The sequence below is a fragment of the Variovorax paradoxus genome (assembly GCF_902712855.1).
Classification (GTDB): Bacteria; Pseudomonadota; Gammaproteobacteria; order Burkholderiales; family Burkholderiaceae_C; genus Variovorax; species Variovorax paradoxus_Q.
Genome location: NZ_LR743507.1, coordinates 3,442,773 through 3,496,877, shown reverse-complemented (window position 1 = coordinate 3,496,877; position 54,105 = coordinate 3,442,773). Strand labels below are relative to the sequence as shown.

57 protein-coding genes and 2 pseudogenes (2 of these 59 running past the window's edge) are annotated in these 54,105 nt (G+C 69.2%); 40 read left to right on the top strand and 19 right to left on the bottom strand.

Going from position 1 to position 54,105, the window contains the following annotated elements:
- The 5 genes from AACL56_RS15965 to AACL56_RS15945 all read left to right on the top strand — a co-directional run.
- Positions 1–400: the 3' portion of an aromatic-ring-hydroxylating dioxygenase subunit beta gene (locus tag AACL56_RS15965; protein WP_339090786.1), read on the top strand. The gene continues 83 nt to the left of window position 1, outside the view; the window shows 400 of its 483 coding nt (coding positions 84–483); the start codon falls outside the window, past its left edge; it ends in the stop codon at positions 398–400.
- Between the two features lie 116 nt (positions 401–516).
- Positions 517–894 carry a chorismate mutase gene (locus AACL56_RS15960; RefSeq protein ID WP_339090785.1) on the top strand — a complete coding sequence of 126 codons (378 nt, stop codon included), beginning with the start codon at positions 517–519 and terminating at the stop codon, positions 892–894.
- Complete coding sequence (locus AACL56_RS15955; RefSeq protein ID WP_339090784.1) at positions 891–1,856, top strand: Bug family tripartite tricarboxylate transporter substrate binding protein; 966 nt, start codon at positions 891–893, stop codon at positions 1,854–1,856. Before AACL56_RS15960 ends, AACL56_RS15955 begins: the two co-directional genes overlap by 4 nt.
- 24 nt (positions 1,857–1,880) lie before the next feature.
- A complete protein-coding gene (locus AACL56_RS15950; RefSeq protein WP_339090782.1) occupies positions 1,881–2,201 on the top strand; it encodes a non-heme iron oxygenase ferredoxin subunit in 321 nt (106 codons plus the stop codon).
- A gap of 94 nt (positions 2,202–2,295) precedes the next feature.
- A complete protein-coding gene (locus AACL56_RS15945) occupies positions 2,296–2,790 on the top strand; it encodes a RidA family protein (protein ID WP_339090781.1) in 495 nt (164 codons plus the stop codon).
- A 116-nt stretch (positions 2,791–2,906) separates the two neighbouring features.
- On the opposite strand, the gene AACL56_RS15940 is transcribed toward AACL56_RS15945, so the two are convergent.
- Positions 2,907–3,998, bottom strand: coding sequence for a DUF72 domain-containing protein (locus AACL56_RS15940; protein WP_339090780.1), 1,092 nt, complete (start codon positions 3,996–3,998; stop codon positions 2,907–2,909).
- A 62-nt stretch (positions 3,999–4,060) separates the two neighbouring features.
- Between AACL56_RS15940 and AACL56_RS15935 the strand changes: the two genes are divergently transcribed.
- From AACL56_RS15935 to AACL56_RS15900, 8 genes are all read left to right on the top strand, one after another.
- Positions 4,061–5,560: a sensor histidine kinase gene (locus tag AACL56_RS15935; protein ID WP_339090779.1), complete on the top strand. Its 1,500-nt coding sequence runs from the start codon at positions 4,061–4,063 to the stop codon at positions 5,558–5,560.
- The gene (locus AACL56_RS15930) at positions 5,560–6,198 is read left to right on the top strand and encodes a response regulator transcription factor (RefSeq protein ID WP_339090778.1); all 639 of its coding nucleotides are present in this window, start codon (positions 5,560–5,562) and stop codon (positions 6,196–6,198) included. Before AACL56_RS15935 ends, AACL56_RS15930 begins: the two co-directional genes overlap by 1 nt.
- 117 nt (positions 6,199–6,315) lie before the next feature.
- Positions 6,316–6,816 carry a GlcG/HbpS family heme-binding protein gene (locus AACL56_RS15925; protein ID WP_339090777.1) on the top strand — a complete coding sequence of 167 codons (501 nt, stop codon included), beginning with the start codon at positions 6,316–6,318 and terminating at the stop codon, positions 6,814–6,816.
- Positions 6,816–7,514, top strand: a complete 699-nt coding sequence (locus AACL56_RS15920; RefSeq protein ID WP_339090776.1) for an ankyrin repeat domain-containing protein — start codon at positions 6,816–6,818, stop codon at positions 7,512–7,514. The genes AACL56_RS15925 and AACL56_RS15920 overlap by 1 nt, the downstream gene beginning before the upstream one ends.
- A gap of 42 nt (positions 7,515–7,556) precedes the next feature.
- A complete protein-coding gene (locus AACL56_RS15915) occupies positions 7,557–8,201 on the top strand; it encodes an FMN-binding negative transcriptional regulator (RefSeq protein ID WP_339090775.1) in 645 nt (214 codons plus the stop codon).
- Position 8,202: 1 nt separating this feature from the next.
- Positions 8,203–8,442, top strand: coding sequence for a hypothetical protein (locus AACL56_RS15910; protein ID WP_339090774.1), 240 nt, complete (start codon positions 8,203–8,205; stop codon positions 8,440–8,442).
- Positions 8,432–9,568 carry a tRNA adenosine(34) deaminase TadA gene (tadA, locus tag AACL56_RS15905; protein ID WP_339090772.1) on the top strand — a complete coding sequence of 379 codons (1,137 nt, stop codon included), beginning with the start codon at positions 8,432–8,434 and terminating at the stop codon, positions 9,566–9,568. The genes AACL56_RS15910 and tadA overlap by 11 nt, the downstream gene beginning before the upstream one ends.
- Positions 9,565–10,545 carry an LD-carboxypeptidase gene (locus tag AACL56_RS15900; protein ID WP_339090771.1) on the top strand — a complete coding sequence of 327 codons (981 nt, stop codon included), beginning with the start codon at positions 9,565–9,567 and terminating at the stop codon, positions 10,543–10,545. Before tadA ends, AACL56_RS15900 begins: the two co-directional genes overlap by 4 nt.
- Before the next feature lie 78 nt (positions 10,546–10,623).
- Here AACL56_RS15900 and AACL56_RS15895 read toward each other — a convergent pair whose 3' ends face one another.
- Positions 10,624–10,959, bottom strand: a complete 336-nt coding sequence (locus AACL56_RS15895) for a hypothetical protein (RefSeq protein ID WP_339090770.1) — start codon at positions 10,957–10,959, stop codon at positions 10,624–10,626.
- 350 nt (positions 10,960–11,309) lie between these two features.
- Here AACL56_RS15895 and AACL56_RS15890 point away from each other — a divergent pair, with 350 nt between their 5' ends.
- From AACL56_RS15890 to AACL56_RS15870, 5 genes are all read left to right on the top strand, one after another.
- Positions 11,310–12,257, top strand: coding sequence for an adenylate/guanylate cyclase domain-containing protein (locus AACL56_RS15890; protein WP_339090769.1), 948 nt, complete (start codon positions 11,310–11,312; stop codon positions 12,255–12,257).
- 35 nt (positions 12,258–12,292) lie between these two features.
- A complete protein-coding gene (locus AACL56_RS15885) occupies positions 12,293–12,670 on the top strand; it encodes a hypothetical protein (RefSeq protein WP_339090768.1) in 378 nt (125 codons plus the stop codon).
- 383 nt (positions 12,671–13,053) lie between these two features.
- Positions 13,054–14,664, top strand: coding sequence for a DUF1800 domain-containing protein (locus AACL56_RS15880; protein ID WP_339090767.1), 1,611 nt, complete (start codon positions 13,054–13,056; stop codon positions 14,662–14,664).
- 28 nt (positions 14,665–14,692) lie between these two features.
- Positions 14,693–16,153, top strand: a complete 1,461-nt coding sequence (locus tag AACL56_RS15875) for a DUF1501 domain-containing protein (protein ID WP_339090766.1) — start codon at positions 14,693–14,695, stop codon at positions 16,151–16,153.
- Positions 16,150–16,545, top strand: coding sequence for a hypothetical protein (locus tag AACL56_RS15870; protein WP_339090765.1), 396 nt, complete (start codon positions 16,150–16,152; stop codon positions 16,543–16,545). The genes AACL56_RS15875 and AACL56_RS15870 overlap by 4 nt, the downstream gene beginning before the upstream one ends.
- 19 nt (positions 16,546–16,564) lie before the next feature.
- On the opposite strand, the gene AACL56_RS15865 is transcribed toward AACL56_RS15870, so the two are convergent.
- The 12 genes from AACL56_RS15865 to AACL56_RS15810 form a co-directional block, all read right to left on the bottom strand.
- Positions 16,565–18,067, bottom strand: a complete 1,503-nt coding sequence (locus AACL56_RS15865) for a mannitol dehydrogenase family protein (RefSeq protein ID WP_339090764.1) — start codon at positions 18,065–18,067, stop codon at positions 16,565–16,567.
- Positions 18,068–18,078: 11 nt separating this feature from the next.
- Positions 18,079–19,290 (bottom strand): D-mannonate dehydratase ManD, encoded by a 1,212-nt coding sequence (gene manD / locus AACL56_RS15860; protein WP_339090763.1) that lies wholly within the window; start codon positions 19,288–19,290, stop codon positions 18,079–18,081.
- Positions 19,291–19,338: 48 nt separating this feature from the next.
- Positions 19,339–20,106: an amino acid ABC transporter ATP-binding protein gene (locus AACL56_RS15855; RefSeq protein ID WP_339090762.1), complete on the bottom strand. Its 768-nt coding sequence runs from the start codon at positions 20,104–20,106 to the stop codon at positions 19,339–19,341.
- Entirely contained in the window at positions 20,106–20,765 is a 660-nt protein-coding gene (locus AACL56_RS15850) for an amino acid ABC transporter permease (RefSeq protein WP_339090761.1), read from the bottom strand. The genes AACL56_RS15855 and AACL56_RS15850 overlap by 1 nt, the downstream gene beginning before the upstream one ends.
- Positions 20,765–21,430, bottom strand: a complete 666-nt coding sequence (locus AACL56_RS15845; RefSeq protein ID WP_339090760.1) for an amino acid ABC transporter permease — start codon at positions 21,428–21,430, stop codon at positions 20,765–20,767. Before AACL56_RS15845 ends, AACL56_RS15850 begins: the two co-directional genes overlap by 1 nt.
- Positions 21,431–21,479: 49 nt before the next feature.
- Positions 21,480–22,310, bottom strand: coding sequence for a substrate-binding periplasmic protein (locus AACL56_RS15840; protein WP_425337020.1), 831 nt, complete (start codon positions 22,308–22,310; stop codon positions 21,480–21,482).
- 124 nt (positions 22,311–22,434) lie between these two features.
- Positions 22,435–23,169, bottom strand: a complete 735-nt coding sequence (locus AACL56_RS15835; protein ID WP_339090759.1) for a FadR/GntR family transcriptional regulator — start codon at positions 23,167–23,169, stop codon at positions 22,435–22,437.
- Between the two features lie 187 nt (positions 23,170–23,356).
- Positions 23,357–23,719, bottom strand: coding sequence for a response regulator (locus tag AACL56_RS15830; RefSeq protein ID WP_339090758.1), 363 nt, complete (start codon positions 23,717–23,719; stop codon positions 23,357–23,359).
- A 75-nt stretch (positions 23,720–23,794) separates the two neighbouring features.
- Positions 23,795–25,027, bottom strand: a complete 1,233-nt coding sequence (locus AACL56_RS15825; RefSeq protein WP_339090757.1) for a hybrid sensor histidine kinase/response regulator — start codon at positions 25,025–25,027, stop codon at positions 23,795–23,797.
- Complete coding sequence (locus AACL56_RS15820; RefSeq protein WP_339090756.1) at positions 25,017–25,622, bottom strand: chemotaxis protein CheB; 606 nt, start codon at positions 25,620–25,622, stop codon at positions 25,017–25,019. Before AACL56_RS15820 ends, AACL56_RS15825 begins: the two co-directional genes overlap by 11 nt.
- Positions 25,619–26,488: a CheR family methyltransferase gene (locus AACL56_RS15815; protein WP_339090755.1), complete on the bottom strand. Its 870-nt coding sequence runs from the start codon at positions 26,486–26,488 to the stop codon at positions 25,619–25,621. Before AACL56_RS15815 ends, AACL56_RS15820 begins: the two co-directional genes overlap by 4 nt.
- A complete protein-coding gene (locus AACL56_RS15810) occupies positions 26,485–29,970 on the bottom strand; it encodes a response regulator (protein WP_339090754.1) in 3,486 nt (1,161 codons plus the stop codon). Before AACL56_RS15810 ends, AACL56_RS15815 begins: the two co-directional genes overlap by 4 nt.
- 168 nt (positions 29,971–30,138) lie before the next feature.
- On the opposite strand from AACL56_RS15810, the gene AACL56_RS15805 reads away from it, so the two are divergent.
- From AACL56_RS15805 to AACL56_RS15775, 7 genes are all read left to right on the top strand, one after another.
- Entirely contained in the window at positions 30,139–32,478 is a 2,340-nt protein-coding gene (locus AACL56_RS15805) for an ATP-dependent DNA helicase (protein ID WP_339090753.1), read from the top strand.
- Positions 32,465–33,082 (top strand): alpha-ketoglutarate-dependent dioxygenase AlkB, encoded by a 618-nt coding sequence (locus tag AACL56_RS15800; RefSeq protein WP_339090752.1) that lies wholly within the window; start codon positions 32,465–32,467, stop codon positions 33,080–33,082. The genes AACL56_RS15805 and AACL56_RS15800 overlap by 14 nt, the downstream gene beginning before the upstream one ends.
- Complete coding sequence (locus AACL56_RS15795) at positions 33,079–33,669, top strand: DUF4304 domain-containing protein (protein WP_339090751.1); 591 nt, start codon at positions 33,079–33,081, stop codon at positions 33,667–33,669. Before AACL56_RS15800 ends, AACL56_RS15795 begins: the two co-directional genes overlap by 4 nt.
- 409 nt (positions 33,670–34,078) lie before the next feature.
- Positions 34,079–35,113 (top strand): acyl-CoA dehydrogenase, encoded by a 1,035-nt coding sequence (locus tag AACL56_RS15790; protein WP_339090750.1) that lies wholly within the window; start codon positions 34,079–34,081, stop codon positions 35,111–35,113.
- Complete coding sequence (locus tag AACL56_RS15785; RefSeq protein ID WP_339090749.1) at positions 35,101–35,859, top strand: PIG-L deacetylase family protein; 759 nt, start codon at positions 35,101–35,103, stop codon at positions 35,857–35,859. The genes AACL56_RS15790 and AACL56_RS15785 overlap by 13 nt, the downstream gene beginning before the upstream one ends.
- The gene (locus tag AACL56_RS15780; protein ID WP_339090748.1) at positions 35,856–36,461 is read left to right on the top strand and encodes a class I SAM-dependent DNA methyltransferase; all 606 of its coding nucleotides are present in this window, start codon (positions 35,856–35,858) and stop codon (positions 36,459–36,461) included. The genes AACL56_RS15785 and AACL56_RS15780 overlap by 4 nt, the downstream gene beginning before the upstream one ends.
- On the top strand, positions 36,458–36,598 hold the full coding sequence (locus tag AACL56_RS15775; RefSeq protein ID WP_339090747.1) for a hypothetical protein: 141 nt from the start codon (positions 36,458–36,460) through the stop codon (positions 36,596–36,598). Before AACL56_RS15780 ends, AACL56_RS15775 begins: the two co-directional genes overlap by 4 nt.
- On the opposite strand, the pseudogene AACL56_RS15770 reads toward AACL56_RS15775, so the two are convergent.
- A pseudogene (locus tag AACL56_RS15770) lies at positions 36,579–37,080 on the bottom strand (hypothetical protein); the annotation flags it as partial. The gene AACL56_RS15775 and the pseudogene AACL56_RS15770 sit on opposite strands and share 20 nt — an antisense overlap.
- Here AACL56_RS15770 and AACL56_RS15765 point away from each other — a divergent pair.
- The 7 genes and pseudogenes from AACL56_RS15765 to bioD form a co-directional block, all read left to right on the top strand.
- A pseudogene (locus tag AACL56_RS15765) lies at positions 37,081–37,239 on the top strand (LysR substrate-binding domain-containing protein); the annotation flags it as partial. It abuts the pseudogene before it with no gap.
- 8 nt (positions 37,240–37,247) lie between these two features.
- On the top strand, positions 37,248–37,670 hold the full coding sequence (locus AACL56_RS15760) for a LysR substrate-binding domain-containing protein (RefSeq protein ID WP_339092959.1): 423 nt from the start codon (positions 37,248–37,250) through the stop codon (positions 37,668–37,670).
- Positions 37,671–37,803: 133 nt separating this feature from the next.
- The gene (locus tag AACL56_RS15755) at positions 37,804–38,115 is read left to right on the top strand and encodes a plasmid stabilization protein (protein ID WP_339090746.1); all 312 of its coding nucleotides are present in this window, start codon (positions 37,804–37,806) and stop codon (positions 38,113–38,115) included.
- Positions 38,116–38,129: 14 nt separating this feature from the next.
- Entirely contained in the window at positions 38,130–38,993 is an 864-nt protein-coding gene (locus tag AACL56_RS15750) for an NmrA family NAD(P)-binding protein (RefSeq protein WP_339090745.1), read from the top strand.
- A 298-nt stretch (positions 38,994–39,291) separates the two neighbouring features.
- Complete coding sequence (gene bioA, locus AACL56_RS15745; protein ID WP_339090744.1) at positions 39,292–40,680, top strand: adenosylmethionine--8-amino-7-oxononanoate transaminase; 1,389 nt, start codon at positions 39,292–39,294, stop codon at positions 40,678–40,680.
- The gene (bioF, locus tag AACL56_RS15740; protein WP_339090743.1) at positions 40,664–41,896 is read left to right on the top strand and encodes an 8-amino-7-oxononanoate synthase; all 1,233 of its coding nucleotides are present in this window, start codon (positions 40,664–40,666) and stop codon (positions 41,894–41,896) included. The genes bioA and bioF overlap by 17 nt, the downstream gene beginning before the upstream one ends.
- Positions 41,893–42,633, top strand: a complete 741-nt coding sequence (bioD, locus tag AACL56_RS15735; protein ID WP_339090742.1) for a dethiobiotin synthase — start codon at positions 41,893–41,895, stop codon at positions 42,631–42,633. Before bioF ends, bioD begins: the two co-directional genes overlap by 4 nt.
- Here the strand turns inward: bioD and AACL56_RS15730 are convergent.
- Entirely contained in the window at positions 42,616–43,668 is a 1,053-nt protein-coding gene (locus AACL56_RS15730; protein ID WP_339090741.1) for an aldo/keto reductase, read from the bottom strand. The two genes, bioD and AACL56_RS15730, sit on opposite strands and share 18 nt — an antisense overlap.
- 249 nt (positions 43,669–43,917) lie before the next feature.
- Here AACL56_RS15730 and AACL56_RS15725 point away from each other — a divergent pair, with 249 nt between their 5' ends.
- From AACL56_RS15725 to AACL56_RS15715, 3 genes are all read left to right on the top strand, one after another.
- A complete protein-coding gene (locus tag AACL56_RS15725) occupies positions 43,918–44,910 on the top strand; it encodes an AraC family transcriptional regulator (protein ID WP_339090740.1) in 993 nt (330 codons plus the stop codon).
- A 112-nt stretch (positions 44,911–45,022) separates the two neighbouring features.
- Positions 45,023–45,958, top strand: coding sequence for a cation diffusion facilitator family transporter (locus tag AACL56_RS15720; protein WP_339090739.1), 936 nt, complete (start codon positions 45,023–45,025; stop codon positions 45,956–45,958).
- A 232-nt stretch (positions 45,959–46,190) separates the two neighbouring features.
- Entirely contained in the window at positions 46,191–47,423 is a 1,233-nt protein-coding gene (locus AACL56_RS15715; protein ID WP_339090738.1) for an SAM-dependent methyltransferase, read from the top strand.
- 49 nt (positions 47,424–47,472) lie between these two features.
- Here the strand turns inward: AACL56_RS15715 and AACL56_RS15710 are convergent, their stop codons facing one another.
- Positions 47,473–47,880 (bottom strand): VOC family protein, encoded by a 408-nt coding sequence (locus AACL56_RS15710; protein WP_339090737.1) that lies wholly within the window; start codon positions 47,878–47,880, stop codon positions 47,473–47,475.
- A gap of 110 nt (positions 47,881–47,990) precedes the next feature.
- Positions 47,991–48,596, bottom strand: a complete 606-nt coding sequence (locus AACL56_RS15705) for a class I SAM-dependent methyltransferase (RefSeq protein ID WP_339090736.1) — start codon at positions 48,594–48,596, stop codon at positions 47,991–47,993.
- Positions 48,597–48,693: 97 nt separating this feature from the next.
- On the opposite strand from AACL56_RS15705, the gene AACL56_RS15700 reads away from it, so the two are divergent.
- Positions 48,694–50,181 (top strand): MFS transporter, encoded by a 1,488-nt coding sequence (locus AACL56_RS15700; RefSeq protein WP_339090735.1) that lies wholly within the window; start codon positions 48,694–48,696, stop codon positions 50,179–50,181.
- Between the two features lie 25 nt (positions 50,182–50,206).
- On the opposite strand, the gene AACL56_RS15695 is transcribed toward AACL56_RS15700, so the two are convergent.
- On the bottom strand, positions 50,207–50,632 hold the full coding sequence (locus tag AACL56_RS15695; protein WP_339090734.1) for a GNAT family N-acetyltransferase: 426 nt from the start codon (positions 50,630–50,632) through the stop codon (positions 50,207–50,209).
- A 167-nt stretch (positions 50,633–50,799) separates the two neighbouring features.
- Between AACL56_RS15695 and AACL56_RS15690 the strand changes: the two genes are divergently transcribed.
- From AACL56_RS15690 to mgrA, 4 genes are all read left to right on the top strand, one after another.
- Positions 50,800–52,413, top strand: a complete 1,614-nt coding sequence (locus tag AACL56_RS15690) for an FAD-dependent oxidoreductase (protein WP_339090733.1) — start codon at positions 50,800–50,802, stop codon at positions 52,411–52,413.
- Complete coding sequence (locus AACL56_RS15685; protein ID WP_339090732.1) at positions 52,410–52,739, top strand: 4Fe-4S dicluster domain-containing protein; 330 nt, start codon at positions 52,410–52,412, stop codon at positions 52,737–52,739. The genes AACL56_RS15690 and AACL56_RS15685 overlap by 4 nt, the downstream gene beginning before the upstream one ends.
- A 31-nt stretch (positions 52,740–52,770) precedes the next feature.
- A complete protein-coding gene (locus AACL56_RS15680; RefSeq protein WP_339090731.1) occupies positions 52,771–53,754 on the top strand; it encodes an aliphatic sulfonate ABC transporter substrate-binding protein in 984 nt (327 codons plus the stop codon).
- Positions 53,755–53,941: 187 nt separating this feature from the next.
- Positions 53,942–54,105, top strand: partial view of an L-glyceraldehyde 3-phosphate reductase gene (mgrA, locus tag AACL56_RS15675; protein ID WP_339090730.1) — the 5' portion only. Its footprint extends 877 nt past the window's final position; only the first 164 of its 1,041 coding nucleotides appear in the window; the start codon lies at positions 53,942–53,944; its stop codon lies off the right edge, out of view.

Here is a 54,105-nt window from a genome sequence, read left to right as displayed (position 1 = left end):
GGAGCTGTGGCCCGCGTTCTTCACCGAGCAGTGCAGCTACCGGCTGCAGCCGCGCGAGAACCACGAGCGCAACCTGCCGCTGGCCACGCTCTCGTTCGAGAGCCGGGGCATGCTGGAAGACCGTGTCTACGGCATCAAGGAGACGCTGTTCCACGACCCGTACTACCAGCGCCATGTGGTGGGCCTGCCGCTGGTGCACCGTGTCGACGACGACGGCGCGATCCACAGCGAAGCCAACTACGCGGTGTTCCGCACCAAGCTCGACGGGCCCTCGACCGTGTTCAACGTCGGGCGCTACATCGACAAGGTCGTGCCCACGCCCGAAGGACTGAAGTTCGCCGCGCGCCTGTGCGTGTTCGACAGCGAAATGATCCCGAACTCCATCATCTATCCGATATAGAGCTCACCCCAGGCTTGCCCACTTCGTGTGGCCTCCTTCCCCCTTCCGGGGGCAATACCTGCGGCCCGGCAGAGCCGGTTCCGCGGTATTCCCGAATGAAAACCGATCCGACAACCATGCACGACGAAATCCAAAAAGAACCAGAGACACACGGCGCGCCGCTGCGCCGCTTCACCGACCCGGCCTATGTGCCGCTGTGCGCGAACCTCGGCGAGGTTCGCGAGAACATCGACCGGCTCGACCGCGAGATCGTCGCGCTGCTGGCCGAGCGCGGCCGCTACGTGAAGGACGCGGCACGCTTCAAGGCGGATGCCTTCCAGGTGTCGGCGCCGCAGCGCCAGCAGGAGGTGATCGACAAGGTGAAGGCGCTGGCCGGAGAGAAGGGCGCCTACCCCGAGGTGGTCGAGGCTGCCTACCGCGCGCTCATCGCGGGCTTCATTGCGCGCGAGCAGCAGGACCACCTGGGCATGGTGGCCGTGGAGGCGAAGGCATGAAGCTCGCTCGCCTCGCGATCGCCCTCAGCGCCACGGCCATGGCCGTGGCCGCCCACGCGCAGGAATGGCCGCAGCGTCCGATCCGCATCGTGGTGCCGTTCGCAGCCGGCTCGTCGCCCGACATCCTCGCGCGCATCGTCAACGACAAGCTGGCCGCGCGCATCGGGCAGCCGCTGATCGTCGACAACAAGCCCGGTGCGGGCGGCAATACCGGCACCGACCAGGTCTCGAAGGCGCAGCCCGACGGCTACACCTTCCTGCTGTCGGTGAACGCGCCGCTGGTCTACAACACCATCCTCTACAGGAACCTGCCGTACGACCCGTTCAAGGACCTGGTGCCGGTGTCGCTCGCGGCGACCACGCCCAACGTGTGCGCGGTGTCGAATTCGATGAACGTCGATTCGGTCAAGGGCTGGCTCGACGCGATGAAGCGCAACCCGGGCAAGTTCAACTTCGCCTCCACGGGCAACGGCTCCATCTCGCACCTGGGCGTGGAACTGGTCAAGCTCAAGACCAACTCCTTCGCGGTGCACATCCCGTATGCGTCTTCGGGGCAGGCGGTCACGGCCATCATCCAGGGCGACGTGCAGTACGCCTGCCTGCCGCCGGTCACGGTGATGCCGCAGGCCAAGGCAGGCCGGCTCAAGGCGATCGCCGTGACCTCGGCCGAACGCTCGGCGCTGCTGCCCGAACTGCCGACGCTGCGCGAATCGGGCCTGCCCGACATCCAGGCCGTGCCGTGGTTCGCCTACATGGCGCCCAAGGGCACGCCGCCGGAGGTGGTGCAGCGCATGAGCCGCGAGATTGCTGCCGCGCTCAAGGAGCCCGAGACCGTCAAGCGCCTGCAGACCGCGTACTTCGACCCTGTGGGCAGTACACCCGAGGCGCTGGGCAAGTTCATGGGCGAGGAGCTGCGCCGCTGGAAGCCGGTGATCGAGCGCGCCGGCATCAAGCCCGACTGAACCACACCGAGCAAGGACACAACGATGAGCACGATGACCTGGGTCGACGCAGCCGCGGTCGACGACGTTCCCTCCGACGACGTGGTCGGTATCGAGGTGCAGGGGCGCGACATTGCGCTGTACGGCACCGACGACGGCATACACGCCACCGACAACATCTGCACGCACGGCCACGCGCGGCTGTGCGACGGCTTCCTGGAAGGCCACGAGATCGAATGCCCGCTGCACCAGGGACGCTTCGACGTCCGCACGGGCAAGGCGATGTGCGCGCCGCTCACGGAAGACCTGCGCAGCTATCCGGTGAAGATCGAGGGCGGGCGGGTGTTCCTGGCGTTCGAGGCGTAGGCCGGCGAACTGTTCCGTATCGGCGACGGGCGATCTGTATCTGTTTTCCACGCACGCGGCTGGTGACAATGGCGCTCCGTTTCATGGAGCAGATATGACGACAGCCCAAAGCCGCGACCAGATTGCCGACCAGATTGCCTCCGAGCTGGGCCACAGCTTCGCGGGCGAGATGATTGCCGGCGGGCACTACGTGCCCATCGTGCGCGACGGCCGCACGCTCTACACCAGCGGGCAGGTGCCGCGCGTGGGCACGACGGTGGTCGTCACCGGCCGCGTGGGCGAGGCCGTTTCGCTGGAGAAGGCGCGCGAGGGCGCGCAGATCTGCGCGCTTCGCTGCCTCACGCTGCTGCGCCGCGAACTCGGTTCGCTCGACGGCGTGGAGAAGGTGCTGCGTGTCGGCGTCTTCATCCAGTGCACCGCCGAATTCACGCAGCAGAGCGAAGTGGCCGACGCGGCGTCCGATCTTCTGCACCGCGTCTTCGGCGATGCCGGCGTCCACGTGCGCACGGCAGTCGGGGTCTATCAGCTGCCCAAGAACGCGAGCGTGGAGCTGGAGATGACCGTCGCCGCCAAGGGCGACAAGGCCTGAGCCTCAGGCGGCCTGCAGCCGGGCCTGCTGGCGGCGCGAAGGTTCGGTGCGGTGCAGGTACGCCGCGAAGGACCTGTGGGAGGACCCGGCCATGCGACGTGAACGCGATCTGCCGTCTACCCCGCGCGCAGTTGCAGCTCGACGATGTCCCGCGCGAGCGAGGCGATGGTCAGCGGTGCGCAGCCCTCGGCGTTGTTGCTCACCGTCACGTATGCCGGCTGGCCGGCGTGCGTGGTGCCGACGATCACCTTCGCCAGCGCGGCGCGGGTCTCTGGATCGGGGTCGACGATCTTGTCGAACGGGCCATAGAGCTTCTCGGCGTCCTCGTAGCCGAAGCGTCCGTGGCGGCGGTGAAGATTCCATCGGCACACCAGCGGGCCTGGCCACAGTGCGCGCAGCATCGGCAGCTGGTCTTCGATCGGAGGCATCTTCGCGTGCAGGCCCATGCAGAAGGTCGCGCCCACGCTGCGCAGCATCGCGGCGAACGCGGGGGTCAGCAACACGGGGTCGCGCACCTCGACGGCGATGACCGCGTTCGGCGCCGCGGGCTTCAGCCCGGGCAGCGCCTCGAGCATCCCGCCGATGCGCGCGATCAGCGCGGGCTGGTCGGTGAGGATGTGGCCGGGAATGGGGCTCAACTGGAACACCAGCGCGCCGATGCGGTCGCCGAGCCCCTCGAGCGCGGGCTGCACGAACTCCTGGATCGCGATCTCGCTGTTCAGGAACACCGGGTTGGCTTGCGTGCCGCGGCCGCTCTCGTCGCGCACCGTGGCGTCGGTGACGAGGCTGGGTGCCTTCACCACGAAGCGGAAGTCGCCCGGCACCATGGATGCGTAGCGCGCGTACTGGCTCGCGGTGAGCGCACGGTAGAAGTTGCGGTCCAGGCTCACGGTGCGCAACAGCGGATGCCTGGCGAGTGCGCCGAGGCCGTTCTTCGACAGCACGCTCTCCGAGTACTCGCCGTCCCACACGAGGCCGGCCCAGCCGGGGTAGCTCCACGACGACGTGCCCAGCCGCAGGTGGGGCGGCAGCGCCGAGGCCAGCTCGGCGAGCGCCGGGTCGGCGGGGGCCGGCTCGACGGTTCCGGCGCGGGGCTTCTTCTTCGGCGGCACGTCGGCTTCCGGCCTGGGCGTTGCGGCCTCGGGCGCTGCCGCGGGCAGCGTCAGGCCGGGGAGGTCGGGAAAGAGGGAGTCCTGTACTTCAGCCATGTCTGGGGCCGCATTCTGGTCCAACACCGGAGCGCTGCGCTGCGGCGGGCACAATCCGCGCCATGAAACAGTGGTTGCGCACGCAGGGAGGCTGGTGGCTGGCATGGCTGGCGCTCACCGCCGTGGGCGCCGTGTGGATCGCGCGCGCGGCGCTCGCGCACATGCACCAGGACTTCGAGACCGACGTGCGCATCGTGCACCGGCTCATGAGCCAGCAGATGGTGCAGTACGACGCGGTGCTCGCCACGCTCGCATTGCTCGAACCCAGCACCGGCGCGGACCATCCGGAGCAGCGGCTGCCGTCGGTGTATTCGTCGATCCTGCGCGTCCAGCGGCGCGAACGCGACCAGCCCTGGCAGGACGGCGCGCTGCCCGGCGCGACCGCGCAGGCACTGGCCGCCGCAGAAGCGCGTTCGCGCGAACAGCAGCGCGCCGAGCTGGCACTGCTCGACCTGCCGAAGGGCCGCTACGTGCTGGTGATCGGCGCCACGCCGTTCAGCTACGCGCTCGACATCGACCTGGCCGGTTCGGTGCCCTGGCGCGACTGGCCGATGAACCCGCAACGCAGCCCGGTGCGGCTGTGGCTGCAGCGCGATGGCCAGCAGCTGTCGTTGCAGCCGGGCGTGCCGGCTTCGAGCGGCTGGCGTTTCGACCTGACCAAGGCACTGGCATCGCCGAGCCAGCCCTTCGATCTGGTGGCCGAACGGCAGGTGGGGTGGGGCGAACTGCCGTGGCGCGGCATCGCCGGCTGGGCCGCCGCCATGGCCGCGCTGCTGGCCGGGTTGTGGGCCGCGCAGCGCCAGCGCGTCGCGCGGCGGCGTGCCGAAGAGCTGCTGCGGCTGGGCCAGGTGGCGCGGCTCAATGCGCTGGGCGAACTGTCGGCCGGGCTGGCGCACGAGCTCAACCAGCCGCTGACCGCGGTGCTGGCCAACGCGCAGGCGGCCCGCCGCCTGCTCGACGACGAGCCGCCGGATCTCGGCACCGCGCGCGAGGCCATGGGGCAGGCGGTCGAACAGGCACGCCGCGCGGCCGGCGTGGTCGGGCGCCTGCGCCGCGTCATCGAGCGGCCCGAAGCCGGCGGCGACCTGAAGCCGCTGGTGCTGCAGGACGTGGTGCGCAGCGCCATGCACCTGCTGGCGCCCGAGTTCGCAAGGCACACGGTCGCGACGCAGTTCGACGCCGCGGCGCAGGCGCCGGTGCGCGTGCAGGCCGAGGCGGTGGCGCTCGAGCAGATCGTCCACAACCTGCTGATGAACGCCGTGCAGGCGCTCGAGCTGGTGCCGCCCGCCGAGCGCCGCCTCGTGGTCTCCGTCGGCCGCAATGGCCAGGAAGGCATGCTGACCGTGACCGACAACGGCCGCGGCATCGCCCCCGAAGCGCTGCCGCGTCTTTTCGAACCCTTCTTCAGCACGCGCGAAGGCGGCCTGGGCCTCGGCCTGAGCCTGAGCGAGACGCTGGCCAGCGGCATGGGCGGCAGCCTGGGCGCGGCCAACGTCGCACCGCGCGGCGCGCGCTTCACGCTGCTGCTGCCGCTGGTCGCGCCCGCGCAGCAGGTCCCGTAATGAATACGTCCGCACCCCATCCGCCGCTGTCTCCGCTGGTCCACCTGATCGACGACGACCAGGCCGTGCGCGACGGACTGTCGCTGCTGATCGGCACCGTGGGCCTGCGCGTGCAGGCCTGGGCCGACCCGCAGGTCTTCATCGACAGCTTCGATCGCGCGAGCGTCGGCGCCATCGTGCTCGACGTGCGCATGCCCGGCATCAGCGGCCTCACGGTGCTCGACCGGCTGGTGGCGCAGGGCGTCGACCAGCCCGTGGTCATGCTCACCGGCCACGGCACCGTCGACATGTGCCGCCGGGCCTTCAAGGCGGGCGCGGCCGAGTTCCTCGAGAAGCCGGTCGACGACGAGCAACTGCTCGAGGCGCTGCAGCAGGCCGTGCGGCAGCATGTGCGTTCGCGCGAACGCTCGCAGGCCGACAACGCCGCGCGCGAGCGCGTGGCGCAGCTGTCGGAGCGCGAGCGCGAGGTACTGGCCTTCATCGTGCAGGGACTGACCAACAAGGAGATCGCGCGCACGCTCGCGCTGTCGCCGCGCACGGTCGAGACCCACCGCGCCAACCTGTTCGCCAAGCTCGGCTGCGAATCGCTGGCGCAGCTGATCCGGCGCTATGCGGTCCTGGTGGATGCGGCTCCGTAGTTCTACGGAGCCGCGCGCGTAGCCGTACGAATGGCCGTCGGCGGGCTTGTTTTCTACAGTGGCGCAGCTGCCGGCAAGGGCCGGCGCAAACCCCGAATCCACTGGAGATCATCAAGAATGCAAAACGTCCTTCGCCTCGGCAGCCTCGCCGTCCTGCTCGCTGCTTCCGTGGCCCAGGCCCAGACGCCGGCCCCCGCGGTCCGCACCGAGAAGAACATGTCGCTCGCGCTGGCCAACCAGATCGCGGCCGAGGCCGTGGCCGCCTGCGCCGCCAACGGCTACAACGTGGCGGCCACGGTGGTCGACCGCGCCGGCACCGTGCGTGCCGTGCAGCGCGCCGACAACGCCGGCCCGCACACGCTGGGCTCGAGCGAGCGCAAGGCCTGGACCTCGGCATCGGCCAAGAGCCCCACGCAGGCCATGATGGAAGGTTCGCAGAAGAACCCGGCCGGCGCGAACCTGGTGTACCTGCCGGGCATGCTCCTGCTGGGCGGCGGCGTGCCGGTGAAGTCGGGCAATGAGGTGATCGGCGCGGTCGGCGTGGGCGGCGCGCCCGGCGGCCACCTCGACGAGCAGTGCGCCAACGCCGCGCTCGAGAAGGTCAAGGGCCTGCTCTGATGCTGGCGCGCGGCATCCGGCAAGGCATGTTGGCGGCAGCGCTCGGGCTGGGCGTGGCGGCCGGCGCGCTGGCCCAGGTGCCGCCGCTCGCGGCCGAGGTGCTGGCCTACGACGGGCTGCATCAGGCCGCATGGCAGGGCGATCTTCCGAAGCTGAAGGCGCTCATCGCCTCGGGTGCGAACCTCGATGCGCGCGACCCGCGCGGCCGCACGCCGCTGCACATGGCCGCGCATGCGCGCCAGCGCGAGGCGATCCGGCTGCTGGCCAGGGCCGGCGCCCAGCTCGACCTGCTGGAAGACGACCGATACGACGCGGTCACCATCGCGGCGGTGGCCGACGACACGGCCACGCTGTCGCTGTTGCTGTCGCTCGGCGCCAGCGCGGGGCAGACCACGAGCCGCTACGACGGCACCGCGCTCATCGCTGCCGCGCATCTGGGGCACGACGAGGTGGTCCGCCGGCTGATCGCGGCTGGCGCGCCGCTGGACCACGTCAACAACCTGCACTGGACCGCGGTGATCGAGTCGATCGTGCTGGGCGACGGCGGCCCGCGCCACCAGCGCACGCTGGCCGCGCTGGTCGATGCCGGCGCCAGCCTGAAGCTGACGGACCGGCAGGGCAACACGCCGCTGCAGCTTGCGAAGGCGCGCGGCTACACGGCCATGGTGAAGCTGCTGGAGACGCCGCGCGCAAGATAGGCTGGCTCGGGGACAATCGGTGACCCACGAGGACACCGCCCCATGTACATGCCCCCGCAGTTCAACGCCAGGGACCCGGCCATCGCGCTGGACCTGATGCGCGCGCATCCGTTCGCGAGCCTGGTCTCGAACGACGACGATGGCCTGCCTTTCATCACGCACCTGCCGCTGGTGGCCGAGTCCGGGCCGGACGACTCGCTCGTGCTCCTGGGCCACTGCGCCAAGCCCAATCCGCACTGGCGCCACTTGCAGGCGCGGCCGCGCGCGGTCGTCACCTTCATGGGGCCGCACGCCTACCTGTCGCCCTCGGTCTACCCGGACCTGGCGCGCGTGCCGACCTGGAACTACCTCGCCGTGCATTGCACCGTGGAGGCGCGGCTGGTCGAGGAACCGGGCGCGAAGGACGCGCTGCTGAAGAAGCTCATCGCCACGCAGGAGCCTGCCTATGCGCAGCAATGGCGAGAGCTCGGCGAGGAGTTCCAGCTGAAGATGCTGGCCGGCATCGTCGGCTTCGAGCTGCGCGTGACATCGCTGCAGTGCAAGATCAAGCTCAACCAGCATCGTCGCGAGTCGCATGCGGCCATGCGGGCGGTCTACGGCGCCGGCACGCCGGACGAGCGTGCGCTCGCGGCTTGGATGGAGCGTCTCGGCATGCCCGCCGAGGCCACCGCGGCGGAGGGCCACTGAGATGCGCGCGCTCGGACTGGTCGGTCTCGTGCTGGCGCTGGCGATCGTCGGCCTGGTGGTGAAGAAGCAGATGACGGCCATGGCAGTGGTTCCGGCCGCGCCTGTTGCCGGCGATGCGTCTGCGAGTGCGCCTGCGAGTGCGCCCGTCAGCCAGCGCGAGCAGGCAAGGCAGGTGCAGCAGCAGGTCAAGGACGCGCTCGATGCCGCCGCCAAGACGCGCCAGATGCCCGATGACAACTGAGCCCGGCGAGTCGACACCTTCGCATGCGCCTGACGACGCGCACTGGATGGCGCTCGCGCTCGCCCAGGCGCGGCTGGCGGCCGAGGCCGGCGAGGTGCCGGTCGGCGCGGTGCTCGTCAAGGACGGGCAGCTCGTCGCCACCGGCCGCAACACGCCGGTCGCGCAGCACGACCCGAGCGCGCATGCGGAGATCAACGCGCTGCGCGCGGGCGCGTCCGCGGTCGGCAACTACCGGCTCGACGGCTGCGAGCTGTTCGTGACGCTCGAGCCCTGCGCGATGTGCTCGGGCGCGATGCTGCATTCGCGGCTCGCGCGCGTCGTGTTCGGTGCGGCCGATCCGAAGACCGGCGCGGCCGGTTCGGTGCTCGACCTGTTCGCTGAGCCCCGGCTGAACCATCGCACGCAGGTGCAGGGCGGCGTGCTTGCCGACGAATGCGCCGCGGTGTTGCAGAGCTTCTTTCAGCAGCGGCGCAGCGCCGCACGGGCACAGGCCGAGCCTTTGCGCGACGACGCATTGCGCACGCCGGCCGGGCGCTTCGAAGGGCTCGAAGGCCGCGGCTTCGCGCCGCACCACGTGCAGGACCTGCCGAGCCTGAACGGCTGGCGGATGCACTACATCGACGAAGGCGCAGGGAACCTGCAGGGCACTGGAGACAACGTCGCTTGTTGCCTGTGCCTGCACGGGCCCGGCGAATGGGGCTACTTCTTCCGGCATTTCGCGGGCCTGCCAGGACTGCGCACGCTGGTACCCGACCTCATCGGCTTCGGCCGGAGCGACAAGCCCAAGCGCGAGACGCCGCACACGCTGGCCTGGCATCGCGACGTGCTGCTCGAATGGCTGGCGCGGCTTGAGGCCGGACCGATGGTGCTGGTGCACAGCGCGGCTGCGACAGAGCTGGCCGCGCTGTTGCAGGCTGCGGCGCCGCACCGCTTCGTCGCATCGCTGGCTGCGCCGGACGGCGGGCAGTTTGCAAGGGACGCATGGCGCGCGCCATTTCCGGACCGGGGCTACGAAGCCGCGCTGCGCGCGCTCGGCCCCTTGGCTTCCTCGTCGGGGCCGACGGCCGAGCAGGCCCGCACGCTTGCAGCGCAAGCCAGAAACGCAATGGGATACTCGACCACGTGACCAAACACATCTACATCTATTCCCCCTCCAGTGCCGTTCGCGACAAGGCCGCATTCCGCCGCGGCGTGAAGCGGCTCAAGGCACTGGGCCATGAAGTCGAAGTCGACGATGCGGCCCTGTCGGCGCACCAGCGCTTTGCAGGCGACGACGCCACGCGGCTCGCCGCGATCTCGCGTGCTGCCGCGAGCGGCGCGGATGTGGCGCTGATTTCGCGCGGCGGCTACGGACTCACGCGCATCCTCGACGCGCTGCCTTACAAGGCCATCGCCAAGGCGATCGGCAAGGGCACCCACTTCGTCGGCTGCAGCGACTTCACCGCGCTGCAGAACGCTTTGCTCGCCAAGACCGGCGCGGTCACCTGGTCGGGGCCCGCGGTCGGCGAAGACTTCGGCGCCGAAGCCGGCCCCGACGACATCATGGAAGCCTGCTTCGACGACCTCGTCACGGGGCAGGGCGAGGGCACTGGCTGGCGCATGCCGGCGCGCGACGCCGAGCTGAAGTTCAAGCCCGTGCAGGACGCGGTGCTGTGGGGTGGCAACCTGTGCGTGCTTACCAGCCTGCTCGGCACGCCGTACTTTCCTGTCGTGGACAAGGGCGTGCTCTTCATCGAGGACACCAACGAACATCCGTACCGCGTCGAACGCATGCTCGACCAGCTGAAGCTGGCCGGCGTGCTCGCGCGCCAGCGCGCCATCGTGTTCGGGCAGTTCACCGGCGTGCGCAGCGTGCCGGGCTACGACCGCGGCTTCGGCATGAACACGGTGATCGATCGCCTGCGCGCGTCGCTCAAGGTGCCGGTGCTGGCCGGCCTGCCTTTCGGCCATGTGCCGACGAAGGTGCTGCTTCCGGTGGGCGCGAAGGTGGCCATGGCGGCCGAAGGGCGCGATGTCTTCCTGGTCTGGGGACACGCGGGAGCTGGCGGCGGCCACGATCACCACGGCCATGACCACCATCATCATCACCACCACGACCACTGACGCGTGCTCGGAGCAGGCGCCGCAAAAAACGAAGCGGCCCTGAAGGGCCGCTGCTGTGGGTGGAAAACCTCTCGGGCTTCAGCCGTTGCTGGTGAAGCGTTGATGGGCGCGGGGACTCATCGATCCGGGCAAGCCGCCCTTGAACATGCTGTTGATGGTTTTCATCTGGCGTCGCGCGGCGGTTTCGCCGTCGATGGCGCTCAGCGCCATCATCACGTCCTGGCGCAGGTACCAGAGGGCTTCCACATCGGCGGCAAAGCGCACGCGCTGGCTGACACGCTGGACCGAATGACCGCCATGGGCCTGGAGCACCGACAGCATGGCGGTACGGATGCGCCCCAGCTGGCTCTCTGCCGCGTGACGGGATCCGAACCCTGGCACGTTCAGCAGACGAAGAATGCGGCGGAAGAACATGAGACGAAAAGCGTATTGCCGGAAGCGGAGACGACCGCTACCTTAAGGCCCAGTTAACCATTGCACAAGATCCGGAACAGTGTTTCTTGTTTTCAAACAACACGCTTTACTTACTGTCATCAGGATGTCGTCCAGTTTTGTTTTCCAAAGTACTACATACGAACGAATGACCCTGTTGTAGCCGCGTTGTTTGCAAGCCGCGGTATACATGAAACGTCAACAAACTTGGCGTGCCATCCGTTCCTTTTTCGCATCGTTGGACAGATGTCCCGGAAATTGCTTGCAGGGCACGGCAAGGAACCTGACCATTCACAACCGGCGGTCTGAAAAAAATCAAGAATCACAAGAATATGGGTGTCAATTCCACAGTCGTTTTCGCGGACTTGACGGGGAGCACCAGGGTCTTCGAGGCCATGGGGAATGCACGGGCGACGGAAACCGTGACGCGACTGACGCAATGGATCGGCGGCGTGTGCCAGGCGCACGGCGGCCGTGTCGTCAAGTCGCTCGGCGACGGCGTGTTCGCCACGTTCACGAGCGGCGCTGCCGCCACGCACGCGGTCATCGAACTCCAGCGCTATCACCAGAAACGCCTGCTCGCGTGGCCGGCGCCGCTTCGCATGGCGCTGCAGATCGGCGTGGCCAGCGGCGAGGTGGTCGAGGTAGAGGGCGACTGCTACGGCGATGCCGTCAACCTGGCTTCGCGGCTGAGCGACCTCGCCGGCCCGGGCCAGATCTGGGTGACCGATACCGTCATCCAGCAGTTGCGCGACGGCTCGGTGCAGCATCGCGACCTGGGCCTGATCAACATCCGCGGCCGCAGCGAAATGTCGGTGGTGCACCGCATCGACTGGCAGGAGGACGTCACTTCCTTCCTCACCGTGCCGGCCGCGCTCGCGCCGCTGCGCATGCCCGACTCGTCGTTCGGGCAGATAGAACTTGCGTGGCTCGACGTGCGCTCGATGTTCCGCACCGAGCAGTTGCCGATCCATCTCGGCCGTGTCGACGAGGCGCAGTTCGTGGTGAATGATCCCCGCGTGTCGCGTCTGCATGCGCGCATCGAGTTGCGCCAGGGCAGTTGCGTGCTGATCGATGTCAGCACCTACGGCACCTGGGTGCGCTTTCATGGCAACGGCGGCCCGAGCACCGAGATTGCCTTGCGCCGCGAGGAGTGCGTGCTGCATGGCCGCGGCGAAATCGGCCTGGGCGCGCCGCTGAGCGATTTCAGCGCGCCGACCATCGCCTTCAACACCACCGCCGGCGACGTCACGCTGTCGCGGCGCGAGATCGCACGTTGATGCGGACACCCGTCCGCCCATACCAAGGAGGATCCATGAATTCGAACAAAGCTTCATCCGCCCGCCGATGGGCGGCACGGTCGGCGCTGGGCGTCGTCGCAGCTTGCGCGCTCCTGGGCGCAGGCGCCGCGAGCGCACGCGGCCACTGGTCGGTGCAGATCGGCACCCCGGGGTTGGGCGTGGGGGCCTATCCCGCGCCTTACTACGCGCCGTATGGCGGATACGCTCCAGCACCCGTCTATCCGTACCCCGAGCCTGTCTACTACGGCGCGCCGCCGCCGGTCTACTATCGGCCCGCGCCGCCGGTGTATTACCGTCCGGCACCGGTTTACACGCCGCCAGTCGGCCGCGTCTACTACGGTCCGGGCTTCCAGTACCGCACGCCGAGAGAACTGGACGAAGACGGCGAATGAGCCGCTGCCGCCTGGCGCGGCTCGCAGGTTTCCTGGAAATGGCATGCCGGCTGGCATGCCATTTTTGTTTCAGGAGGTGACGAAAAAGTCACATTAATTCACATTTGTGTGGTCATGTGTCCAAATCTGGCCATGCCTGCATGTCATTTCCAGCACATTGCCTGCAGGGCATGCAGCTTGCCTTGACTCGCGACAACGGCGTCAGAGCGCCGCAGGAGCGAGGAACATGGTGGAACAGTTCGAGGCAGACGCCGCAGCCCTGGCCGGGGAGGATGGACCCGGGGTCTCGAGGCCGGCGAAGGCCGCGGCGGTGTTTTCCATCGCGGCGGCGCTGGCCGCGTGCGGCGGAGGGCGGGGGCGGCGGCAGCGGCTTTGCGGGCGGCGTGTTCCCGCCCGGCGGCACGGGCGGCTCCGGACCGGTCACCGATACCGGCCCGTACCACTACCCCCGGGCCGACACCGACGACGAAGCCGCGCGCTTCCTGCTGCAGGCCCAGCTTTCCGCCTCCGACAAGGACATCGCCGATGTGCGCGCCAAGGGCTACATGCCGTGGCTCGCCGAACAGTTCTCGGCACCGCGCGAACCTTCCGCCTGGGAGTGGGTGAATGGTCGCGCGCGCGGCGCGGTCGATGCCGACGCCATGATCTGGCGCCAGCTCATGACCTCGGCCGACCCGGTGCGCAAGCGGATGGCGCTGGCGCTCAGCGAGATCTTCGTGGTGTCGTCGACCGACATCGGCTCGAGCTGGCCGACCGCCATGATGGCCCAGTACTGGGACACGCTGGTGACCGGCACCACGGCCAACTTCCGCCAGCTGCTGGAGGACGTCACGCTCAATCCGGCGATGGGCTTCTACCTGAACACCCGCGGCAATCGCAAGGAGGACATCTCGGGCCGCCAGCCCGACGAGAACTATGCGCGCGAGGTCATGCAGCTCATGAGCATCGGCCTGTACCAGCTCGAGGCGGACGGCACGGTGAAGACCGGCCCCGACGGCCAGCCGCTCGAGACCTACGCGCAAGGCGACGTGTCGAACCTGGCGCGCGTGTTCACCGGTTACGACCTCGACATCCGCACCGCCGAACGCAACGCGGCGGGTGCCGGCGTCGAGAGCAACGAGTGGACCACCCGGCCCATGGCCCTCACGGCGAGGAACCATTCGACGCTCGCGGCGCGCTTCCTCGGCGCCACCGTGCCGGACGGCACTGCGGGCCCCGATGCGCTGAAGATTGCGCTCGACACGCTCTTCAATCATCCGAACGTCGGGCCCTTCATCGGCCGCCAGCTGATCCAGCGGCTGGTGACCAGCAACCCGAGCCCGGCCTACGTGCAGCGCGTGTCCGGCGTCTTCGCGGACAACGGCACGGGCGTGCGAGGCGACATGAAGAGCGTGTTCGCGGCCGTGCTGCTCGACGACGAGGCGCGCGGGCCCGCAGGCCTGTCCGATCCCCACTTCGGCCGCCTGCGCGAGCCGATGCTGCGGTTCGTGCAGTGGGGCCGCAGCTTCGGCATCGGGTCGGCCAGGGACACCTGGAAGATCGGAAACACCTCCGACCCGAGCCAGAGCCTCGGCCAGAGCCCGCTGCGTTCGCCCTCGGTGTTCAACTTCTTCCGCCCCGGCTACGTGCCGCCGGCCACCGCCATCGCGAGCAACAGGATGGTCGCGCCCGAATTCCAGCTGGTCAACGAGACCAGCGTGGGCGGCTACCTGAACTTCGTGCAGGGCATCCTGCCGAACGGCTTCGATGGCGGCGACGTGAAGGTGGGCTACGTGAACGAGAAGGCCATGGCCGGCGACCCGGGTGCGCTGGTGCGGCGGCTCAACCTGCTGCTGGCCGGCAACCAGCTGTCGGCCGCCACCGTGGCGCTGATCACGGATGCGCTGTCGAAGCCGCCGCTGGCGAACCCGACCAGCGATACCGGCCGCCTCGCGGTGGTCAACGCCGCCGTGCTGATGGTGATGGGCTCGCCCGAATACCTCGTGCAGAAATAAGCAGACAGCAAGCCGGAGCGAACTGCCCATGTACCTCATCGACCCCGCAGCACACACCCGCCGCGCCTTCCTGCGCCGCGCAGGCCACCTCGCGATGGCCGGCACCGCAGCGCCATTCGCGCTCAATCTGGCCGCCATGGGCGAAGCCGCCGCGCAGGGCGCGCCCAGCGGGGACTACAAGGCGCTCGTGTGCGTGTTCCTGTTCGGCGGCAACGACTACGCCAACACCCTCGTCAACTTCGACGCCGCCAGCTACGGCAAGTACGCCGGCATCCGCGGTGCCATTGCATTGCCGTACGACGCCGCGCTCGCGGCGACCGAGCTCGTGCCCACCGTGCCGCTGGCCGACGGCCGCAAGTACGCGCTGAATCCCCGGATGACCGGGCTGGCCACGCTGTTCGGCCGCAGCAAGATGGCGGTGCAGCTCAACGTGGGCCCGCTGGTCAAGCCGCTCACGCGCGCGCAGTACAACAGCGGCAACCGCAAGGACTTCCCGGTGCCGCCCAAGCTGTTCTCGCACAACGACCAGCAGTCGGTGTGGCAGTCGTCCTCGCCTGAAGGCTCGACCATCGGCTGGGGTGGCAACCTCGGCGACCTGATGCTGTCGGGCCAGCAGCAGGGTTCGCTCTTCACCTGCATCTCGGTGTCGGGCAACGCGGTGTTCCTGTCGGGCGACGTGGCCCAGCAGTACCAGGTGGGCACGCGCGGCGCGGTGCGCATCAACAGCGTGAGCAAGGCCTCCGGCAATGTCTATGGCTCCGCGGCCGTCAAGGCGGCCATGCAGCAGCTGGCCCAGCAGCCCCGCAGCCATACGCTGGAGAACGAATACAACAAGGTCACCGAGCGCGCCAGCCTGGCCGAAGGCACGGTCACCGCGGCCATCCAGCCCGACGACCTGGGCGCCAACTTTCCGGCCAACAACAACCTGGCAGACCAGCTCAAGATGGTCGCGCGCATGATCCGTGGCCGCGACGCACTGGGCGTGAAGCGCCAGGTGTTCTTCGTGTCGATGGGCGGTTTCGACCTGCACGACGACCTCGACACCAGGCAGGGCGACCTGATGCAGCGGCTGTCCGACGCCATGACCGCGTTCCAGCAGCAGATGGAACTGCTGACGCTCGACGGCAAGGTGACCGCCTTCACTGCGTCGGACTTCGGCCGCACGCTGTCGAGCAACGGCAATGGCTCCGACCACGGCTGGGGCAGCCACCACTTCGTGGTCGGTGGCGCGGTGAACGGCAAGGCCCTGTACGGCACGGCGCCGCCAGTGAGCGTGGGCAGCACCGCGGCCGATGAAGACCAGTGGCACGTCGGCCAGGGCCGCCTGCTGCCGACCACCTCGGTCGACCAGTACGCCGCCACGCTGGCCCGCTGGTTCGGCGTGCCCGATGCCGAACTCGACGGCATCCTGCCCAACCTGAAGAATTTCAACAACGTCTCAGCGCCGAGCGGCATCAGCTACCCGCGCAACATGGGATTCATGGCATGAACGAGATGAACGGCATGATGGTGAACATGAGCGGCATGACCGACATGGGCAGCCTCAACGGCATGGAGGGTGGCGCCAGCGTCAGCTTCGGCGGGGAGCACCCCCGCGAGACCCGACCGCTGATGCGCAGCAGCGAGGTGACCAACGTGCGCCCGTTCGGCACCGTCGAGGGCGCCATCGGCGCCATCGAGTCGCTCGACCGGGAACTGAAGAAATTCGAGCTTGCGGTGGCCGACAGCCTGCAGGACTACCTGGGCGTGCAGATGGCGCAGATCACCGACTGCGCGCTGGCGCGCGGCTGGGAGCCGATCAGCTTCGTGCAGAAGGACGGCTTCCGCCTGTACCGCTACGAAGCCATGCGCAGCTACTCGAAGAAAAGCAGGAAGCGCTGAGCTTCGCTCCGAACGTCGATCAGGCCGGGGCAGTTGTCGCGGCCAGCGCGGCGCGCACGCCCTGCGTCTCCAGCATGGAAAGGTGGCGCGCCACCGCCGCGACGAAGCGCGGCTCTTTGCCGAGTTCGCCGAACACCGGCGCAAAGCCGGTGAAGAAGGCCACGCGGTCCTGCATGCCCGATGCCGCCCCCGCCTGCGCGAGCCGCTCGGCCAGCGCGGGCGCCAGAGGGTCCTGGATGTCGTGCGTCGCGCCGGTCTCGTCGGTGCCGCGCAGGTAGTGCATCCAGGCTGCCACCGCCAGCGCGAGCCGGTCGATCGGCAGGCCCGCGGCCAGGCGGTCGCGCAGCGTGCCGAGCAGCCGCTGCGGCAGCTTCTGCGAACCGTCCATGGCGATCTGCTTCGTCTGGTGATGCAGCGCGGAGTTCGAGAAGCGTTGCAGGAGCCGCGCGCGGTAGCTGTCGAGGTCCAGGCCCGGCATGGCCGGCAGCGTTGGCGCGATCTCTTCGCGCATCAGCGCATCGATATAGCTGCGCAGCGCGGGCTCGGCCATGGCACGGTCCACGGTGCGCAGCCCAGCCATCGCGCCAAGGTAGGCCAGTGCCGAGTGGGCGCCGTTGACCATGCGCAGCTTGAGCTTCTCGTAGGGCTGCGCATGCGCCACGAAACGAGCGCCGCCCGCCGTCCAGTCGGGGCGGCCATTGGCGAAGCGGTCTTCCACCACCCATTCGAGGAACGGCTCGCCGATGACCGGCCATGCGTCCTCGATCCCGAGCCGCGCGGCGATGCGTTCGCGGTCGCCGTCGGTGGTGCGCGGGACGATGCGGTCGACCATCGAGTTCGGGAAGGTGCAATGCGCTTCGATCCAGTCGCGCAGCCCGGCGTCGACCTGCCGAGCGAAGGCGAGCACGATGCCGCGCGTGGTGTCGCCGTTGGCGGGCAGGTTGTCGCAGGACATCACCGTGACCGGCGCGAGGCCGCGGGCACGGCGCAGGGCGAGCGCATGCACCACGAAGCCGGGCATGGTGCGCGGTGTCTCCGGGTGCGCGAGGTCGTGAGCGATGTCGGCCGCGTCGAGCCGAAGCGCGCCGGTGGCCGGGTCGTGGTGGTAGCCTTTCTCGGTGATGGTGAGGCTCACGATGCGTGTGTCGGCGTGTGCGATGCGTTCCAGCACGGCCTGCGGGTCCTCGGGCGCGACCAGCACCTCGAGCAGGTTGCCCACCACCTGCAGCGCTTCGCGCGCCGTGCCGTCCTCCGCGGCATCGCGCAGCGCCAGCGTGTAGAGGCCGCCTTGCGGCTGCAGTGCGTCGCGCGTGTCGGCCGCGCGCAGCGAAACGCCCACCGTGCCCCAGTGCAGGTCGCCGCCCGCATGCAGCGCGGCTTCGTTGACGACCGCGATGTGCGCACGGTGGAACGCACCCACGCCGAGGTGGACGATGCCGGCACGCAGCGCGTCGCGCCCGTAGCGCGGCCGTGCCACGTCGGCGGGCAGGCGGGGCAGGGCGTCGGGGTTCAGGGGCTCCATGATTCGCGCGCTCACCAGTTCCAGAGCGTGCCGTCGTGCTGCAGGCGATTCACCGGCAGGTAGGCGCGCTGGTACGGGTACTTCGCGGCCAGCTTCTCGTCGATGTCCACGCCATGGCCCGGCGCCTCGCCGGGGTGCAGCATGCCGTTCGTGAAGCTGTACGCGTGCGGAAACACGGCGTCGGTCTCGTCGGTATGGCGCATGTACTCCTGGATGCCGAAGTTGGGCACCCACATGTCGAAGTGCAGCGCCGCGCCCATGCAGGCCGGCGACAGGTCGGTCGCGCCGTGGCAGCCGGTGCGCACCTGGTAGAGCGAGGCCAGGTCGGCGATGCGGCGCAGCTGCGTGATGCCGCCCGCATGGACCACCGTGGTGCGGATGAAATCGATCAGCTGGTTCTCGATCAGGTCCTTGCAGTCCCAGATGCTGTTGAAGATCTCGCCAACCGCCAGCGGCGTGGTGGTGTGCTGGCGGATGAGTTTGAAGGCCTCCTGGTTCTCGGCGGGCGTGGCGTCTTCCATCCAGAAGAGGTTGAAGGGCTCGAGCGACTTGCCCAGGCGGCCCGCCTCGATGGGCGTGAGGCGGTGGTGCACGTCGTGCAGCAGGTGGATGTCGGGGCCGACCGCGCTGCGCACCGCGTCGAACAGCCTGGGCGTGTGCTCCAGGTACTTGGCGGTCGACCAGTCGTGCTCGCTCGGCAGGTCGGCGTCGGCCGGCTCGTAGAACATGGTTCCGCGTCCCACGCCGTAGACCTTCTCCAGGCCGGGCACGCCGCTCTGTGCGCGGATCGCCAGGTAGCCTTCTTCCTTGTAGCGCAGCACTTCGTCCACTGTCTGCTCGATGTCGCGGCCGTTGGCGTGGCCGTACACCATCACGCCGGTGCGGCTCTTGCCGCCCAGAAGCTGGTACAGCGGCATGTTCGCGGCCTTGGCCTTGATGTCCCACAGCGCGGTGTCCACCGCGGCAATGGCCGTCATGGTGACCGGGCCGCGGCGCCAGTAGGCACCCTTGTAGAGGTATTGCCAGATGTCCTCGATCTGGTGCGCGTCGCGCCCGATCAGGCAGGGAATGACGTGTTCGGTCAGGTACGCCGCCACGGCCAGTTCACGGCCGTTGAGGGTGGCGTCGCCGATGCCGGTCAGGCCTTCGTCGGTCTCGATCTTCAGCGTGACGAAGTTGCGGCCCGGGCTGCAGACGATGACGCGGGCATTGGTGATTTTCATGGTGTGTGCCGTTGTGTGGGGAGAGGAGAGGGGCGCGGCTGGCGAGGCTCAGCCGTGCCAGCCGAGATGGCCCAGGAAGTCGCGCGTGCGCTCGGCCGTGGGGGCCTCGAAGATCTGCCCGGGCGGCCCCTGCTCGACCACCTTGCCGTGGTCGAACACCACGACCCAGTCGGCCACGCTGCGGGCGAATGCCATCTCGTGCGTGACCACGACCATGGTCATGCCTTCGTCGGCCAGCTTCTTCATCACGTTGAGCACTTCGCCGATGGTCTCGGGGTCGAGCGCCGACGTGGGCTCGTCGAACAGCATTACCTCGGGCTCCATGGCCAGCGCGCGCGCGATCGCCACGCGCTGCTGCTGGCCGCCCGACAGCCCGCTCGGAAAGTTGTGCGCCTTGGCGGCCAGGCCGACCTTCTCGAGCAGCTTCATGGCGCGTTCGCGCGCCTGCGCCTCGCTCATGCCCAGCACGGTGACCGGGCCGATGGCCACGTTGTCCAGTGCGTTCTTGTGCGGAAACAGTTCGAAGTTCTGGAACACCATGCCCATGCGCTGGCGCACCTTGCGCGCCTCGCGCTCGTCGGTGGGCAGCGGCACGCCATCGATCAGCACGCGTCCGCCGTCGATGCTCTCCAGCGCATTGGTGCAGCGAAGCAGGGTCGACTTGCCCGAGCCCGACGGCCCGATGAGGCACATCACCTCGCCCTTGTTGACCTGCACCGTCACGCCGTCCAGCGCGACGAAGCTGCCGTACAGCTTGCGCACGTTGTCGTACACCACGACCGGCGCCTGGCCCGCCGACTTTCGTTCGCCGTTCATCATTCCTTGACCTCGAATTTCTTCTGTATCCAGTCGACCAGCTTGGCCTGCGGGTAGCCCATGAGCCAGTAGATGATGGCCATGGCCGTGAGCATCTCCAGCACGCGGAAGCTCGAAGAGCGGATCTGCAGCGCCACGTGCGCAAGTTCGCCCACCGCGATCACCGACACCAGCGAGGTGTCCTTGAACAGCGACACCCAGGTGCTCGCCAGCACTGGCAGCACGCGCCGCCAGGCCTGCGGGATCACCACCTTCTTCATGGCTTGCCAGCGGCTCATGCCGACCGCGATGGCGGCCTCCGTCTGTCCCTTGCGGATCGAGTTGATGCCGGCGCGGAAGGTCTCGGCGTTGTAGGCCGACACGTTCAGGCACAGCGCCACGAGCCCCGTGGTGAAGGCCGAGAACTCGATGTGCAGGAACACCGGCATCACATAGAACGCCCAGTACACGACCAGGATCAGCGGCAGGTTGCGGAAGAACTCCACGAACGCCTGGCTCGCGCCCGCAAGCACCTTGCTGTTCGACAGCCGCATGAGCGCCAGCACGATGCCCGCGGGCACCGCCACCAGCATGGTCAGCACCGTGAGCAGCACGGTCAGCCCGGCGCCGTGCAGCAGGTCGAAGCGGTGGTCCCAGACAATGCTCCAGTCCAGTCCCATCACGACCTCCCCAGGTGTGCGACGCGCTTGTACAGCGCATCGATCAGCCGTGTTCCGGGGAACAGGATGATGAAGTAGATGACCATCACCACCGTGAACACCTCGATCGGCCGGTAGCTCTGGCCCGCGATGGTCTCGGCGCGCTTCATGAGCTCGGGTACCGCAATGACGGTGGCGATGGCCGTGTCCTTGATGGTGATCGAGAGGATCGAGCCGAAGGCCGGCAGCATGCGCACCAGCGCCTGCGGCAGCACCACCTTGCGCACGATCTGTGCGCGCGACATGCCCAGCGCCAGCGCCGCGCGGATCTGGCCGGGCCGGATCGACTCGATGCCCGCGCGAACGATCTCCGCCACGTAGGCGGCGATGTGCAGCGTGAGCGCCATCAGCGCGGCCCAGAACGGGTGGAAGCTGATGCCCGTGAGGATCGGCACCGCGAAGTAGAACCACACCAGGATCACCAGCACCGGGATGGCGCGCTGGGTGTCGATGTAGAACACGATCGGTATGCGCAGCCAGGCCGCGCCGTAGACGCGGCCCAGGCCCAGCGCGGTGCCGAGCACCAGCGAGCCGATGGCGGTGAGCACCGACAGCAGCAGCGTGATGCCCAGCCCGCCGAGCAGGTACTGCCAGCTGTCGAGCAGGGGAGAAAAGTCGAGATCCATGGAACCCGTGAGATCGGCGAATTCAGTGCATTCCGGCCGGGGCCGGAGCTCACATCGCGTTGATGATTCGCGCTTCGTCCGCGTCGAGCTTGGGCTTCATCTGGTCGTTGACCGCCTTGAGCCAGTTCAGGTACTCGGGCTGGTTCTTGTCGATCGCGAGGCCGATGGGCGTGGCCATCTCGGTGGAGTCCTGGCAGTTGTTGCCGTCCGGCAGCGCCTTCAGGCCCTTCACCTTGCGGTTGAGCGCCTGCCATGGCACGCGGTTGATGGGCGTCACGTCGGCGCGCTTGGCCATGATCTCTTCGACCGGTGCGGCGGTGCCCGCGGTGGACACGCCGCGCAGCTTGGCGTTGGGGAAGCGCTTCTTCACCCAGTTTTCCTCGCCGCCGCCGGTGAAGTAGGCCACCGTGACGTTCGGGTTGTTGAACTCGTCGATCGACTTGGCGTTGGCCACCTTCGGGTTGTCGGCGCGGCCGAACACGCACAGCGCGGTGCGCGAGTAGGTCACGAAGTCGACCACCTTCAGCCGCTCGGGCGTCACCGACAGCGGGGAGATCGTCATGTCCGCCTGGTTCGACGCCAGCACCGGCACCTTGGTCTCGTGCGACACCGGCACGGCCTGCAGCTTCACGCCGAGTTGCTTCGCCACCTCGTTGGCCAGCAGCCACGCCGGACCGGCCCATGCGTCGCCCGAACCGGTGGTGTTCTCGATCAGCCACGGCGGATTCGACAGCACGGCCGCACGCAGCACGCCGGCCTTCTTGATGGCGTCGATGCGCGCGCTGGTGCCGGGCGCGGGCACCGGCACGGTCTGCGCGGCGGCGTGGCCGACGAACGCCGCAGCCATGAGGGCGGCGAGCAGGGTCTTCGTAGTCGTCATCTTCTGTCTCCAGTTCTGTGGTTTTGGGTAAGGCCCGGATCGGGCGGCGGGAACAACGAAAGAGGGGACGCGCTGGCGCCGTCGGGGCATCGCGGGTGTCGTCGCGGCGGGTGCGCCGTCGGCGTCAGCGCCAGGCCTGCGCGAACTCCGCGATCACGCGGTCGATGTGCGCGCGCATCGCGGCGCGGGCTTCGGCGGGGTTGCGTTCGAGCAGCGCGTTGAACACGCGCTGGTGGTCGTCCTGCGAGGCGCGGCGCAGGTCCGGCGTGTGGAAGTGCGCCTCCATCTGCGACCAGATCGGTGCCTTGGTGTGGTCCCACAGCGCCGTGACCATCTGCAGCAGCACGCTGTTGCCGGTCGACTCGGCGATGCGCAGGTGAAACAGCCGGTCGGCGGCTTCGTTGGCTGCCTTGTCCTGCATGTGCTCGCGCATGGCGGCCAGCGCCGCGTAGATGCGGTCGATGTCGCTGTCCTTGCGGTTCTCGGCAGCGACCGAGGCGATTTCCGATTCGATCAGGCTGCGCGCGCGCAGCAGCTCGAAGGGGCCGGGTCCGGGCGGCAGGGTGTAGCCGGAAGCGGGCGCCGACGCCGTGCCGGCCACCGGAGCGCAGATATAGATGCCCGAGCCGCCGCGCACTTCGACCGCGCCCTGGATCTCCAGCACGATGATCGCCTCGCGCACCAGCGTGCGGCTCACGTTGAAGCGCTCGGCCAGTGCGCGTTCCGACGGCAGGCGGTCGCCCACTTTGAATTCGCCGCTGCGGATCAGCTCGGCGATGCGTGCCGCGAGCTTCTGGTACGAGCGGTCGGATTCCGGCTCGGAAGCCTGGATGAAAGGGGATTCGGTGAGCGTGGCCATGATTGGTGAGCCAGTCTAAAAGTGGTTCACCAATTCTGGCCTCGTGGTTTACCAGTAGACCTGCAGGCTCATGCGTAGCGCAGGCTCACGCCGCGCCGCCAGGGCGCTATCACGAAAACGGGGTAAGAGGGAGGCGGAGGAAGGAGAGCGCGCCGCCGCGCTCAGTGCGAAGAAGGCGGGCGGGGCGTCAGGACGCCGCCTGCGCCAGGATGCGGTCGAGCTTGTCGATGTCGATCGGCTTCTGAAGGTGGTGGTCGAACAGGCCTTCGGCCGAGTGGCCGCCCGCATCCTGCGCCGAGAACCCGGAGATGGCGACCAGCAGCTTCGGCGTGCCTTCGGCCGTGCTTTCGCGCAGCCGGCGGGCCACCTCGGTGCCGGGAAAGTCGGGCAGCGTGAGGTCGATCAGCGCGGCGTCGAAGCTTTCCACCGCCGCCGCGTCCAGCGCCTGTTGCGCCGTGTAGGTGCAGCGCGCCGTGTGGTCCTGCAAGGTCAACAGTTCCTGCAACAGGTCGGCCGCAGCTTCGTTGTCGTCCACGATCAGCACGTTCACTGGAAACCTTCTTTTCTTGGTAAGTCGAATGGAGCAGTATCGCGGCCCGCTCCCGGCCGCGTCGTAGGAGCAAGCCTACGGATTGACGGATTCGGGATCGGCTTCCACGCCCGCATCGCTCGCGTGCAGCGGCAGCTCGACGACGAACCGCGAGCCCTCGCCGGCCGCACTCTCCACGCTGATCTGCCCGCCGTGCAGGCTCACGATCTTTCGCGTGATGTACAGCCCCAGCCCCAGCCCGGCCGCGTGCTTGCGGCTGCTGTCGGTGCGCTCGAACTGCTCGAAGATGCGCGCGTGGTCCTCGGGTGCAATGCCGATGCCCTGGTCGCGCACCGACACCTGCGCCCGGCCGCCGGTTTCGCGCACCACCATCTCCACAGGCTTGCCGCCGCCGTAGCGCAGGGCATTGGTCAGCAGGTTGGTCAGCACCTGCTCGATGCGGAACTCGTCCCATACGCCGCGCAGTTCGGACGGCACTTCGAGTTCGATGACGGAGCCCGCCGCCTCGGCCTGCTGCCGCAGGCTTTCGACCACTGCGCGTGCGAGCGCGGCAAGGTCCACCGGCTTGGTCTGGATCGACAGTGCGTCGCGGCGCATGCGCGTCACGTCGAGCATGTCGTCGATCAGGCGCACCATGTTGCGGACCTGGCGCTGGTCGCGCTCGATCATGGCGGGAAGCCGCTCGGGCGCGAAGTTGGCCAGGTTGCCCCTGGACAGGTGCAACTGCCGCAACTGGGCCTCGAGGTAGAGCGTGTTCAGCGGCGTGCGCAGCTCGTGCGACACCATCGACATGAAGTCGTCGCGCATGCGCACCGCGCGCTCCAGCTCGCGCTGCGTGTGCTGCAGCTGCTGCACCAGTTCTTCCTGCGTCTGGTGCGCGGCCGCGAGCTGGTCCATCTCGTGGCGCAGCGCCTTGCGGTGCCGGTGCAGGTCGACGAACACGTTCACCTTGCTGACCACCGCGTGCGGGTCGAGCGGCTTGTGCAGGAAGTCGACCGCACCGCTCTCGTAGCCCTGGAAGGCGTAGTTCAGCTCGCGCCCGGCGGCGCTCACGAAGATGATGGGGATATGCCGCGTGCGCTCGGTGCCGCGCATCAGCTCGGCCAGCTCGAAGCCGTTCATGCCGGGCATCTGCACGTCGACGATGGCCAGGGCGAACTCATGCTCCAGCAGCAGCGCCAGCGCCGCCTCGGCCGAGGCGGCCCGGTACACCACGCGGCCCGGCGCGCGGATCAGCGCCTCGAGCGCCAGCAGGTTCTCCGGCAGGTCATCGACGATCAGCAGCTTGCTTTCGATGTCAATGTTCATGGACGGCCTCCAGTTGCAGCAGCAGCTCGCGCAGTTCGCGCAGCGGGAGCACGTAGTCGGGGGCGTGTCGCGCGATGGCGGCTTGGGGCATGGTGGGAATCTGGGCTTCTTTCGGTTCCTGGACGGCGGTCAGGCCGCCGGCCAGATGGATGCGGAGCAGGCCCTCGGCGCCGTCGTCGTTGGCGCCGGTGAGCAGGAAGCCTGCCAGTGCAGGGCCGTAGGCGTCGGCGGCCGAGGCCATGAGCACGTCGATCGACGGGCGCGAAAACAGCACCGGCGGCTCGCAGCTCAGCGAGAACGTGCGTTCGCGCTCGATCGACAGATGGTAGCCGGGCGGCGCGAAGTACAGGCTGCCCGCGGCCAGCGGCATCTTGTCGGCGGCTTCGTGCACGGCGATCGGCAGGCGTTGCGCGAAGATCTGGGCCAGGTGGCTCTCGTGGTCCTCGGGCAGGTGCAGCACCACCGCCATCGGCAGCTTCCAGGTTGCGGGCAGCTCGTGCAGCAACGTGCTGAGCGCATCGATGCCGCCGGCCGAGGCGCCGAGCACCACGGCATCCACCTGCCTCGACTTGGGCATTCGCAACGGCCGCGTCATGTGGCCTTCCGGTAGATGCGCTCGGCGCGCGCGTGCGGCGCGAAGCGGTCGGAGTAGCCCGAGAAGTCGATGCTTTCCTTCGAACCCAGCCCCAGGAAGCCGCGGTGCGACAGCGACTCGTGGAACAGCCCCAGCGCGCGGTCCTGCAGCTGCCGGTTGAAGTAGATGAGCACGTTGCGGCACGACACCAGCTGCGTTTCGGCGAACACGCTGTCGGTGGCCAGGCTGTGGTCGGCGAAGATCACGTCGGCGCACAGCGACGGGTCGAAGCGCGCGGCCTCGTAGGCGGCGGTGTAGTAGTCGGAGAAGGCGCTGCGTCCGCCCGCGCGCTGGTAGTTCACCGTGTAGCCGCGGATCGCCTCCAGCGGAAAGATGCCCTGGCGCGCTTTTTCGAGCGATGCCGGATTGATGTCGGTGGCGTAGATCTGCGTGCGCTCGAGCAGCCCTTCCTCGCGCAGCAGGATGGCCAGCGAGAACACTTCCTCGCCGGTGCTGCAGCCCGCCACCCACACCTTGACCGAAGGGTAGGTGTGCAGGATCGGCACCACGTGCTGGCGCAGCGCAAGAAAGTAAGACGGGTCGCGGAACATCTCGCTCACCGGGATGGTGAGGAACTGCAGCAGCCGCCCGAACAGCGCCGGCTCGCGCAGCACGCGCTCCTGCAGCGCCGAGATGCTCGGCAGGCCGAGCTGGTCGAGCGCATGCAGCACGCGGCGCTTCTGCGAGGCCACGGTGTAGTTGCGGAAGTCGTAGCTGTACTTGAGGTAGATCGCCTCCATCAGCAGGCGCAGCTCGATCTCCGTGTCGCTGAGCGGATGCAGCGGCGGCGGCTTGGCGGAAGACGACGTGATCGGCGGCCGGTTCACAGGCGCTCCATCTTCGGCATCCACACGCGCAGCAGCGAGAACAGCCGCTCCAGGTCGACCGGCTTGGCCAGGTAGTCGTTGGCGCCGGCGGCCAGGCATTGCTCGCGGTCGTCCTTGGTGGCCTTGGCGGTGATGGCGATCACCGGCATCTTCTCGAAGCGCGGGTCGGTGCGCAGCCGGCGCGTGGCCTCCAGGCCGTCCATCTCCGGCATCATGACGTCCATCAGGACAAGGTCGATGTCGCCGACCTGGTCGAGCTTCTCGAGCGCCTCGCGGCCGTTGCGGCCGATCTCGACGATGGCGCCGCGCTGCTCGAGCGCGCTGGTGAGCGCGAAGATGTTGCGCACGTCGTCGTCCACCAGCAGGATGGTGCGGCCCTCGAAGATGCGGTCGCGCCCGCGCGCCGTCTTCAGCATGCCCTGGCGCTCGCTCGACAGCTCGGCCTCCACCTTGTGCAGGAACAGCGTCACCTCGTCGAGCAGGCGTTCGGGCGAGCGCGCGCCCTTGATGATGATCGAGCGCGAATAGCGCTGCAGCTCGGTCTCCTCGTCGCGCGTCAGGTTGCGCCCGGTGTACACGATGACCGGCGGGAACGACACGATCTCTTCGGCGGCCATGGCCTTGAGCAGCTCGCTGCCCTGCATGTCCGGCAGCTTCAGGTCGGTGATCATGCAGTCGAACACGCGCGTGCGCAGCAGCTCCAGCGCCTCTTCGCCCGAACCCACGGCCACGATCTCGATGTCGTCGTCGCCGATCAGCTTGATGACGCTCTCGCGCTGCAGCTCGTCGTCCTCCACCAGCAGCACGACCTTGACCTTCTGCGTCAGCTTTTCCTCCAGCCGGCCGAACACCTTCATGAGTTCGTCGCGCGTGGCGGGCTTCAGCGCATAGCCGACGGCGCCCATCTGCAGCGCCGCGCCCTGCGCGTTCTCGGCGGCGGACACCACGTGGATCGGGATGTGGCGCGTGTGGGGCGAATCCTTCAGGCGCTGCAGCACGTCGAGGCCGGTGCTGTCGGGCAGGCGCATGTCGAGCAGGATGGCGTCGGGCAGGAATTGCGTGGCCAGCTCGAAACCGTCGGCCGCGCCGTGCGCCACCAGGCAGCGGTAGCCGAGTTCGTGCGCGAGGTCGTAGAGGATGTGCGCGAACTGCGGCTCGTCCTCGATCACCAGCACGCGGCGCACCTGGTCGCGCGGAATGGAGCGGTCGTCGGCGAACTGCGGCGCCGGCACCGGGGAGGGCGGCTGCGGCGCGAGCGGTGCGTTTTGGGGCACCAGCGGCCGGGGCGTGTAGGCGACCGAAGGCTGGTGGGGCGTCGACGACGCCGTTGCGGACGCCTGCGGCGCCTTGGCGGGCAGCTCCAGCAGGAAGGTGCTGCCCTTGCCCGGCGTGCTTTCCACGGTGAGCGCGCCGCCCAGCAGCTGGGTGAGGTCGCGCGAGATGGACAGGCCCAGGCCGGTGCCGCCGTAGCGGCGGCTGGTGGTGCCGTCGGCCTGGCGGAAGGCTTCGAAGATCAGCTCGTGCTGGTCGGGGTCGATGCCGATGCCCGAGTCGGACACCGCGAACACCGCGCCGCCGTCCGGCGCCGGCGACACCACCAGCGACACTTCACCGCGGTCGGTGAACTTCAGCGCGTTCGACAGCAGGTTCTTCAGGATCTGCTCCACGCGTTGCCGGTCGGTAACCAGCGTGGCCGGCGCGTCGGGACGCACCTCGAGGCGGAAGCTCAGGTTCTTCTGCATCGCCAGCGGGCTGAAGGTGTTCTCGAGGCTCTGCGCCAGTTTGTTGAGGCGAACGTCCTCGGTCACCACTTCGAGCTTGCCGGCCTCGACCTTCGCGATGTCCAGGATGTCGTTGATCAGCACCAGCAGGTCGTTGCCCGACGAATAGATCGACTCCGCGAACTTCACCTGCTCGAGCGTGAGGTTGCCCTGCGGGTTGTCGCCCAGCAGCTTGGCCAGGATGAGTGCGCTGTTCAGCGGCGTGCGCAGCTCGTGGGACATGTTCGCCAGGAACTCCGACTTGTAGCGGCTCGCGCGCTGCAGTTCGTCGGCACGGTCCTCGAGGTCGCGCTGCACGCGGCGCAGGGCGGTGTTGCGCTGGTCGAGCGCCTCGGTGCGTTCCGACAGCTGGCTGTTGGTCTGCTCGAGTTCGGCCTGCTGGTTCTCCAGCATGGCCTGCGAGGCGCGCAGCGCGCGCGATTGTTCTTCGAGTTCTTCGTTGGCGGTGCGCAGTTCTTCCTGCTGCACCTGCAGCTCTTCGTTGAGCTGCTGCGTCTCGGCCAGCACGTCCTGCAACTGTTCGCGGTAGCGCGCGGCCGCCAGCGAGGTGCCGATGTCGTCGGACACCACATCCAGCAGCTGGTTGCAGCGATCGTCCAGCGGCCCGGCGAGGCCGAGTTCGATCACGCCGTTGACCATGCCGTTGCTGGCCACCGGCAGCAGCAGCACCGCCTTGGGCGCCATCTGGCCCAGGCCCGAATTGACCTTGAGGTAGTCGGCGTCGATCGGGTCGACCAGCATGCGGCGGCGCTCGGCCGCAGCTTGGCCGATCAGGCTCTCGGTGGGCGAGAACACCTGCGGCGACGCCTCGGCCGCGCTCGAGAATCCGTAGCTCGCTGCACGGCGCAGCGGGCCCTGCCGCTCTCGCACGTACATCGCGCCCACGGCGGTGCCCAGGTGGCGCGAGAAGAAGGCGAGGATCTTGCGGCCCATGTCGGACGCGCTCAGTTCGCCGACGAGTTCGCCTACCAGTTCCGTCTGTGCGCTGCGCAGCCAGGCCTCGTGTGCGAGACGGTCGGTGTGGGCCGCCTGCTCCTTCAGCACCACGTCGTAGCTGTCGGACAGCCGCACCAGCTGCCGCCGCCCGAAATACGCCACCAGCCCGGTGAAGCCCACCGTGAACAGCAGGAACAGCCCCACGACCCACCAGGCGGTGCGGTTGGCGTCGTTGTTGCGCTGGAAGCGCAGCGTCTGCTCGGTGTCCATGAACGCGGTGAACTCGGCGCGCATGTCGTCGGTCAGCCGCTTGCCGCGGCCCAGCCGCACCTGCACCTGGGCGTCTTCACCGGCGCGGCGCGCGGCGATCAGGCTGCGCGCGAACTCCAGCCAGGTCGCCTGGATGGCCGCGATGCGGTTGACGCGCTCGACCTGCTGCCGGTTGTCCGACACCAGGGCGCGCAGCGCTTCGGTGTCGCCCTTGATGCGGGGCGCGGCGCTCTGGTAGGGCTCGAGGAAACTCTCGTCGCCGGTGATCAGGAAGCCGCGCATGCCGGTTTCCATGTCGATGCCCTGGCGTTGCAGTTCGCTGGCCGCGCGGGCGACGCGGTCGGTGTGCTCGACCCAGCCGATGGTGTTGAGGAGGAAGAGGATCAGCCCGACGAACACCACGGCGCCGAAGACGCCGCCGATCAGGGGCAGCTTGATGTTGCGGCTCAGTAGTCGCTCGAAGGCATCGGGGTCGATCGCGGTGGGAGTGTTCATCGGTCGCATTTGTAAGCAAAACTTGTCAAGTTTTGCCGATAAACGCCGGTGGGCCTGTCGGAGAACGCCCCGTCCGACGCGGGAGAGGCCGCTGCAAGCCGTTGCCGGCGAGGTGCGCGGCCTGCGGGGTCGCTCGTTATACTGTACTTTCATACAGCCCCAAGCGAGATGGCTCCCGAACCCTCCACCCCGTCAGGCACGGCCGGCGCCGCTCCGCACGCCGTTTCCGTCAAGGCACTGTGCGCCTTCGGCGCGAAGGCAGGCGATCTGGACCTGCGCTTCGTGCCCGCGCCCAGCGCGCTGGAGGGCATGGCCGGCCATGCGATGGTGCAGCACCGGCGCGACCCCGAGCACTACGCCTGCGAAGTCGGGCTCGAGACGACCTGCGGCACGCTGCGGGTTCGCGGCCGGGCCGACGGATACGAAGCGCGCAGGCGCCGCGTGGAGGAAATCAAGACCTTCCGCGGCGACTTCGACGCCATCCGCGGCAACCATCGCGCGCTGCACTGGGCCCAGGCGCGCACCTACGGCTGGATGCTCTGCGAACAGGACGGGCACGAGGAAATGACCGTGGCGCTGGTCTATCTCGACCTCGCCACCGGCGACGAAACCGTGCTCGAGGAGTCGCACTCCCGCGAGACGCTGCGTGCGCATTTCGAACAGCTTTGCGCCCGCTACAGCGCGTGGGCCACCGCCGAGGCGGCGCACCGCGCGTCGCTCGACGCCACGCTCGCCGGCCTCGAATTTCCGTACCGCGACTTCCGCGCGGGGCAGCGCGAACTGGCCGAGGCGGTGTACCGGGCTGCCGTGGGCGGGCGCTGTCTGATGACGCAGGCACCGACCGGCATCGGCAAGACGCTCGCCACGCTGTTCCCGCTGCTCAAGGCGCGCGCCGCGCGCAAGATCGACAAGATCTTCTTCCTTACCGCCAAGACCTCGGGACGGCCGGTGGCGCTCGACGCCCTGCGGGTGCTCGACAAGGGGCGGGGGCAGGGCAGGCTGCGCGTGCTCGAGCTCGCGGCGCGCGAGAAGGTCTGCGAGTATCCCGACCGCGCCTGCCACGGCGAGGCCTGCCCCCTGGCCAGGGGCTTCTACGACCGGCTGCCGGCCGCGCGCGAGCAGGCCGCGCAGGTGGCCTGGCTCGATCGCCAGGCGCTGCGCGACATCGCGCTGGCGCACGAGGTCTGCCCCTATTTCCTCGCCCAGGAAATGAGCCACTGGGCCGACGCCCTGGTCGGCGACTACAACTACTACTTCGACAGCAGCGCCTTCCTCTACGCCACCATGCGCGAGGCCGACTGGCGCGCGGCCGTGCTGGTCGACGAGGCGCACAACCTGCTGGAGCGCGCGCGCGGCATGTACACCGCGGCGCTCGATGGCGCCGCACTCGAGGAGGCGCACCGCGTGGCGCCCGCCGCCTTGCGCGGCCCGCTGGCGCGGCTTTTCCGCGAATGGGACGCGGTGCAGCAGTCGCAGCAGGCCGCCTACGAAACCGCCGAGGAGATTCCCGAGCGTTTCCTGCGCACCCTGCAGGCCGCCAACACCGCCATGGCCGAATATTTCGCGGCCACGCCCGACGCTTCGCAGGGGCCGCTGCAGCGCTTCTTCTTCGACGCCCTGCATTTCGCGCGGCTGGCCGAGGCCTTCGGCGACCACTCGGTGTTCGAGCGGACGCTGGGCGATACCCAGGCGCAGCGCTCGCTGGCCATCCGCAACCTCGTGCCGGCGCCGTTCCTCGAGACGCGCTTCGGGCACGCCGTGTCGGTCACCTGCTTCTCCGGCACGCTGTCGCCGTTCGCGTTCTACCGCGACGCGCTCGGCCTGCCCGAGGACACCGCGCTGCTCGACGTGGCCTCGCCGTTCCACAGCCGGCAACTGCGGGTGGAGGTGGCCACGCACGTGTCGACGCGCTTTCGCGACCGCGCGGGGTCGCTGCGCAACGTGGCGGACATCATCGGTGCACAGTTCGAGCGCATGCCGGGCAACTACCTGGCCTTCTTCAGCAGCTTCGACTACCTCGAGAAGGCGTGTGCGGCGTTCTCGCTGCGGCACCCCGGCGTGCCGGTCTGGACGCAGACGCGCGGCATGCGCGAGGCCGACCGGCACGACTTCATCGCGCGCTTCGAGAAGGACGGCCGCGGAATCGGCTTCGCGGTGCTCGGCGGCGCCTTCGGCGAGGGCATCGACCTGCCGGGCAGCCGGCTGATCGGCGCGTTCGTGGCCAGCCTGGGTCTGCCGCAGTACAACGAGCTCAACGAGATCACGCGCGAGCGCATGCAGGCGCGCTTCGGCAAGGGCTACGAGTACACCTACCTGTATCCGGGCCTGCAGAAGGTGGTGCAGGCCGCCGGCCGCGTGATCCGCACCGAGGAAGACCGCGGCGTGCTGCACCTGCTCGACGACCGCTTCGCGCGGGCCGAGATACGCGAACTGCTGCCGCGCTGGTGGCATGTGCAGCTGGCGGGCATGCATGGGGATCGTGGGGAGGATGCCGATGCGTACCGCTAGGCGTCTCGAGCACGCCGGCCAGCCGGACCTGTTCGGCGAGGCGCCCGCCGCGGCCATCGAAGGGCTGCGCTACGAGAACGGCTTTCTCTCGCGCGAGGAAGAGGCCGGGCTGCTGCGCATCGTGCAGGGCCTGCCGCTCAGGGAGATGCGCTACAAGGAATACACGGCGAAGCGGCGCGGCATCGGCTTCGGCGGCAGCTACGACTTCGACACGAACCGGCTGAAGCCCGGCGCGCCGATGCCCGAGGTGCTGCACCCGTTGCGCGACAAGGCGGCCGCCTGGGCCGGCGTCGCACCCGGGGATCTCACCCACGCGCTCATTGCCGAATACCGGCCCGGCACGCCGCTGGGCTGGCATCGCGACGTGCCCGACTTCGAGGAGATCGTCGGCGTCTCGCTTCACACCGATGCCGTGATGCAGTTCAGGCCCTATGTGCCCGGTGCGAGCGCTTCGGGGCCGGCGTCGCTCGAGTTCCTGATCGAGCCGCGCTCGATCTACGTGCTGCGCGGACCGGCGCGGTGGGCATGGCAGCACGCGATAGCGCCCACGCCGGGGTTGCGATACTCGATCACCTTGCGTACACGGAGAACAGCCCGTCCATGAACCGCGCCACCTTCCTCAAGCTTCTCGAGAAGAAACTTTTTCCGGTGCTGAAGGCGGAGGGCTTCGTGGCCCGGGGACAGACGCTGCGGCGGATCGAGGGCCCGGTGATCCATGTGTTCAATGTGCAGGGCGCGAGCGGCGGCAAGGCGTGCTATCTGAACCTGGGCGCGCACCTCGACTTCCTGCCCTCCGAGGGTGGCGGCCACGTGGCGCCCTGGGACATCGAGGAGTCGCACTGCGTGTTCCGCGACCGGATGCACCCTCCGCCCGGTGAAGCCTTCGGATGGGCCTACGGCGCATCCACGGAGGAGGCCGAAGAGAGCGTCGAATTCATCGTGAGCGAGTGGGCCGGCCCGGGCCGCGCGTTCTTCGCCCGGCACGGCAGCTATCCGCAGAGCTTCGAAACGATGCTGCGCGACACCGATCCGAACAGCATTCACGCTCGCACGGCACTGCATCTGGGCCGGATCGCCGTTCAGCTCGGCGACCGCGTGCGGGCAGAAGCGCTGGTGAATGCCGGCCTGGCGCGCGCGCCCGAGCGTGCGACCGCCCTGAAGGCGGAACTGGCCCGGCTGCTGCAAGGCTGAGCCTCGTGCAACCCAAGAGCCAGCGCGGTCAGCCGCCGCGCCGCGCCTGCGCGACTGGCTGCTGCCGCCGACCTGGCTTTCGCGGTCGTTGCGGCTCTCGGGCGTGCGGCGCGGTTCGTTCCTGCCTGTGACCGGCTGGCGGCCGGCCTTGTTGTGCCCGGTCTTCACTGCGTCGTGCTCGTCGGTCGTGAGGGCGTTGGGGTGCTGGCTGGAACTCGTCACGGGGTGCCCTTGAGCGGGGTGGAAGAAAGCGGGAGGGATACGAAACCGTTCTGTGTCGCCCGGCAGCACGCCCTGTGGGAATGCGCCCACCCCGGGCGTCTTCCAGGTCGCGCGGCGGCCGGGCTCCTACAGCGCGCTACGCACCTTGCCGACGCGGCTGCGCCCGCGGCCTGCCTAAGGTGCGGAGATGTACGATGCCCCGCCTGCCGAAGCCGCCGATGTCCTTGTCTCCCTGGCGCTGCGGCACGGCTGCGGCCTGTCGCTCGACCATCTTGTCGCAGCCGGCATCGACCGGTTGCCGCGGCCCGGCGCAGGGCATACGCTGTCGCGCTGGCGAGTGCTGGCGGCTGTGGCGGCGCACGACATGTCGCTGGTCAAATTGTTCGAGGGGCACACCGACGCGCTCGCGATCATGGCCGAGCTCGGCGGCGCCCCTGACACGCCCACGGGTGCGCGCTGGGCCACGTGGTGCGCCGAGCCGCCCGATGCGCGCGTCACCTTCGAAGCAGCCGGCCAACGCGACATCCGCCTGACCGGCACCAAGGCATGGTGCTCCGGTGCGGCCAGCGTGACGCACGCCGTGCTCAGCGGCTGGAACGCCGCCGGTGAGCCCTGCCTGGCCGCGGTGGCCATGGACCAGCCCGGCGTGCGCGTGACCGGCGAGGGCTGGCACGCGGTCGGCATGGCCGGGAGCGCCAGCGTCGATGTGCGGTTCGACGGCGCGCACGCCGTGCAGATCGGCAAGCCCGGCGACTACGTGCGCCGGCCCGGTTTCTGGCAGGGCGGCGCGGGCATCGCCGCCTGCTGGTTCGGCGGGGCGTCGGGCATCGCGCGCACGGTGCGCGAGCTTTCCGGGCCGAAGTCCGATGCACACCGTTTCGCGCATCTCGGCGCCATCGAGGTCGCGCTGGGCGGCGCCGCCGCGCTGCTGCGCGAATCGGCCGCATGGATCGACCGGCATCCGCAAGCCAACGCCCAGCGCGTCGCGATGCGCGTGCGCCTCGCGGTCGAACAGGCCGCCAACGAAGTCATGCATCACGCTGGCCGCGCGGTCGGCGCGGGGCCTTTGTGCCGCGACCCACGCTTCGCACGGGCCATGGCCGATCTGCCGGTGTTCCTGCGCCAGAGTCACGCCGAGCGCGACCTGGCGGCACTCGGCCAACAGGTCGGCGCGCAGGCCATCCACGACGACAAAGAGGACACATCACCATGGACGCTGTAGCGCGCCGCGCCATACGGGGCGAAGGCACCACCGAGGCCGAATGGCATGGCTGGCCCGGCCTGGCCAGCCTGCCGGCCATCGATCTTTGCGACCTGGTGCCCGAGGGGGCGCGCGCGGTGGTTGTGGCGCCGCATCCCGACGACGAGGTGCTCTCGGTCGGCGGGCTGCTGGCCCAGCTGGCCGACATCGGCGCGCCGGTCGAGGTGATCGCCGTGACCGACGGCACCGCCAGCCATCGCGGCTCGACCGAATGGACCGCCGAACGGCTCGCACAGGCCAGGCCGCGCGAAAGCCTGAAGGCGCTGCGGTGCCTGGGCCTGTCGATCGAGCCCGCGCGCCTGGGCATGCCCGACGGCGGGTTGAAGGAGGTCCGCGCCTTGCTGGCAGCTCGTCTGGTGTCTCTGCTGCGCCCGCGCGACGTGGTGTTCACCACCTGGCGGCAGGACGGCCACCCCGACCACGAGGTCACGGGCGAGGCCTGTGCACTGGCTGCAGCAAGTGCCGGCGCGCGGCTGGTCGAAGTGCCCGTGTGGGGGTGGCACTGGTCGCGGCCGGGCGACGAGCGCATGCCGTGGGCCCATGCCTTCCGCTTGCCGCTGAGCGAGGAGGCCGTGCGTCGCAAGCGCGCGGCCGTGAAGGCATTCACCAGCCAGCTGGAAAGCGACGCCTCGACCGGCTCGGGCCCTGTGCTGCGGGCCACCACCGTCGAGCGGGCCGCACGGCCCTACGAGGTGGTGTTCCTGTGAGCGACGCCCATCGCCCTTATTTCGACGCACTCTACGCCGCCAGCGACGACCCCTATGCCTCGCGCGAGCGCTGGTACGAAGCGCGCAAGCGCGCCGTGCTGCTGGCCGCCTTGCCGCAGCCGCGCTACCGGCGCGTCTACGAGCCGGGCTGCGGCATCGGCGAGCTCACGCTGGCGTTGTCGCACCGCTGCGACGAGCTGCTGGCCAGCGACTTCTCGGCCCACGCGGTCGAGCTCGCCCGCAAGCGCACCGGCGAGCGGGCGAACGTGCAGGTGGCGCGCCATGCGCTGCCGATGGACTGGCCGCGCGACGCAGGCCGCTTCGACCTGATCGTGCTCAGCGAACTCGGCTACTTCTTCGAGCGCCGCGACATGCAACGCGTGGCCGAGTGTTGCAAGGCCTCGCTGGAAGACGACGGCACGCTGGTCGCCTGCGACTGGACGCCCGACTTCGCGCAGCGCAGCCTTTCCACGCGCGAGGTGCACGGCATCCTGTCGGGCCTCGGCCTTGCGCGGCTCGCGCTGCACGAAGAGGACGACTTCGTGCTGCAGGTCTGGGCGCGCGACGGCCGCTCGGTGGCGCAACGTGAGGGCATCCGGTGACCGGTGCCGTCATTCCGCGCACGACGAGCGCGAGCGCATCGGCGATGGACGGCTGCGGCGACGCGCTGGTCGCCATGGTGGCGTCGCTGGCACACGAGCTGGTACCGCTGCCCGCGATCAGCCGCGCGCTGCCGTGACCGACACGCCCCACAGGCGCGGCTTGCCCTCCCACACCGCGAAGCCGCTCACGCGCTTGCGCACGGCCCACGCATCGATGCCGTTGAACAGCATCACCATGGGCACCTGCTGGATCATCTGCGCGTGGATCTGGTCGAAGAGCGCCTGGCGCTTCTTCGGGTCCGACTCGGTGAAGCTGTCGTCGATCAGCTTCAGCGCCTGCGGGTCTTCCCACACCTTGCGAGATTGCTTGTCCTTCGGGCCCGCGAACTGTTCGTAGCTCAGGGCCGGGTCCAGCCGCGACGAGTAGCTGAACGACCAGCGAGGCGGCGATGGCCTGGCGCAGCTTCTGGTTCTTCAGCAGCGGGTCGCGCGTCTGGATCAGCAGCATGTTCTTGATCGCCTCGGGCGGCGCCTGCACCGCGAGGTTGCGGTCGTTCCTGAGCTCCTGCGCGTCGCTCGACGTGATCTGGCCCGCATCGATGGCGCACGACTTCAGGCCATGGGGCTGCTGTCGAGCACGCTGGCGCAACTCAAGTCGGTGCACCCCAACCTCGAGGTCGAACTGCGCGTGCGCGAGCAGATGCAACTGATGCAGGACGTGACGAGCGGCGAGCTCGACGCGGCCGTGGTGGTCGAGCGCCAGTGGCCCGAAGTGCCGGGCCTGCTGTGGACGCCGTGCTACGACGAGGCGCTGACCGTCATCGCGAACTCCGGCGTCGCATCGCCCGACACCCCATTGCGAGCCTGTTCGCCACGCAGCCCTTCATCCGCTTCGATCGCCGGACGCCGACCGGCGCGCGCATCGACCGCATCCTGCGGCGCCTGCAGCTGGTGCCGAAGGAGTTCCTCGACCTCAACTCGCTGCTGGCGATCGCGGAGCCGGTGCGCAAGAACGTGGGCTTCACCGTGGCGCCGCTGCTGAAGAACTTCAACTGGGAAAGCGACCCCTCGCTGTGCATCCTGCAGATGCCCGGCCGCCCGGTGGCGCGCCGCGTGGGCATGCTGGAGAACGGTCGCCGCAGCCACATCACGACGGTCGTCCGCGCGGAGATGCTGGCGCACCTGCGCCGCATGAAGGCGGCCTGCTGACGCGCCCTTGACAGACGACGGACACGGCTGACGCGCAGCGCGTGCGTCTTCTTACCCGCGGTGCGCCTCGCGCGAACAGCATGAAGGCTCCACAACCTGCACCTGCCGTGCAGGAAAGCAAAGGAGCCATGCCATGCCAAGAGGCGACAAGTCGTCCTATACGGACAAGCAGAAGCGACAGGCCGAGCACATCGAAGAAGGCTACGAGCACCGCGGCGTGGGCAAGGGCGAGGCCGAACGCCGCGCCTGGGCCACGCTGAACGCCGAGACCGGTGGCGGCAAGAAGTCGGGCGCGGGCCGAGGCAAGCCGGAGAACCATGCGCCTGCCCGCAAGGGCGGACGCATCGGTGGCGCCGCGGCTGCGGGCCGCACCGCAGCCGAGCGCTCGGCCTCCGCGAAAAAGGGCGCGGCCACGCGTAAGCGCAACGCAGAGAAGCGCGGCTGAGCCGGGAGGCCGCCATGCACATCATCCTGGGAGCGACCGGCCATGTGGGCTCGGCGCTGGCGCAAGCCTTGCTCGCGCACAACGAACCGGTGACCGTGGTGACCCGCGACGCGCACCGGACCGAAGCGCTGCAGACGAAGGGCGCGCGCGTGGCGGTGGTCGACCTGCTCGATACCGCCGCGCTGCACCGCGTCTTCATGGGCGGAAAGCGCGTCTTCGTGCTGAACCCGCCGGCCGATCCGTCGACCGACAGGGACGCCGTGGAGCGCCGCAGCCTGCGGGCGATCGTGTCGGCCCTCGAAGGCTGCAAGCTCGAGAAGATCGTGGCGGAATCGACCTACGGCGCGCAGCCCGGCGACGGCATCGGCGACCTGGGTGTGCTGTACGAGATGGAGCAGGCGCTGGCCGCCGGCCCGGTTCCGCTCGACATCATCCGTGGGGCCTACTACATGAGCAACTGGGATGCCTCGCTGAAGACCGCACGCGAGGAAGGCCAGCTGCACACCATGTTCCCCGCCGATTTCGCGCTGCCGATGGTGGCGCCGCACGACCTGGGGCAGTTCGCCGCAAAGCTGATGCTCGGGTCGCCCGCGCCCTCGGGGCCGCATTACGTCGAAGGGCCCGAGCGCTACTCCGCCGCCGACGTGGCGAAGGCCTTCTCGGAAGCGCTGGCGCGGCCGGTCGAAGTGGTGGTGACGCCGCAGGCACGGTGGGTGCAGGCGTTCAGGGCGCAGGGATTCTCCGAAGTGGCGGCGCAGTCGTTCGCGGAGATGACGCGGCTCACGCTCGAGGCCAGGCAGGAGCCGGAGCGCCCGGAGCGCGGCGCAATCTCGCTGCGCGAGTACATCACCGCGCTCGTGAGGAAGAGCACGCCGTGAATGCGGGTCGTTGAAACCGGCCACCTGCGATGTCCGAAAAGCAGCGAGTCATCGGCAACATCGCGAGAACCGGACATTCGTGACCTGTTTCTGATGCCAGCCGGACAACTTGCGTTTTCACGCCATGAGCACGTAATCGCAGGTTGGCGGCTTGTTCGGCGACGTTGTGCCGAACGTGCCTTGTACGCCGGGAAAGGTCGGGCAACCTGCCTTCATTTCACGCGCGGTCCGGGCGTTTGCCGCACTGTGTACGCATCGATACGATCCCGCGCCTTGCCTCATGAAAAGGACTGCGCGGGTGCCCTCGACCATCGACCCCTCACTTGAAAAGAACGCCAACGCAAGCTGGCAACGACGCAGCCGACGCCACGTCTGGCATCCCTGCACGCAGAGCATCCGCCTCGAGGCCGTGCCGCCGCTTCCGATCGCGCGCGGCGAGGGCGTGTGGCTCTTCGACGCCGAAGGCCGCCGCTACATGGACGCCACCAGCTCGTGGTGGGTCAACCTCTTCGGGCACGCGCACCCCGCGCTCAATGCGGCTCTGAAAGACCAGCTCGACCGGTTCTCGCACGTGATGCTCGCCGGCTGCACGCACGCGCCGGCCGTCGAACTGGCCGAGCGGCTGTCCGCGCGCACGGGGCATGCGCTCGGCCATTGCTTCTATGCGTCGGACGGCGCCTCGGCCGTGGAGATCGCACTGAAGATGAGCTTCCACGCCTGGCGCAATGCAGGCCATGCCCGCAAGCGGCGCTTCGTGGCGCTGCGGCAGGGCTACCACGGCGAGACACTCGGCGCCCTGCACGTGACCGATGTACCGGTGTTCCGCGACGCCTATGCGCCGCTGCTCGCGAACGCGCACCTCGTCGCTTCACCCGACGCACGCCGCGCCCGGCCCGGCGAAGACGCGGCGGCCGTGGCGCACCGCGCGGCCGACGAGCTCGACGCGCTGCTGGCCGCGCAGCACGACACCATCGCCGCCGTGATCGTCGAACCGCTGGTGCAGTGCGCCGCGGGCATGGCGATGCACGACCCGGTCTACCTGCGCCGCGTGCGCGACGCGTGCGACCGCCACGGCGTGCACCTCATCGCCGACGAGATCGCGGTGGGCTGCGGGCGCACCGGGAGCTTCTTCGCGAGCGAGCAGGCCGGTATCTGGCCCGACTTCCTCTGCCTGTCGAAGGGCATCAGCGGCGGCTACCTGCCGCTGGCGCTGGTGATGGCGCGCGACGCCATCCACCAGGCGTTCGTCGACGACGATGCGGCGCGCAGCTTCCTGCATTCGCATTCGTACACCGGCAACGCGCTGGCCTGTCGCGCCGCACTCGCCACGCTGGACCTGTTCGACAGCGAAGACGTGCTGGCGCGCAACCGTGGCCGCGCGCAAAGGCTGCAGCACCGTCTGCTAGACGCACTCGAAGGCCAGGATGTCGAGCACCCGAGGCAGCGCGGAATGATCGCCGCCTTCGACGTGCGCGCCCCCGGCGCGCGCTTCGCCGAGCGCTTCCACATGGCAGCGCGTGCGCACGGCCTGCTGATGCGGCCCATCGGCAACACCGTGTACCTGATGCCGCCGTATGCGATCGACGACGACGACATCGACCGGCTCGTCGACGGCACGCTCGCCGCGCTCGATGCCGCCATGGCCAACCGTCCGAATGAAGGAGCCCGCGATGCCGCGCTTGCTTGACCGCCTGCACGACGAGATCGCCGCGCTCGACGCGCAGTCGCTGCGGCGCCGCCGGCAGGTCGCCGAAACCGCCTGCGCGCCGAGGCAGGTGCTGACGCTCGCGGGTGCACCGGCGCCGCGCGCCATGCTGGGCTTCAGCAGCAACGACTACCTGGGCCTGGCCGCGCACCCCGCATTGGCCGCGGCCTGGGCCGAGGGCGCCGCGCTGTACGGCACGGGCAGCGGCGGCTCGCACCTCATCCTCGGCCATTCGCGCGCGCACGCGCAGCTCGAGGAGCGGCTCGCCGGCTGGATGGCCCCGTTCATTCCGCAAGCGCAGGCACTGTTCTTCTGCACCGGCTACATGGCCAACCTCGCGGTGCTTTCCGCGCTGGGCGGCGCCGAGGCCGTGATCTTCTCGGAGGCGCTCAACCACGCCTCGCTGATCGACGGCGCGCGGCTGGCCCGCGCGCGGGTCGAGCGCTATCCGCACTGCGACATCGCCGCGCTCGACGCGCAGCTGGCCGCCTGCGATGCGCCGGTGAAGCTGATCGTGAGCGACGCCGTCTTCAGCATGGACGGTCATATCGCGCCCGTGGCCGCGCTGCTCGCGCTGGCCGAGCGCCACGACGCGTGGCTGGTGATCGACGATGCGCACGGCTTCGGTGTGCTCGGCGCCACCGGGCGAGGCGTGCTCGAGGCTCTGGGGTTGCGGTCCGAGCGCGTGGTGCTGGTGGGCACGCTGGGCAAGGCGGCGGGCGTGGCGGGGGCGTTCGTAGCGGCGCACCGCGCCGTGGTCGATTACCTGGTGCAGCGCGCGAGGCCCTACATCTTCACCACGGCCGCACCGCCCGCGGTGGCGCATGCGCTGCTGGCGAGCCTTGCACTCATCGAGGGCGAGGAGGGCGCGCACCGGCGTGCGCTGCTGCAGGCGCGCATCGCGCAGTTGCGCAATGGCCTGCACGCCGTGCTGCCGGCGGACGGCAGTGCCTGGCTGGCGACGTCGCCCACCGCGATCCAGCCGCTCATCGTGGGCGACAACGCGCGTGCCATGCGCGTCATGGCGCAGCTCGACGCACGCGGCCTGCGCGTCGGCGCGATCCGCCCGCCGACCGTGCCCGAGGGCACGGCGCGGCTGCGCATCGCGCTGTCCGCCAGCCACACCGAGTCCGACGTGGCACGGCTGGTCGATGCGGTGGGCGAGGCGCTTGCCCACCCGGTGATGGAGGCCGCATGACGCGCCGGCACTGGTTCGTGACGGGCACCGACACCGGCATCGGCAAGACGCTCGTCAGCAGCGCCATGCTGAGCCTGCTGGCGGGCTCGGGCCTTCGCGCGGTCGGCATGAAGCCGGTGGCTGCGGGCCTGGAGGAGGCCGGAGGCCAATGGCGCAACGAGGACGTCGATCGCCTGCAGGCGGCCGGCAATGTCGACGCACCGCTCGCGCTGCGCTGCCCGTACCTGCTGCGTGCGCCGATGTCGCCGCACCTGGCGGCCCGGGAGGAGGGCGTGCGCATCGCCCTGGCACGGATCCGCTCGGCCTTCGACGCGCTCGCCACGCGCGCCGACGCGGTGGTGGTCGAGGGCGTGGGCGGCTTCTGCGTGCCGTTCTGCGACGACTTCGACAGCGCCGACCTCGCCGTGGCGCTGGGCCTGCCGGTGGTGCTGGTCGTGGGGCTGCGGCTGGGTTGCCTCAACCACGCGCTGCTGAGCGCGGAGGCCATCCGTGCCCGCGGGCTGGTGCTCGCGGGGTGGGTGGCGAGCATGGTCGATCCGTCGATGCTCGCGCCGCAGGCCAACCTGCAGACACTGCGCGCGCGCCTCGGTGCACCGCTGCTGGGCGTGGTGCCGCACCTGCCGCAGCCCGATGCCGCGCAGGCGGCACGCCATATCGACCTGCGCGCGCTGCGCGCGACGGCGGCCCAGGCCGCGCGCCGCGCCCTGGCTCGGGAAGCGTCAGCCGCGCTGGGCTGAATCCGCCAGCCGCTTCGCCCGCGTGCCGCCCTGGCGCTCGAGCATCCAGCCGGGGTATTCCGACGGCAGCGCGCTCACCTTGTCGAGCGTTGCCAGCTCGTCGGCCGTGAGCTTGATCGCGGTGGCCGCGATGTTGTCGTCGAGCTGCTCGGCGCGCTTGGCGCCGATGATCACGCTCGTCACCACCGGCTGGTGCAGCAGCCAGGCCAGCGCGATCTGCGCGACCGACACCTTGCGCGCCTCGGCAATCTCGCGCATCGCATCGATGCAGTCGTAGGCGCGGTCGCGGTTCACCGGCGGAAAGTCGAAGGTGGCGCGGCGGGTTCCCTTCTCGGCTTCGGTGTTGCGGTCGAACTTGCCACTCAGGAGGCCGCCCGCCAGCGGGCTCCACACCATCAGGCCGACGTTCTCGCTGCGCAGCATGGGTGCGAGCTCGCGCTCCAGGTCGCGCCCGGCGATGGTGTAGTAGGCCTGCAGCGACTCGAAGCGCGCCAGCCGGTCGCGCTCGGCGATGCCCAGCGCCTTGGCGATCTGCCACGCCGCCCAGTTCGACACGCCCACGTAGCGCACGTGGCCGTGGCGCACCAGCGTGTCGAGCGCATGCACGGTTTCCTCGATGGGCGTGAGCGGGTCGAAGCCGTGGATCTGGTAGAGGTCGATGTGGTCGAGCTGCAGGCGCTGCAGGCTGGCCTTCACGCCGTCCATGATGTGGAAGCGCGAGGCGCCGGCCGAGTTCACGCCCTTGCTGCCGGTTTCGCCCAGCACCTTGGTGGCCAGCACGAAGCTGTCGCGCGGCACCTTGAGGTTCTTCAGCGCCTGGCCCGTGATGACCTCGGACTGGCCCTCGGAGTACACGTCGGCCGTGTCGATGAAGTTGATGCCGGCGTCCATCGCCTTGCCGATCAGCCCTTCGGCTTCGGACTGCTGCAGGTTGCCGATCTGGCCCCAGATGCCGGAGGAGCCGCCGAAGGTCATCGTGCCGAGGCACAGTTCGGAAACCAGGAGGCCGGTGCGGCCGAATTTGCGGTATTGCATGAAGGAGTTCCTTTGCTTGGAGGCGCCCCGGCAGGCCGACAAGCCCCGGGCGACGCCAAAAAGTATCCCGCCGGCCTGTGCCGCGTGGCGAGCGCGTTCCTGCAAAGGTCTTGCCTATTTCTCCAGACCTCCCGCGGCGGGCGTGCAGATCCGGGGGAGCGGCGCTAAGCTGCAAACCGCTCATTCCTCCAGGGTGGCTGCCTGCGGGCGCCGCCTTCATCGTGAATCCATCGTGACAAGGGCCAGAACATGTCCGACGAAACACCCGAAATTGCCGCAGTGATTGCCCAGCCGATGCCGCTGGACCCCGAACTCGACGACGCCCGCAAGGAACTGGTGGCGCTGATCGAGCACATCACCGGCGGCCAGGACGGCACCGTCATCACCGCCGTGCCCGGTCTGCAGGTGCACTGCATCAGCAAGCCGGACGGCCCCAAGCACGCTTTCGCCACGCCGGCGCTGGGCCTGATCGCCCAGGGTTCCAAGCGGATCATCGTGGGCGACGACATCTACGTGTACGACCCGATGCACTACCTGGTGACCTCGGTCGACCTGCCGGTGTGCGGCCAGGTCTGCGTGACCAGCGAGAGCGAGCCGTACCTCGGCGTGCGCCTGGAACTGGCCGTGGACGAGATCGGCGAACTCATCGGCGACGAAAAGCTGCCTGCCAAGGCCAACGCGCCGGCCTCGCGCGGCATGTATGTCAACCGGATCGCCATGCCGGTGCTGGAGCCGGTGCTGCGCCTGCTGCGGCTGCTCGACACGCCGGAAGACGTGCCGATCATGGCGCCGCTCATCAAGCGCGAGATCATGTACCGCCTGCTGGTCAACGGCGAGGGCGCACGCCTGCGCCAGATCGCGCTGCAGGACAGCCACACCCAGCGCATCGCCAAGGCCATCAGCGCGCTGCGCGTGAACTACGCGCAGTCGCTGCGGGTGGAGGACATGGCGCGCGCGGTGCACATGAGCGTGTCTTCGTTCCACCACCATTTCAAGGCGGTGACGGCGATGAGCCCGCTGCAGTACCAGAAGCAGCTGCGGCTGCAGGAGGCGCGCCGGCAGATGCTGATTGCCGGCGCCGACGTGGCCTCGGCCGCGCACAGCGTGGGCTACGAAAGCCCGTCGCAGTTCGCGCGCGAGTACGGCCGCATGTTCGGTGCGCCGCCGCTTCGCGACAAGCGCCGCTGGCTCGGCGAGGCCGGCAACGACGCGCTCGGTGCCGCGTCGATGGAAGCCGCGTAGCGCTTCACCCTTGCCGCCGGCGTGCGCGCGCGTCCTGCAAGGGATCGCGCACGCGTCCGGCGGCGCGCGGCCGTGGACTGGCGAGACTGCATGTTTCCCCCATTCCACAGCCATGGCCGAATCCAGAGTCGCCATCTACGGTGCGATCGGCGCCAATGTCGCCATCGCCATCACCAAGTTCATCGTGGGCGGCATCACGGGCAGCTCCGCGATGCTGTCCGAGGGCATCCACTCGGCAGTCGATACCTTCAACGGCGTGCTGCTGCTGGTGGGCATCCGCCTGAGCAAGCGGCCGCCAAGCGCGGAACATCCGTTCGGCCACGGCAAGGAGCTGTATTTCTGGAGCCTGATCGTCGCGGTGCTGATCTTCGGTCTCGGCGGCGGCGTGTCGTTCTTCGAGGGCGTGCAGCACATCCGCCACCCCGAGCCGATGCGCGACCCGACATGGAACTACGTCGTGCTCGCGGCCGCCGCGCTGTTCGAGGGCGCGAGCTTCGTCATCGCGCTGCGCCAGTTCCTCGCGCAGGCCGGCGACATGCCGTTCTGGGAGGCGCTGGACCACAGCAAGGACCCGACCACCTACACCGTGCTCGCCGAAGACTCGGCGGCGCTGGCGGGCCTCGTGGTGGCCGGGCTCGGCATCTACTTCAGCCACCGGCTGGAGATGCCCGAACTCGACGGGGCCGCTTCCGTGGTCATCGGGCTGCTGCTGGCAGGGGTGGCCGTGCTGCTGATACGCCAGGCGCGCGGCCTCCTGATCGGCGAAGGCATCCGCCCCGAGACGGCGCGCGCGATCCGCGAGCTGGCGATGGCGCAGCCCAGCGTGGAAGAGGTCGGCCATGTGCTGTCGATGTACGTCGGCCCCGACAACGTGCTGGTGGTGGTGGACGTCAACTTCCATGACGACACAGACACCGGCGAGGCCGCCGAGGCCATCGCCGCCATCGAGAAGCAGGTCCGCGCACGCTTCCCGATGATCAAGCGCCTGTTCATCGAGGCCAGCGACGCGCCCGCCGTCGATGTGGCGGCGCACGTTGCGAGGAGGTAGTCCGGTGCGCGGCAAGCCGCGGAGTGCGCGAGATGCGCGAGGTGCGCAACGTGTGCGAAGAATTTAGTGCACACGTCCTAGCACTTTCCGCGATTTCTTGCGTCGACACGACCATGCAGGTTTTACAAAATCTCGCTATTGTTTTGTCCGCTGCAGCACGCCCCGCCACCCCAGGCACCAAGCCATGGATGGCGGGAGAACCCCGACTACACGGACAACATACGGAGTAAGCATGCTTTGGGAAAACAAGCTGGCGCAATGGAGCGCCGGTGTGCGCGCTCGTGCGAACCTGCCAGCGCGGCTCACCTTGTGGGACGGCAAGTCCTATGACTTCGGCGACTTCAGCGGACCCTCGGTCACGCTGCACGTCAAGTCGCCCGCGGCGCTGTCGCTGATGCTGCAGCCCACGCTCGACAACCTCGGCGAGGCCTACGTCAAGAGCAAGATCGACATCGAGGGCAAGCTCACCGACGTGATCGACATCGCCTACGGGCTCGCGAAGACATCCATCGACAAGCCGGGCGGCGCGCTGCAGAACATGGCGCGCTACTTCACGCACACCAGGTCCTCGGACAAGAAATCCATCCAGTACCACTACGACGTGTCGAACGAGTTCTACCAGCTCTTTCTCGACACGAACATGGTGTACTCGTGTGCCTACTTCGAGAACGGCGACGAAGACCTCGCCACCGCGCAACTCAAGAAGATCGACCACATCCTCACCAAGATCGAACTCCGGCCGGGGCAGACGCTGCTGGACATCGGCTGCGGATGGGGGGCGCTGGTGATCCGTGCCGCGCAGAAGTTCGGCGCACGCTGCGTCGGCGTGACGCTGTCGCAGAACCAGTTCGACCTGGCCACCGAGCGCGTGCGCGCCGCCGGCCTCGAAGACCGCATCGAGATCCGCCTGCAGGACTATCGCGACGTGAGCGGGCAGTTCGACCGCATCACCAGTGTCGGCATGTTCGAGCACGTGGGCCGCAAGAACCTGCCGGAGTACTTCAGGCGCGTGCAGCAACTGCTGGCCGACGACGGCGTGGTCATGAACCACGGCATCACCTCGTCCGACCCCGAGGGCGGCGGCGTGTCCTATGGCGGCGGCGACTTCATCGACCGCTACGTCTTCCCCAATGGCGAATTGCCGCACATCAGCCTGGCGCTGCAGGCGATGCAGCAGGGCGGCCTGGAAGCGTTCGACGTCGAGAACCTGCGCCGCCACTATGCGCAGACGCTGTGCTGCTGGAGCGACGCCTACGAGGCCAACAGCGCGAAGCTGCGCACGCTGGTGGACGAGGAGAAGTTCCGCATCTGGCGCGTGTACCTCGCCGGCTGCGCCTATGCCTTCGAGAACGACGACGTGGCGATCTACCAGATCGTCGGGCGCAAGGCAGGACGAGCGGCGAAGACGCTGCCGTGGTCGCGCCGCTACATCTACGACGGCACCTCCGCGCTGAGCGCGGCCTGAATGCGGTCTTAGTGCGGCCTTGGTGCGGCCTGAGCGCCGGCCCGGCGTTTCAGGCGGCGGGCGCCTCGCGCACGCCGGCTTCGATGTTGTTGCCGTCGGGGTCGGGCGCGAAGGCGGTGTAGCAGTGCGCGGCGGCCGGTCCGCGCGGACCCGGCTTGCCGTTGTCGGTGCCGCCCGCGGCCAGCACCGCCTTGTGGAACGCGTCGACTTCGGCCCGGCTCTTCGCGGCGAACGCCACATGGATCGGGCTGGCCGACACCTGGTGCCGCGCGGACCAGAACGCCGGCTGCTCGGTGCCGATCCAGACGAAGGGCAGGCGCGCCTCGGTGCTGCGGATGACAAGGAACGAGGTCTCGCTGTTGTCGATGACCTGCAGGCCCAGCGCGGCCGCCGCGGCCTCGTCGAAGCGGCGCGCCGTCGGCAGGTCGCGCACGCGGTATCCGATGCGGCCGAACATGCTGACTCCTTTCGGGGGGCATGTCCGGCCGCCATGGTGCGTGCGGGCACGGCCCGGCGCTCGTCGTGATGGCGGAATGCGCCTACGCCTGCGCCGCATGCGCAGGAGGCTCAGGCCCGGAAGGCCAGCCGTGTCCACGCGACGCCGGCGGCGATGTTCTCGGGTTGCAGCGACGCGTTGCGCGCCTCGAAAACGGCGCGCAGGCCGTGTTCGCGTGCCAGCGCGATGGTCTCCTGCGCGGTCACGTCGAACATGCGCCGTCCGGCAGGCACCGGCCCGTGGCGCAGCGACATCAGCAGCAGTCCGCCCGGCGCCAGCAGGGCGGCCACCGCTGCCATGGCCCGACGGCGCTGCGCCGCATCCAGATGCATCCACACGGCAGTGAGAAGCACGGCATCGAATGCCGCTTCGCGCCCGTGCAGCCAAGCGAGCGCCGGCAGGCTGTCGTCGATCCATTCGATGGGCTGCGCGGCATGCAGTGCCATGCCTGCTTCGCGCAGCGGCGCGGTCGGCTCGACCGCAACCACGCGGTGCCCGCGCGACGCGAGCCATGCGGCATCGGCGCCCGTGCCGGCGCCGATGTCGGCGATGGAGGCGGGCGCGGCCGGCAGCAGGTGCAGCACCGGCGCGTGCTTTTCCTCGAACGACAGCGCCTCGTAGCGTTTGACCAGGCGGCCCGCCTTCTCGGCGTAGCCCTCGGTTCCTGATGGGGTCATGCGGGCGACTGTAGCGCCGCGACGGTGGCGCCGGTTGCACCGGCGAGAGCTTGAGCACAGGACAGGGGCGGGCCTCCCTCTTTAGCATCGCGCGCACATGACCCCCTCGACAAAGACAACAAGCCGCCCGCTGGTCATCGCCTCGATCATGGCCTCCATGGCCATGGTGGCCATCGAAGCGACCATCGTCTCCACCGTGATGCCGCAGATCGCCTCCGAACTCGGGGGGCTGCACCTGTACAGCTGGGTCTTCGCGTCCTTCCTGCTGGCGCAGACCGCGATGACCGTGGTGTTCGGCAAGCTCTCCGACCTGTACGGACGCAAGCCCGTCATGTTCGCGGGCATCGCCATCTTCCTCGCCGGCTCCGTGCTGGCGGGCTTCTCCTGGTCGATGCCGGCCATGATCTGCTTCCGGCTGATCCAGGGCATCGGCGCGGGTGCCATCCAGCCTGTGGCGCTCACCATCGTGGGCGACCTGTATCCGGCACGCGAACGCGGCAAGGTGCAGGGCTACCTGGCCAGCGTGTGGGCCATCTCGGCCGTGGTCGGGCCGATGATCGGTGCGCTCATCGTGCAGAAGCTGTCGTGGGGCTGGATCTTCTGGATGAACGTGCCCATCGGGCTGGCGGCCGCGGCGGGCTTCTGGCTCTACCTGCACGAGGCGCCGACGGTGCGGCGCTCGTCCATCGACATCGTCGGCGCGGTGCTGTTCACCGTCGGCATCGCGGCACTGATGATCGCGCTGACAGACTTCGGCATCGGCAATACCGGCAGCGCGGCGCTGTGGACGGCCGTGTTCGCCGTCACGCTGGTGCTGTTCGTGCTGCAGGAGCGCCGCGCCGCCGACCCGATGGTGTCGCTGCGGCTGTGGGGCGCGCGCATCATCGCGACCGTGAACGGCGCGGCGATGCTGGGCGGCATGGTGCTCATCGGCATCACCACCTTCCTGCCGATGTACGTGCAGGTGGTGCTGCAGCGTTCGTCGGTCACGGCCGGGCTCACGCTCACCATGGTGATGCTGGGCTGGCCGATCGGCGCGACGCTCACGTCGCGCACCTTCCATCGGGTGGGCCTGTGGCGCATGGTGCTCATCGGCGGCGCGCTCATTCCGCTGGGCACGGCGGCGTTCGCGCTGCTGTCGTCGCAGAGCACGCCGGCGCTGGCAGGCGTCGGCTCCTTCGTCATGGGCCTCGGCATGGGCGTGATGAGCCTGGCGTCGCTGATCCTCATCCAGGAAGCGGTCGACGTGGCACAACGTGGCGTGGCCACCGCGTCGAACGTGTTCTCGCGCAACCTCGGCAGCGCGCTGGGCGCGACCTTCTTCGGCGCCGTCTTCAACTTCGGCCTGACGCGCGGCGACGGCGCCATGGCCTTCACCGACGACCAGCTGCGCCTGCTGCTGCAGGGCTCGCACGGCTCGGCCGCGACCGACGCGGGCATCCGCATGGCGCTGGGCGGCTCGCTGCACCTGACCTTCGTGACCATGCTGGTCGTGAGCCTCGGCGTGGTCGCGCTCGCACTGCTGCTGCCCAAGGAAGGGCTGGAGAGCCATGCGATCGGCGCGGGGAAGCCGGCCGCGAAGTAGCTGAAGCAGCCGTCCGGGCGCTGCCTCAGCGCGCCAGCGTCTTCTTCATGTACGCCAGCCAGTAACCCGGCGCGTAGTCGTCGATGCGGGCGTACACCTCGTAGCCGTGCCTGGCGTAGAACTCGCGCGCTTGCCACTCGAAGGTGTCGAGCTTCGCGTTCTTCGCACCCAGCGCCACGGCCTGGCGTTCGGCCTCGGCGAGAAGCCGGCTTCCCAGGCCTGCGCCGCGCGCATCCTCCTCGACGAACAGCACCTCGACATTGAGCCAGTAGAGGAACACGAAGCCGCGTAGCCCGCCGAGCAGCCGGCCGTTGCCGTCCCGTGCGTCGAGGCGGATGTACTGCTGCTCGGGGTACTCGCCGACGAAGCTGTGGTTGTAGAGGCGCAGCCTGCGGCCGAGCGCGCCGGTGCGGACCTGCTCGTCGGTCGGGGTGGAGATCGTGATGTGCATGGCGGCCCTTGCATGGTCGAGCGTTGCGCGGAGGCGGCATTCTGCCCGCATGCGGCGCTGCCGCCGCCCGATTCGCAGCGCATGCATATCGTTGCGCGCTTTCCTTCTTTGTGCGCCGCGCCATGCGTTGATACGGTCACCCTCTTTGCATTGCGGGGCGAGCGACCATGGGCGCAAGAGATTTCGAAGGGCAGCTGCTGTCAGGTGCCGAAGGCAAGGTGCAGCACCAGGCGGACGTGCTGGTGATCGGCGGAGGCCCGGCCGGGGCATGGGCCGCGGTGAGCGCTGCGGCGCAGGGCGCGCGGGTGGTGCTGGCCGACAAGGGGTTCTGCGGCACCTCCGGCGCCACGGCGCCTTCGGGCACGGGCCTGTGGCATGTGCCGCCCGAAGGCACGGCGCGCGAGGAAGCCAAGGCCAGCCGCTTCAACATGGGCGGCCAGCTGGCCGAGCATGCGTGGATGGACCGGGTGCTGGCGCAGACCTGGGACAACGTCGAGCGCCTGAAGGACTGGGGCTATCCGTTTCCGGCCGACGACCAGGGCGCGCTGCGCTGCACCTCGCTGCAGGGCCCGGAGTACATGCGGCTGATGCGCAAGCGCGTGAAGGAGTCGGGCGCGCGCATCCTCGACCACAGCCCGGCGCTCGAACTGCTGGTGGACGAGCACGGCACCGTCTGCGGCGCCACCGGCGTCAACCGGCAGAGCGGCGACACCTGGGTGGTGCGCGCCGGCGCGGTGGTCATCGCCACCGGCGGCTGCGCCTTCCTGAGCCGCGCGCTCGGCTGCAACGTGCTCACCGGCGACGGCCAGCTGATGGCGGCCGAAGTGGGCGCGGCACTGTCGGGCATGGAGTTCTCCAATGCCTACGGGCTGGGACCGGCGTTCTCGTCGGTCACCAAGTCGCTGTTCTACAACTGGGCCACCTTCTACACGGCCGACGGCGTGGCGATCGAAGGCGCAGGCTCGTCGAAGGGGCGCGGCGTGATCGCGCAGACGCTGCAGTCGCAACCGGTGTTCGCCTGCCTCGACCGCGCCGATGCGCAGATCCGCGCCTGGATGCGCACCGCGCAGCCGAACTTCTTCGTGTCCTTCGACCGGCAGGGCATCGACCCCTTCACGCAGCATTTCCCGGTGACGCTGCGGCTCGAAGGCACGGTGCGCGGCACGGGCGGCCTGCACCTGGTCGACGACTCGTGCGCGACCTCGGTGCCGGGCCTCTATGCGGCGGGCGACGCGGCCACGCGCGAGCTGATCTGCGGCGGCTTCACCGGCGGCGGCAGCCACAACGCGGCATGGGCACTGTCGTCGGGCTTCTGGGCCGGTGCGGGCGCGGCGGCGTTCGGGCGCGACGCCCGCGCCCAGGCCCGGCGCACCGCATTGCGCGCGGGCGGCGTGGCGCTGTCGTCGCGCGGCAGCGAGTCGTTCGACGTGCAGGAGGTGGTCCGCGCCGTGCAGGCCGAAGTCTTTCCCTATGAGCGCAACTGGTTCCGCGAGGGCGATGCGCTGCGCGATTCGCTCGGCCGGCTCGACTCGCTCTGGGCCCGGCTGCGCGCAGGTGCACCGGCCACCACGGCCACCGAGGCGGTGCGCGCACGCGAGGCCGCCGCCATGCTGGCCACTTCGCGCTGGATGTACCGCAGCGCCTTGCAGCGCACCGAAACCCGCGGCATGCACCGGCGCCGCGAGCACGGCGCGATCGACCCGACGCAGCGGCACCGGCTGCTCAGCGGCGGGCTCGACGAGGTCTGGGTCGAGCGCCAGGCGGTGAAGGAGGTCGCATGATCGAGGTCGTCAGCGCCGAACGCTGCACCGGCTGCAACATCTGCGTGAATGCCTGCCCGACCAACGTGTTCGAGGCGGTGAAGGGCGGTGCGCCGCGCATCGCGCGCCAGGACGATTGCCAGACCTGCTTCATGTGCGAGCTGTATTGCCCGGAAGACGCGCTCTATGTCGCACCCATTGCCGACCGCGGCGCCACCGCCGAAGAGCGCGATGCCGCGGCCGGGGCGCTGATGGGCAGCTACCGCAGCGCCGTGGGCTGGGGCAGGGGACGGCAATCGACCGCTTCGGCGGACGCGAGCTTCGAGCTGCTGCGCCGCGCGCACTGAACCGTTCCTTCTTTTTCCTGTGAGTTCATCGATGTCCGATCTTTCCGGCCGCCGCCGTTTGCTGCGCGGCGCCGTGGCCGCGGCGGCCGCCAGCGCATTGCCCGCTTTCTCCATCGCCCAGGGCGCCAGCCAGGGCAACGGCCAGGTGCTGCGCCTGGGCTACATCGGCCCCGGCAAGAAGCCCGCGAACGCCACCGGCTGGGCCTTGCGCCAGGGCCACCTGCAGCGCGAACTGGCGGCGCTCGGCTTCAAGGACGTGAGCACGCGCAACTTTCCCAACGGCCCGGACCTCAACGAGGCCTTCCTCTCGGGCGTGCTCGATGTCGGCATCTACGGCGACACGCCCGCCATCGTGGCGCGCTCGCGCGGCCTCGAGAGCCAGCTCATCGGTTTCGATGCGGTGGGCATGAACGTCTGGCTGCTCACGCCGCGCAACGGCGTGCGCGAGGTGAAGGCGCTCGAGGGGCAGGCTATCGGCGTGGCGCGCGGCTCGTACATGCACCGCTACGTGCTGGGCCTGCTGAAGGCCCATGGGCTGCAGAAGTCGGTCAAGGTGATCCACATGTTCCCGCGCGACGGCGAGGCCGCGCTCGACCAGGGCTCCATCGCGGCCTTTGCGGCGCAGATCGACGTGGGCCCGCTGCTGGCCTCGCGGGGCTACCCGGTCATCGACCAGGCCGAGCAGCATCCCACGCTGCGCGGCACCTCGGTGATCGTGGCGTCGAGCAGGCTGCTCGCTGCCGCGCCCGGCGTGCCCGCCGCATGGACCCGTGCGCGCCGCAGCGCCCTGCAGGAGATCCGCCGCGACAGCGCCGCCTACTACGCCTTCCACTCGGAGGTGAGCGGCTTTCCCCTCGACGTGGTGAAGGTGTCGCATCCGTTGTCGCAGTTCTCCGACGAGGCGTACCCGGCCGAGGGCATGGCGCTGCTCGACGAGGTCAAGAAGTTCTTGCTGGCGGAGAACCTCGTGAGCCGCGACTTCGCGCTCGCGCAGTGGCGGGCGGCGGAAGCCTGAAGACCCGACGCGCCGGTGCCGCGGCATGCACGCGCTTGCGGCGTGGGCATGCCTGCCCGGCTTGCAGCCCCGCGCGGGGGCGTGCATCCTCGATGCCGCGCCGCATGCCGTCGCGCGCGCAATGTCGCATTCATTCTTTCGTTCTCTCTTCCCATCCACTCATCCGTCGTCGAGACAAGACACATCCATGACATACCACGCCGATTCCAAGCGCTACGACGCCATTCCCTACCGCCGCGTCGGCCGCAGCGGGCTCGTGCTGCCCGCGATCTCGCTCGGGCTCTGGCACAACTTCGGTGACACCACCTCCATCGCCACGCAGCGCCAGCTTCTGCGCACGGCCTTCGACCT

Bases quoted from the DNA above. Each gene is read 5' to 3' on its own strand.
- bioF (WP_339090743.1), top strand. From the start codon at position 40,664: ATGCCGCGCTTGCTTGACCGCCTGCACGACGAGATCGCCGCGCTCGAC.
- AACL56_RS15870 (WP_339090765.1), top strand. From the start codon at position 16,150: ATGAACGAGATGAACGGCATGATGGTGAACATGAGCGGCATGACCGAC.
- AACL56_RS15680 (WP_339090731.1), top strand. From the start codon at position 52,771: ATGTCCGATCTTTCCGGCCGCCGCCGTTTGCTGCGCGGCGCCGTGGCC.
- manD (WP_339090763.1), bottom strand. From the start codon at position 19,290: ATGAAAATCACCAATGCCCGCGTCATCGTCTGCAGCCCGGGCCGCAAC.
- AACL56_RS15750 (WP_339090745.1), top strand. From the start codon at position 38,130: ATGCACATCATCCTGGGAGCGACCGGCCATGTGGGCTCGGCGCTGGCG.
- AACL56_RS15895 (WP_339090770.1), bottom strand. From the start codon at position 10,959: ATGTTCTTCCGCCGCATTCTTCGTCTGCTGAACGTGCCAGGGTTCGGA.
- bioD (WP_339090742.1), top strand. From the start codon at position 41,893: ATGACGCGCCGGCACTGGTTCGTGACGGGCACCGACACCGGCATCGGC.
- AACL56_RS15955 (WP_339090784.1), top strand. From the start codon at position 891: ATGAAGCTCGCTCGCCTCGCGATCGCCCTCAGCGCCACGGCCATGGCC.
- AACL56_RS15785 (WP_339090749.1), top strand. From the start codon at position 35,101: ATGGACGCTGTAGCGCGCCGCGCCATACGGGGCGAAGGCACCACCGAG.
- AACL56_RS15850 (WP_339090761.1), bottom strand. From the start codon at position 20,765: ATGGGACTGGACTGGAGCATTGTCTGGGACCACCGCTTCGACCTGCTG.
- AACL56_RS15825 (WP_339090757.1), bottom strand. From the start codon at position 25,027: ATGAACATTGACATCGAAAGCAAGCTGCTGATCGTCGATGACCTGCCG.
- AACL56_RS15835 (WP_339090759.1), bottom strand. From the start codon at position 23,169: ATGGCCACGCTCACCGAATCCCCTTTCATCCAGGCTTCCGAGCCGGAA.
- AACL56_RS15945 (WP_339090781.1), top strand. From the start codon at position 2,296: ATGACGACAGCCCAAAGCCGCGACCAGATTGCCGACCAGATTGCCTCC.
- AACL56_RS15875 (WP_339090766.1), top strand. From the start codon at position 14,693: ATGTACCTCATCGACCCCGCAGCACACACCCGCCGCGCCTTCCTGCGC.
- AACL56_RS15950 (WP_339090782.1), top strand. From the start codon at position 1,881: ATGAGCACGATGACCTGGGTCGACGCAGCCGCGGTCGACGACGTTCCC.
- AACL56_RS15840 (WP_425337020.1), bottom strand. From the start codon at position 22,310: ATGACGACTACGAAGACCCTGCTCGCCGCCCTCATGGCTGCGGCGTTC.
- AACL56_RS15885 (WP_339090768.1), top strand. From the start codon at position 12,293: ATGAATTCGAACAAAGCTTCATCCGCCCGCCGATGGGCGGCACGGTCG.
- AACL56_RS15795 (WP_339090751.1), top strand. From the start codon at position 33,079: ATGAACCGCGCCACCTTCCTCAAGCTTCTCGAGAAGAAACTTTTTCCG.
- AACL56_RS15920 (WP_339090776.1), top strand. From the start codon at position 6,816: ATGCTGGCGCGCGGCATCCGGCAAGGCATGTTGGCGGCAGCGCTCGGG.
- AACL56_RS15710 (WP_339090737.1), bottom strand. From the start codon at position 47,880: ATGTTCGGCCGCATCGGATACCGCGTGCGCGACCTGCCGACGGCGCGC.
- AACL56_RS15755 (WP_339090746.1), top strand. From the start codon at position 37,804: ATGCCAAGAGGCGACAAGTCGTCCTATACGGACAAGCAGAAGCGACAG.
- AACL56_RS15915 (WP_339090775.1), top strand. From the start codon at position 7,557: ATGTACATGCCCCCGCAGTTCAACGCCAGGGACCCGGCCATCGCGCTG.
- AACL56_RS15820 (WP_339090756.1), bottom strand. From the start codon at position 25,622: ATGACGCGGCCGTTGCGAATGCCCAAGTCGAGGCAGGTGGATGCCGTG.
- AACL56_RS15700 (WP_339090735.1), top strand. From the start codon at position 48,694: ATGACCCCCTCGACAAAGACAACAAGCCGCCCGCTGGTCATCGCCTCG.
- AACL56_RS15790 (WP_339090750.1), top strand. From the start codon at position 34,079: ATGTACGATGCCCCGCCTGCCGAAGCCGCCGATGTCCTTGTCTCCCTG.
- AACL56_RS15925 (WP_339090777.1), top strand. From the start codon at position 6,316: ATGCAAAACGTCCTTCGCCTCGGCAGCCTCGCCGTCCTGCTCGCTGCT.
- AACL56_RS15690 (WP_339090733.1), top strand. From the start codon at position 50,800: ATGGGCGCAAGAGATTTCGAAGGGCAGCTGCTGTCAGGTGCCGAAGGC.
- AACL56_RS15705 (WP_339090736.1), bottom strand. From the start codon at position 48,596: ATGACCCCATCAGGAACCGAGGGCTACGCCGAGAAGGCGGGCCGCCTG.
- AACL56_RS15695 (WP_339090734.1), bottom strand. From the start codon at position 50,632: ATGCACATCACGATCTCCACCCCGACCGACGAGCAGGTCCGCACCGGC.
- AACL56_RS15715 (WP_339090738.1), top strand. From the start codon at position 46,191: ATGCTTTGGGAAAACAAGCTGGCGCAATGGAGCGCCGGTGTGCGCGCT.
- tadA (WP_339090772.1), top strand. From the start codon at position 8,432: ATGACAACTGAGCCCGGCGAGTCGACACCTTCGCATGCGCCTGACGAC.
- AACL56_RS15720 (WP_339090739.1), top strand. From the start codon at position 45,023: ATGGCCGAATCCAGAGTCGCCATCTACGGTGCGATCGGCGCCAATGTC.
- AACL56_RS15725 (WP_339090740.1), top strand. From the start codon at position 43,918: ATGTCCGACGAAACACCCGAAATTGCCGCAGTGATTGCCCAGCCGATG.
- AACL56_RS15810 (WP_339090754.1), bottom strand. From the start codon at position 29,970: ATGAACACTCCCACCGCGATCGACCCCGATGCCTTCGAGCGACTACTG.
- AACL56_RS15805 (WP_339090753.1), top strand. From the start codon at position 30,139: ATGGCTCCCGAACCCTCCACCCCGTCAGGCACGGCCGGCGCCGCTCCG.
- AACL56_RS15960 (WP_339090785.1), top strand. From the start codon at position 517: ATGCACGACGAAATCCAAAAAGAACCAGAGACACACGGCGCGCCGCTG.
- AACL56_RS15685 (WP_339090732.1), top strand. From the start codon at position 52,410: ATGATCGAGGTCGTCAGCGCCGAACGCTGCACCGGCTGCAACATCTGC.
- AACL56_RS15890 (WP_339090769.1), top strand. From the start codon at position 11,310: ATGGGTGTCAATTCCACAGTCGTTTTCGCGGACTTGACGGGGAGCACC.
- AACL56_RS15800 (WP_339090752.1), top strand. From the start codon at position 32,465: ATGCGTACCGCTAGGCGTCTCGAGCACGCCGGCCAGCCGGACCTGTTC.
- AACL56_RS15930 (WP_339090778.1), top strand. From the start codon at position 5,560: ATGAATACGTCCGCACCCCATCCGCCGCTGTCTCCGCTGGTCCACCTG.
- AACL56_RS15910 (WP_339090774.1), top strand. From the start codon at position 8,203: ATGCGCGCGCTCGGACTGGTCGGTCTCGTGCTGGCGCTGGCGATCGTC.
- AACL56_RS15865 (WP_339090764.1), bottom strand. From the start codon at position 18,067: ATGGAGCCCCTGAACCCCGACGCCCTGCCCCGCCTGCCCGCCGACGTG.
- AACL56_RS15855 (WP_339090762.1), bottom strand. From the start codon at position 20,106: ATGAACGGCGAACGAAAGTCGGCGGGCCAGGCGCCGGTCGTGGTGTAC.
- AACL56_RS15940 (WP_339090780.1), bottom strand. From the start codon at position 3,998: ATGGCTGAAGTACAGGACTCCCTCTTTCCCGACCTCCCCGGCCTGACG.
- AACL56_RS15730 (WP_339090741.1), bottom strand. From the start codon at position 43,668: ATGCAATACCGCAAATTCGGCCGCACCGGCCTCCTGGTTTCCGAACTG.
- AACL56_RS15845 (WP_339090760.1), bottom strand. From the start codon at position 21,430: ATGGATCTCGACTTTTCTCCCCTGCTCGACAGCTGGCAGTACCTGCTC.
- AACL56_RS15935 (WP_339090779.1), top strand. From the start codon at position 4,061: ATGAAACAGTGGTTGCGCACGCAGGGAGGCTGGTGGCTGGCATGGCTG.